Source organism: Candidatus Hydrogenedentota bacterium (assembly GCA_035416745.1).
Taxonomy (GTDB): domain Bacteria; phylum Hydrogenedentota; class Hydrogenedentia; order Hydrogenedentales; family SLHB01; genus UBA2224.
This window is the reverse complement of the sequence record DAOLNV010000006.1, coordinates 54,758-112,428: the sequence shown is the minus strand read 5'-3', so window position 1 is coordinate 112,428 and position 57,671 is coordinate 54,758. Positions and strand designations below refer to the sequence as shown.

Annotated in this window: 44 protein-coding genes and 1 riboswitch (1 of these 45 cut by a window edge); of the genes, 18 read left to right on the top strand and 26 right to left on the bottom strand. The window is 62.6% G+C overall.

Annotated features, from left to right (window positions below; genetic code table 11):
* From PLJ71_04145 to PLJ71_04130, 4 genes are all read left to right on the top strand, one after another.
* A protein-coding gene (locus PLJ71_04145) for a PhoPQ-activated protein PqaA family protein (GenBank protein HQM47852.1) crosses the window boundary here: on the top strand, window positions 1-42 show its 3' portion. Its footprint begins 1,299 nt before the window's first position; 42 of the gene's 1,341 nt are visible here — the last part of the coding sequence; its start codon lies off the left edge, out of view; it ends in the stop codon at window positions 40-42.
* 12 nt (window positions 43-54) lie between these two features.
* Window positions 55-1,392, top strand: coding sequence for a PhoPQ-activated protein PqaA family protein (locus PLJ71_04140; GenBank protein HQM47851.1), 1,338 nt, complete (start codon window positions 55-57; stop codon window positions 1,390-1,392).
* Between the two features lie 361 nt (window positions 1,393-1,753).
* Window positions 1,754-3,052 carry a Gfo/Idh/MocA family oxidoreductase gene (locus tag PLJ71_04135; protein ID HQM47850.1) on the top strand — a complete coding sequence of 433 codons (1,299 nt, stop codon included), beginning with the start codon at window positions 1,754-1,756 and terminating at the stop codon, window positions 3,050-3,052.
* A 36-nt stretch (window positions 3,053-3,088) separates the two neighbouring features.
* The gene (locus tag PLJ71_04130) at window positions 3,089-3,976 is read left to right on the top strand and encodes a TIM barrel protein (protein ID HQM47849.1); all 888 of its coding nucleotides are present in this window, start codon (window positions 3,089-3,091) and stop codon (window positions 3,974-3,976) included.
* Between the two features lie 140 nt (window positions 3,977-4,116).
* Here the strand turns inward: PLJ71_04130 and PLJ71_04125 are convergent, their stop codons facing one another.
* Window positions 4,117-4,956, bottom strand: coding sequence for an HAD-IIA family hydrolase (locus PLJ71_04125; GenBank protein ID HQM47848.1), 840 nt, complete (start codon window positions 4,954-4,956; stop codon window positions 4,117-4,119).
* A 111-nt stretch (window positions 4,957-5,067) separates the two neighbouring features.
* Window positions 5,068-6,963, bottom strand: coding sequence for a transketolase C-terminal domain-containing protein (locus PLJ71_04120; GenBank protein ID HQM47847.1), 1,896 nt, complete (start codon window positions 6,961-6,963; stop codon window positions 5,068-5,070).
* A gap of 367 nt (window positions 6,964-7,330) precedes the next feature.
* On the opposite strand from PLJ71_04120, the gene PLJ71_04115 reads away from it, so the two are divergent.
* Together PLJ71_04115 and PLJ71_04110 are read left to right on the top strand one after the other, a co-directional pair.
* Window positions 7,331-7,468, top strand: coding sequence for a hypothetical protein (locus tag PLJ71_04115; protein ID HQM47846.1), 138 nt, complete (start codon window positions 7,331-7,333; stop codon window positions 7,466-7,468).
* A 54-nt stretch (window positions 7,469-7,522) separates the two neighbouring features.
* A complete protein-coding gene (locus tag PLJ71_04110) occupies window positions 7,523-9,913 on the top strand; it encodes a DNA internalization-related competence protein ComEC/Rec2 (GenBank protein HQM47845.1) in 2,391 nt (796 codons plus the stop codon).
* Between the two features lie 17 nt (window positions 9,914-9,930).
* Here PLJ71_04110 and PLJ71_04105 read toward each other — a convergent pair whose 3' ends face one another.
* On the bottom strand, window positions 9,931-10,554 hold the full coding sequence (locus tag PLJ71_04105; GenBank protein ID HQM47844.1) for a dual specificity protein phosphatase family protein: 624 nt from the start codon (window positions 10,552-10,554) through the stop codon (window positions 9,931-9,933).
* A gap of 189 nt (window positions 10,555-10,743) precedes the next feature.
* Between PLJ71_04105 and PLJ71_04100 the strand changes: the two genes are divergently transcribed.
* Window positions 10,744-13,911 (top strand): DUF6259 domain-containing protein, encoded by a 3,168-nt coding sequence (locus PLJ71_04100; GenBank protein HQM47843.1) that lies wholly within the window; start codon window positions 10,744-10,746, stop codon window positions 13,909-13,911.
* The gene (locus PLJ71_04095; GenBank protein HQM47842.1) at window positions 13,908-14,699 is read left to right on the top strand and encodes a ComF family protein; all 792 of its coding nucleotides are present in this window, start codon (window positions 13,908-13,910) and stop codon (window positions 14,697-14,699) included. Before PLJ71_04100 ends, PLJ71_04095 begins: the two co-directional genes overlap by 4 nt.
* Before the next feature lie 36 nt (window positions 14,700-14,735).
* Here the strand turns inward: PLJ71_04095 and PLJ71_04090 are convergent, their stop codons facing one another.
* A complete protein-coding gene (locus tag PLJ71_04090) occupies window positions 14,736-14,924 on the bottom strand; it encodes a hypothetical protein (protein HQM47841.1) in 189 nt (62 codons plus the stop codon).
* 660 nt (window positions 14,925-15,584) lie between these two features.
* Between PLJ71_04090 and PLJ71_04085 the strand changes: the two genes are divergently transcribed.
* Window positions 15,585-16,919 carry a sulfatase gene (locus PLJ71_04085; GenBank protein HQM47840.1) on the top strand — a complete coding sequence of 445 codons (1,335 nt, stop codon included), beginning with the start codon at window positions 15,585-15,587 and terminating at the stop codon, window positions 16,917-16,919.
* Between the two features lie 149 nt (window positions 16,920-17,068).
* Here the strand turns inward: PLJ71_04085 and PLJ71_04080 are convergent, their stop codons facing one another.
* The 6 genes from PLJ71_04080 to PLJ71_04055 form a co-directional block, all read right to left on the bottom strand.
* Window positions 17,069-18,646 (bottom strand): SPFH domain-containing protein, encoded by a 1,578-nt coding sequence (locus tag PLJ71_04080; GenBank protein HQM47839.1) that lies wholly within the window; start codon window positions 18,644-18,646, stop codon window positions 17,069-17,071.
* Between the two features lies 1 nt (window position 18,647).
* The gene (locus PLJ71_04075) at window positions 18,648-19,343 is read right to left on the bottom strand and encodes a hypothetical protein (protein ID HQM47838.1); all 696 of its coding nucleotides are present in this window, start codon (window positions 19,341-19,343) and stop codon (window positions 18,648-18,650) included.
* Window positions 19,344-19,725: 382 nt separating this feature from the next.
* On the bottom strand, window positions 19,726-20,472 hold the full coding sequence (locus PLJ71_04070; protein ID HQM47837.1) for a hypothetical protein: 747 nt from the start codon (window positions 20,470-20,472) through the stop codon (window positions 19,726-19,728).
* A gap of 53 nt (window positions 20,473-20,525) precedes the next feature.
* Complete coding sequence (locus tag PLJ71_04065) at window positions 20,526-21,086, bottom strand: hypothetical protein (GenBank protein HQM47836.1); 561 nt, start codon at window positions 21,084-21,086, stop codon at window positions 20,526-20,528.
* Window positions 21,083-21,763: a hypothetical protein gene (locus PLJ71_04060; protein HQM47835.1), complete on the bottom strand. Its 681-nt coding sequence runs from the start codon at window positions 21,761-21,763 to the stop codon at window positions 21,083-21,085. The genes PLJ71_04065 and PLJ71_04060 overlap by 4 nt, the downstream gene beginning before the upstream one ends.
* Before the next feature lie 203 nt (window positions 21,764-21,966).
* On the bottom strand, window positions 21,967-22,551 hold the full coding sequence (locus PLJ71_04055; protein ID HQM47834.1) for a hypothetical protein: 585 nt from the start codon (window positions 22,549-22,551) through the stop codon (window positions 21,967-21,969).
* A 325-nt stretch (window positions 22,552-22,876) separates the two neighbouring features.
* Between PLJ71_04055 and PLJ71_04050 the strand changes: the two genes are divergently transcribed.
* A complete protein-coding gene (locus PLJ71_04050) occupies window positions 22,877-25,888 on the top strand; it encodes a discoidin domain-containing protein (GenBank protein HQM47833.1) in 3,012 nt (1,003 codons plus the stop codon).
* Window positions 25,889-25,981: 93 nt separating this feature from the next.
* On the opposite strand, the gene PLJ71_04045 is transcribed toward PLJ71_04050, so the two are convergent.
* The 3 genes from PLJ71_04045 to xseA all read right to left on the bottom strand — a co-directional run bounded on the left by PLJ71_04045 (window position 25,982) and on the right by xseA (window position 28,531).
* Entirely contained in the window at window positions 25,982-26,794 is an 813-nt protein-coding gene (locus tag PLJ71_04045; GenBank protein HQM47832.1) for a polyprenyl synthetase family protein, read from the bottom strand.
* Window positions 26,795-26,880: 86 nt separating this feature from the next.
* A complete protein-coding gene (locus PLJ71_04040) occupies window positions 26,881-27,183 on the bottom strand; it encodes an exodeoxyribonuclease VII small subunit (GenBank protein ID HQM47831.1) in 303 nt (100 codons plus the stop codon).
* Entirely contained in the window at window positions 27,176-28,531 is a 1,356-nt protein-coding gene (gene xseA / locus PLJ71_04035; GenBank protein ID HQM47830.1) for an exodeoxyribonuclease VII large subunit, read from the bottom strand. Before xseA ends, PLJ71_04040 begins: the two co-directional genes overlap by 8 nt.
* Before the next feature lie 171 nt (window positions 28,532-28,702).
* Here xseA and dapA point away from each other — a divergent pair, with 171 nt between their 5' ends.
* Both dapA and dapB read left to right on the top strand, forming a co-directional pair.
* A complete protein-coding gene (dapA, locus tag PLJ71_04030) occupies window positions 28,703-29,575 on the top strand; it encodes a 4-hydroxy-tetrahydrodipicolinate synthase (protein HQM47829.1) in 873 nt (290 codons plus the stop codon).
* A gap of 25 nt (window positions 29,576-29,600) precedes the next feature.
* Window positions 29,601-30,398, top strand: a complete 798-nt coding sequence (dapB, locus tag PLJ71_04025) for a 4-hydroxy-tetrahydrodipicolinate reductase (protein ID HQM47828.1) — start codon at window positions 29,601-29,603, stop codon at window positions 30,396-30,398.
* Window positions 30,399-30,434: 36 nt separating this feature from the next.
* Here dapB and PLJ71_04020 read toward each other — a convergent pair whose 3' ends face one another.
* The 4 genes from PLJ71_04020 to PLJ71_04005 all read right to left on the bottom strand — a co-directional run bounded on the left by PLJ71_04020 (window position 30,435) and on the right by PLJ71_04005 (window position 36,623).
* Window positions 30,435-31,469, bottom strand: coding sequence for a Gfo/Idh/MocA family oxidoreductase (locus tag PLJ71_04020; protein HQM47827.1), 1,035 nt, complete (start codon window positions 31,467-31,469; stop codon window positions 30,435-30,437).
* Window positions 31,470-31,618: 149 nt separating this feature from the next.
* Window positions 31,619-32,944, bottom strand: a complete 1,326-nt coding sequence (locus PLJ71_04015; GenBank protein HQM47826.1) for a DegT/DnrJ/EryC1/StrS family aminotransferase — start codon at window positions 32,942-32,944, stop codon at window positions 31,619-31,621.
* Between the two features lie 87 nt (window positions 32,945-33,031).
* Window positions 33,032-35,230, bottom strand: a complete 2,199-nt coding sequence (locus PLJ71_04010; GenBank protein HQM47825.1) for an alpha/beta fold hydrolase — start codon at window positions 35,228-35,230, stop codon at window positions 33,032-33,034.
* A gap of 73 nt (window positions 35,231-35,303) precedes the next feature.
* On the bottom strand, window positions 35,304-36,623 hold the full coding sequence (locus tag PLJ71_04005) for a glucose-1-phosphate adenylyltransferase (protein ID HQM47824.1): 1,320 nt from the start codon (window positions 36,621-36,623) through the stop codon (window positions 35,304-35,306).
* 299 nt (window positions 36,624-36,922) lie between these two features.
* Here PLJ71_04005 and PLJ71_04000 point away from each other — a divergent pair, with 299 nt between their 5' ends.
* On the top strand, window positions 36,923-37,924 hold the full coding sequence (locus PLJ71_04000) for a rhomboid family intramembrane serine protease (protein HQM47823.1): 1,002 nt from the start codon (window positions 36,923-36,925) through the stop codon (window positions 37,922-37,924).
* Window positions 37,925-37,957: 33 nt separating this feature from the next.
* On the opposite strand, the gene PLJ71_03995 is transcribed toward PLJ71_04000, so the two are convergent.
* From PLJ71_03995 to PLJ71_03985, 3 genes are all read right to left on the bottom strand, one after another.
* On the bottom strand, window positions 37,958-40,243 hold the full coding sequence (locus PLJ71_03995; GenBank protein HQM47822.1) for a GxGYxYP family putative glycoside hydrolase: 2,286 nt from the start codon (window positions 40,241-40,243) through the stop codon (window positions 37,958-37,960).
* Window positions 40,244-40,373: 130 nt separating this feature from the next.
* Window positions 40,374-41,267 carry a 4-(cytidine 5'-diphospho)-2-C-methyl-D-erythritol kinase gene (gene ispE, locus PLJ71_03990; protein ID HQM47821.1) on the bottom strand — a complete coding sequence of 298 codons (894 nt, stop codon included), beginning with the start codon at window positions 41,265-41,267 and terminating at the stop codon, window positions 40,374-40,376.
* A gap of 16 nt (window positions 41,268-41,283) precedes the next feature.
* Window positions 41,284-42,954 (bottom strand): AarF/UbiB family protein, encoded by a 1,671-nt coding sequence (locus tag PLJ71_03985; protein HQM47820.1) that lies wholly within the window; start codon window positions 42,952-42,954, stop codon window positions 41,284-41,286.
* A 295-nt stretch (window positions 42,955-43,249) separates the two neighbouring features.
* Here PLJ71_03985 and PLJ71_03980 point away from each other — a divergent pair, with 295 nt between their 5' ends.
* From PLJ71_03980 to PLJ71_03970, 3 genes are all read left to right on the top strand, one after another.
* Window positions 43,250-44,860 carry a beta-N-acetylhexosaminidase gene (locus PLJ71_03980; GenBank protein HQM47819.1) on the top strand — a complete coding sequence of 537 codons (1,611 nt, stop codon included), beginning with the start codon at window positions 43,250-43,252 and terminating at the stop codon, window positions 44,858-44,860.
* 87 nt (window positions 44,861-44,947) lie between these two features.
* On the top strand, window positions 44,948-48,232 hold the full coding sequence (locus tag PLJ71_03975; protein ID HQM47818.1) for a glycoside hydrolase family 2 TIM barrel-domain containing protein: 3,285 nt from the start codon (window positions 44,948-44,950) through the stop codon (window positions 48,230-48,232).
* Between the two features lie 274 nt (window positions 48,233-48,506).
* Window positions 48,507-48,595, top strand: a riboswitch (ZMP/ZTP riboswitch).
* Window positions 48,596-48,649: 54 nt separating this feature from the next.
* Window positions 48,650-49,768, top strand: coding sequence for an IMP cyclohydrolase (locus PLJ71_03970; protein HQM47817.1), 1,119 nt, complete (start codon window positions 48,650-48,652; stop codon window positions 49,766-49,768).
* Between the two features lie 141 nt (window positions 49,769-49,909).
* On the opposite strand, the gene PLJ71_03965 is transcribed toward PLJ71_03970, so the two are convergent.
* From PLJ71_03965 to PLJ71_03940, 6 genes are all read right to left on the bottom strand, one after another.
* Entirely contained in the window at window positions 49,910-50,335 is a 426-nt protein-coding gene (locus PLJ71_03965) for a nuclear transport factor 2 family protein (protein ID HQM47816.1), read from the bottom strand.
* 174 nt (window positions 50,336-50,509) lie between these two features.
* On the bottom strand, window positions 50,510-52,033 hold the full coding sequence (locus PLJ71_03960) for a long-chain-fatty-acid--CoA ligase (protein ID HQM47815.1): 1,524 nt from the start codon (window positions 52,031-52,033) through the stop codon (window positions 50,510-50,512).
* A 144-nt stretch (window positions 52,034-52,177) separates the two neighbouring features.
* Entirely contained in the window at window positions 52,178-53,452 is a 1,275-nt protein-coding gene (locus PLJ71_03955; GenBank protein HQM47814.1) for a type II secretion system F family protein, read from the bottom strand.
* A 31-nt stretch (window positions 53,453-53,483) separates the two neighbouring features.
* A complete protein-coding gene (locus PLJ71_03950; GenBank protein ID HQM47813.1) occupies window positions 53,484-54,497 on the bottom strand; it encodes a type II secretion system protein GspK in 1,014 nt (337 codons plus the stop codon).
* A gap of 10 nt (window positions 54,498-54,507) precedes the next feature.
* Window positions 54,508-55,131, bottom strand: a complete 624-nt coding sequence (locus tag PLJ71_03945; protein HQM47812.1) for a type II secretion system protein — start codon at window positions 55,129-55,131, stop codon at window positions 54,508-54,510.
* Window positions 55,128-55,655, bottom strand: coding sequence for a prepilin-type N-terminal cleavage/methylation domain-containing protein (locus tag PLJ71_03940; GenBank protein HQM47811.1), 528 nt, complete (start codon window positions 55,653-55,655; stop codon window positions 55,128-55,130). The genes PLJ71_03945 and PLJ71_03940 overlap by 4 nt, the downstream gene beginning before the upstream one ends.
* 379 nt (window positions 55,656-56,034) lie before the next feature.
* On the opposite strand from PLJ71_03940, the gene PLJ71_03935 reads away from it, so the two are divergent.
* Together PLJ71_03935 and PLJ71_03930 are read left to right on the top strand one after the other, a co-directional pair.
* On the top strand, window positions 56,035-57,252 hold the full coding sequence (locus PLJ71_03935; GenBank protein HQM47810.1) for a PmoA family protein: 1,218 nt from the start codon (window positions 56,035-56,037) through the stop codon (window positions 57,250-57,252).
* 133 nt (window positions 57,253-57,385) lie between these two features.
* Window positions 57,386-57,671, top strand: a 286-nt coding sequence (locus PLJ71_03930) for a hypothetical protein (protein HQM47809.1), incomplete at its 3' end; no start/stop codon positions are given.

The following is a 57,671-nucleotide window of genomic DNA, read 5'->3' as shown; positions in this document are numbered from 1 at the left end:
GGCTTCACCACCATCATGAAACTGCTCGAGCCGAAAGACTGAGGAGCCCCAACCGTGAAAGAACTCTACCTGCTCATGTCGATTACCGCCCTGATAGCGTCTACCGCGGCGCCCGCGCTCGCCGGCCCCCTCGAAGACTACGTCAACGCGCCCGACCCCAACTATCAGTACGCGCTGGCGCATACGAACCCGGGACCCGGCTACACCATCTACGACCTTGACATGACCTCGCAATCGTGGAAAGAGGGTCTGGTCACGCCTCATCTGTGGAGGCATTGGCTGGGCATTTGCGTGCCGGCGAATGCCGTGACCGATACCGGCATGCTCGTCGTTTCCGGCGGCAGCAACGAGCACGCCGAGCCGCCCCGCGGCCTGCCTCCCGAGGTGATCACGGTCGCCATGGCGACCAGGTCGGTCATCGCGATGCTGCAAGGCGTGCCCAACGAACCCGTCCAGTTTGCCGGCGAAAACCGCATGCGCTCTGAGGACGAGATCATCGCCTACACCTTCGACCGCTACCTGAAGACCGGCGACCCCACGTGGCCCCTCTTGCTCCCCATGGTGAAGAGCGCCGTGCGCGCCATGGACGCCGTCCAGGACTTCGGACGCAACCACCCCGAGTCCCCTTTCAATATCAACCGGTTTGTGGTCACGGGCGCGTCAAAACGCGGCTGGACCACCTGGCTTACTGGCGCAACCGACGAGCGCGTCGTCGCTATCGCTCCCATGGTCATCGACATGCTCAATCTGCCGGACCAAATGGCGCAGCAGATCGCGTATTACGGTCACTACACCGAATCCACCCAGGACTATACCGATTTCAACCTCCAGGACCGGTTCCAGGAGCCCAACGGGCAAACGCTGCTCGATATCGTGGACCCTTACCAGTACCTGCGCCGTCTGACCATGCCAAAACTGGTGTTGCTGGGCTCGGGCGACCAGTATTGGACCGTGAACGCCTCGTCGCTGTATTACCCCGCCCTCAAAGGACCGAAGAACCTTCATTACGAGCCCAACACGGACCACGGCCTCGAGTCCCGCAAGGGCACGATACAGGCCTTGACCGCCTTCTATGACGCGGTGATCAAAGGGCAGTCTATGCCGCAATTCACGTGGGAGTTCAAGCCGGACGGCGAGTTCAAGGTCATCCCGAACGACGCCCCCGTACGGGCCAATTTGTGGATAGCCAATGCCCCCACCAAGGATTTCCGGTTGATGACCATCGGGCCCGCATGGAACGCCCAGCCCCTGGCTCTGAACGCCGAAGGCGTCTACTCGGGGACCGTCCTCAAGCCCGAGCAAGGTTTCGCCGCATACTATATCGAGATGGTCTACAAATCGCCCCTGGGCTTCGAATACAGCCTCACCACCGAAATGGGTCTGCCCGAATAGCGCAGGCCGCGAAAGGCATTGGCTCCGCGGCGCGCGTGCGTCCGTGCTGCCCGTCTTATGCGCCTCGGTCCCCAATCGCCGGACAACACCACGATTCGGGAAACTCACACAGAGGCACAGAGGATTCGATCTTCGTGTTCCCTGTGTCTCCGTGTGAGTTCGTTCTTGGTCCTTATGGAGACAATACGAACCCTCCAGCAAGCGCTTTCCTATCCGACGATTGAGCCTCTGTTTGCACCTGTATTGTGCCGATTGGTATGCTCGGGGCCTTGGTAACTTTCCCGAGGGTATTGGTCCCCAACCACGATAATGCTTTGAGGGCTGGCACGCCGGCATCGGCTCAGAGCGGAGGATACGACTCATGAAAAAGGATTCAAGAACGGGCATTTCACGCAGGGAGTTTGCGAAGGCCTCAGCCGCGGCCATATCGACGTTCGCCGTGCTGCGCGGCGCATCGGCCCAGGGCTCTTCGGAGGTCTTGAAGGTCGGTCTGTTGGGGTGCGGCGGACGCGGCACCGGCGCGTTGTCGCAGATGCTTCAGGGCAATGATAACGTGAAGGTCATCGCTTTGGCCGACGTGTTCCCCGATAAAATCGAGCGTACCCGCAAACAGATCGAAAGCAACGACGATTTTGCCAAGAAACGCGACATCAAAGACGATCACTGTTTCACGGGGCTCGATGCCTACAAAGGCATTTTGAGCACCGACATCGACATCCTTCTCGAGGGCACGCTTCCCTACAGCCGCCCCAAGCATCTGGAAGCGGCCGTCGAAGCGAAGAAACACATTTTCACCGAAAAACCCGTCGCGGTGGACCCGGTTGGCATTCACCAGGTCATCCGCGCCGCAAAACGCGCCGACGAACTGGGGCTTTCCTTCGTGGCGGGCACCCAGCGCCGGCACCAGAAACCCTATCAGGAAACCATCGCGAAGATTCACGGCGGCGAGATCGGCGACATCGTCTCCATGCGCGCCTACTGGTGCGGCGGCCTGCCCTTTGCTCATGAGCGCAAACCCGAGTGGAAAACCGACCTCGAGTACTGCATCCGCAACTGGTATGCCCACTGTTGGGTCTGCGGCGACAACATCGTCGAGCAGCACGTGCACAACCTCGATGTCTGCAACTGGGTGATGGAAGGGTTCGGCATCGACCATCCCATTTCGGTGTTCGCGTCGGGCGGGCGGCAGTTCAAGCCCGATGAGCCCAAGTTCGGCGATCTGTGGGACCATTTCTCGTGCGACTTCGAGTATCCGAACGACGTGCACATGACCAGTTTCTCCCGGCACTGGGATGGCCTGGACGAGGGCGTATTCGAAGCGGTCTATGGCACGAAAGGCAAGAGCGACTGCCACAGCATGGGCTCCGGCGGCGTCGACCCCTATGTCCAGGAGCACATCGACCTCGTGAAAAGCATCACCGGCCAGGGCCCGCATTACAATGAGGGCGTCCAGGTGGCGTACAGCACCATGATCGCCATTATGGGCCGCATTTCCGCGTACAACGGGCGCCGCGTGACCTGGGAAGACGTGATGGAGGGCAAGCTCAAAGACTACTCCATCGTGCCCGAACTCGATTGGGAGAAGTCTTATCCCAACGAACCGGTTCCGGTGCCCGGCAAGGTCGGCGCGGGCAACCTCCCCGAACTTCAAAAGAAATAGGGCGCAGTAGCGCGAACCGTGAAGGAAACCACTACCATGGACATGAAACGCAGATCGTTTCTTGCGTCGTGCGCGGCGGGCGCCGGCGCCATGGCCGCGCTCAGCAGCACGGCCATTGCCGCAACCAAGGAATCCAAGCCGTTTGCGAGCCTTCCCTTGAAAATCGCCGCCCCGTATAGCTGGTTCGACGGCAGCCCGGCCGACCGCATGGCCCAGTGCGCCGCGTGGGGGTTGCCCGCCCTCGAATGGCTCGGCCCCGACAAAAGCGCCGAGGAGCTCCGCGACGCCGCCCAGAAGACCGGCGTCAAGTGGAGCTGCATCGGCGGCGTCGGCGCGATCGCGCCCGGGCAGATGGTTCAGCCCAAGGAACACGGCCGCCTCGAGGAAAACTTCCGCGAGCGGATCGCGTACGGGAAGACCATCGGGTGCACGACCTTGATCGGTTTGTCCGGCAACACGCGGGACGACGTCTCGTACGACCGCCAGATGATGTACGTGGTCCAGTGCCTGCGCCGGTTGGCGCCCATCGCCGAGGAGAACGGCGTGACCATCGTCATGGAACTGCTGAATACCCTCGTCGACCACCACGGGTATTTCCTGACGCGGACCGATCAGGCGCTGCTGCTCCTCGAGGCCGTGAACAGCCCGAACGTGAAAATGCTGTTTGACATCTACCACCAGCAGATTACGGAAGGCAACGTCATCCGTAATCTCTGTGAGAACATCGATCGCATCGGCCACATCCACGTGGGCGACAATCCCGGCCGCAATCAGCCCGGCACGGGCGAATTGAATTACCCCAACATCTTCAAGGCCATCGCCAGTAAGAATTACCAGGGCTACGTATCCCTGGAATGCGGATACACAACCGCCACGGCCGACGAAGCCCTGGCGCAGGTAGCAGACTGCTTCAACTGGGCCTGAGCCCCTTGACAGAACAGCGCGCGCGGGCGGCACGCCTCACAAGGGCGCTGCCCGCGCGTTTCTCGTTGATGCCGTACGCGGGAAACTCCGTCTGACCCGCGTGTGCTTCGCAAATGCCCCGCTGGGTCCCGGTTTCTTGCTCATCCCGCCTTTTCGCCATCCGCCTCGCGCAATGCCGCGAGAAACGTCTTCACGGACGCGAACACGAAATCGGGCTCTTGCACGGCGCGCGCGAGATCGGGTTCCTTCGTCTCGCCGCTCAGCACGAGAATCGAGGTGATGCCTGAATCGCAGGCCATCTGCATGTCGGTGTAGAGGCGGTCGCCGACCATGGCCGTCTCGCGCGGCGTCCCCCCCAGTTTCTGTAACCCCATCGCAACCATTTCGGGATTGGGCTTGCCAATGTACTTCGGCATGCGCCCGGTGCTCTCGAAAAGCAGCGCGGCCATCGAGCCGCAATCGGGGATATAGCCCGTGGCGGTAGGACAAACCTTGTCGGGGTTGGTCGCGATGTAAGGCGCGCCGTTGCGCAAAAACGTGCAAGCCTTCTCGAGCTTCGCGTAGGTCAGCGTGCGGTCGAAGGCCAAAACCACCACATCCGGTTCATGATCAACCAGTTCGAGTCCTCCGGCTTCGAGTTCGGCCTCAAACGAAGGCGTGCCCAAAACAAACACCCGCCGGTAGGGCGTCTCGGCGGCGAGATACCGCACCGTGGCCTCGCCGGACGTGAGGATGTCGCCGCGCACCGCCGGAATGCCCATCCCTGCAAGCTTCTGTTCATACTGCGCGGCGTCCACGGAGCAGTTGTTGGTAAAGAAAAGGCGTTTGCGGCCGCTTTCCGCCAGGTACTCCAGGAACTCCACCGCGCCGTCGATAGGAGCGTCGCCGAGGTAGATGGTCCCGTCCATATCGAGCAGAAAACAGCGCAACGACGCCAGCCGCCTAGCGGACGCCCCGTCCGTATGCCTGGTTTGTGTCATCCGGATTACCCCTGAAGCTTCTCGAGCCGCTTCTTGCAGGCTTTCATGCCGTCGAACTCGCTCAGGCGGCCGCCCGCGCGCTCGCCCCGAGAGAAATGCCGCAAGGTTGAATCAGCTCGTCATGCTCTTGATCTTCGCGAGGATATCGTCGGGCGCGAGACCCTGGTACGGCACCTGTTCGGCAATGCCGCCGTGTCCCGGCCGCATCGCGCCCATGTGGGCGTACTTGGGCGTCAAACCGCGCTCGAGCAGCCAGGCGCCGTACCGCATCCCGAGACCCGTCTTGCGGTTCTGCCCCTCGACCACAAGCACGAAGGGGGCCTGTCCAGCCAGTCGAAGGGTGGCTTCATCGACCACGTTCAAGGTGCACTTGTTGATTAGCCCCACATCGATGCCAGTCTCGCGCGCGCGGTCCACCGCGTCCAGCGCCCGATACAACAATTCGCCGTAGGCCACGACGTAGCCCGCGCCGCCCCGGCGGATCACGTCATCCTTGCCGCGCTCGAACGTGTATCCATCGCCGAAGAAACGCGACCCGTCTTCCTTGAGGATGTACGGCAGCTTCGACCGGTTCGAGAAGATGAACCGGATGCCCGGGTCGTGGAAGATCGTTTCGAGAACTTTGCGGAACTGGTCGCCATCCCCGGGGAAATACACGCCCGTGGCTTCGTCTTCGGCCAGGGCGTTGTCAGCGAAAAAGTTGTTGATCCCGAAATGACAGGTGTTGTCAGCGATTTCGTCGACGCCCGCGTGCGAGAAATGGCACAGGAGGTTTGCCTTGTTGAGACGGGCCATGGTCACCTCGGAGATCACCATCTCGAGAAACGCCGAGAACGTCGCGAAGATGCCCTGTTTGCCTGCATCAAACCCGAAACCGGCCGCGGCCGACACGTTGCCGCGTTCCATCACGCCGCTCGGAATGAAGACCTCGGGGAATTTCTCATGGATGTGGTTGAGACCGCACGAACCCTCGAGGTCGCTGTCGATCACGACGACTTTCTTTACGCGTTCCTCCGGCGTCATCTTCGCGAGAATGTCACAGACGATCTTGCCGAACTCGCTGCGGTTCGCCGCCCCGTCCGTCGAACTCCCCTTGAAGCTCACCGACACTTTGGGTTTTTCCACGGACTTCAGATAGGCAACCGCCTCGTTGTGGCCCCGCGCTTCGAGATACTGAATGGCGGCGTCGGCCTTGATCACGTCGTGGCCCTTCGTGGAGCCTTCGATGCCCGGCACGCCGGGCGCCATGACACGCCGGTTGACCAGCGCCACCGGCCCTTCGGTGTTCACGGCTTTCCGGAAACGCTTGAAGAGAGCCTCGAGATCCTCGCCATCACCCACGTCAACCGTCAGACCGTGACCCTTGAGCGTCTTGGCAACATCATACCCCGGCAGATAGTTCCGAGGATGGCCCGAAATGGTCACGTTATTGTCGTCGACCAGCACCTTCACGTTGAGGTTGCGCGCCACGGCGAACCGGGCAGCCTCGGCGTCGTTGCCCTCCTGTTGCGAACCGTCGCTGCCATACAGCAGCACGCTCATCTCGGGATTGGCTCTGGCCACGCCGTTGATGAACGGCCACATATGGCCCAGACGGCCCGACGAAAATTTCACGCCCAGTTTCTCGTCGCGCTCGGGATGGCCGTAAAGGCCCTCGCCAAACGCCCGGTACTGCAACAGCTTCTCGAAAGGCATCTCGCCGTTGAAGGCGCTCATGGCGTATTGGACTGCTACCCGGTGCCCGGCTTCATCGAACAGCGCCGGATACACCTTGCCCGAACCCCGCATGAACGCGTCGCCCAGCAGAATCTCCGGCACGATGCTGTAGGCCCCGCCGGTGTGGCCCGCGAAACCCTTGATACCCGCGATGGCGGTGAAGAACACTATCGTGTCGCGCACGAGCCCCACGTTGGTCTTGTACCGGGCCATGACGTTCGCGCCCATCCTGGATTTTGCCGGGTCCAAACTCAACGGCTTGTATTTGCTGACGTCGATAGGAAAACTCATCGTGTGCACTCCCTGTCCCATTGCTTGCTGCATTCGATAGGCATCGCTGTGCCGGATTGCGAGCATGACGCGTATTCGGGTCCGCAATCCCCGGCGGCGCCGCGTGATGCGCCGTTCCCCGCTCCCGGGGCGCGCCGCGGACCAACGTTTCATGCAAGTATAGCATGTACCCGCCGCCGATTTCCCGCCAGACGGGGGGATGGCAATAGGCCTGTAGAGAGCACAAACCCTCGCTTTCCGGGCGGTAGGGGCCTATTGCGGTACGCCCCTCCCCGCGAAGAACCTTGATTCCCGCCGCAATGATGCCTACTCTAAGAGGGTATCGTGAACATTCCGCGCTTTGTGCTGCGCGTGAGGAGATACGGTCATGCTCCTGGACGGTTTGAGTAATCTGTGGGACCTGCTGATGTCGCAGGTGATCGCGCTTGAGCCCACGAATCTGTTGGCACAGCTCTACAACATTCTGTACAACGTGCTGTTGCTGTTCGTGACGTTTTCCTCGTAGCGCCGAGCGGCCACGCAAACGGGGGTGCGCTGTGGTCCAACCGGGTAGGGTATCGTGAACCGGCCGCTGGTGTGGGTGGCCCTGGGGTTCTCGACGGGCGTGTTGCTGGCCGCCCTGGGACACGCCCCCGGCATTCTGATTCCCGTAGGCTTGTGTCTGGCGGGCGCGTTCTGCCTGTATGCCTTCTCCGCGGTGCCAGCGTCGCGTGCCGTAGCCGTTTTCGCGTGTTTTCTCGGGGCCGGAGCGCTGATGCACAACGCGTGCCACACAGGGCCGCCGGGCGATCCCCTCAGCCGTTTCCTCGCGGCGCGCGAACCCGGCCTGTGCCGCATCGAAGGGGTGGTGCGCGACGTGCCCCATGCAACGCCCCCCGACGAATACGCCCGCTTCTTCCTCGACGCCGACACGATTCGCATCGGTGAAATAGAGGCACGTACTGAAGGCGGGGTGCTCGTCAAGTGGTCGGACCCGGGCCCGCCGCCTTTTCCCGGTGAACGGGTGGGCGTAACCGGGCGCTGGGACCTCGCCCTCTCCCGCGTCAATCCAGGTATCGAAAGCTGGGAAGACGCGCTCCGGCGCGACGGCATACACTCGCTGATTGCGGCCCGCGGCCCGGACGGCGTTGTCGCGATCAGAGCCGCTCCCTGGCACTCTTTCAGGCATTGGCCGGCGCGTTTTCGCCGCGTTCAGGCCGAGCGTCTCAAAGATGCCATGCCCGCGGACGCCCTCGCCTTCGCGTTGATGGTCTGGCTGGGCGATCGCAGCGGGCTCACAACTGACGATTACGCGCGCTACGTGGATACCGGCACCTCGCACATCCTCGCGATCTCGGGCATTCATATCTCGATTGTGTTCGTGACCGCGACCGCGTTCTTCGAGACGCTGACATCGACGCGGCGGAGGGCATCGATCCTGGCCCTCGCGTTGATCTGGCTGTTCGCGCTCATGTCCGGCGGGCGGGCCCCCGCCCTGCGCGCCTCGATCATGTTCACCGTGTATCTGCTGGCCGATTTTGCCGGGCGCGAGCGCGACGCTCCGACCGCGCTCAGCGTCGCGGCGCTGCTGTTCCTGGCATGGCGCCCAAACATCCTGTTCGACGCAGGATTCCAGCTGTCGTTTCTCAGTGTGGCTTCGATCCTGCTGTTTCTGCCCCATTGTACCGAGGGCCTGAAACGGTTGCCGTATTACTTGCGCCAGCCCCTCGCCATGCCCGTTGCCGTATTGATTCTTCCATTGCCGATGGCGGCCTACCACTACCACAGCATCTCGGTTGCGGCGCCCCTGGCGAACCTGTTTGTCGTGCCCCTGTTGGCGGTGGGATTGTGGCTCTGTTTTCTCACGAGCCTCCTGTCCTTCGTCTGGATGGGACTGGCAACGGTCTTCGGTCACGCGCTGTTGCCCGTGACGTTTCTTATCGGATGGATCATAGACACCGTCCGCCGGCTGCCGGGAAGCCACGTCGCCGTGTCGTGTCCGTCGAGCATGGCGCTTCTCTGCTACTGGGCAGCTTTCGGGATACTGGTTGTGGCCCTCGAAAATCCACGGTTGCGGCGCAAAGCGGCAACGGCGGCCGCCCTGATGCTCCTGACCGCCGTCCTATTGTGGAGGCCGGCGCCAAAGCCCGAAGCCGTGGTGCTGGATGTAGGCCACGCCGACGCGATTTACGTTCATACGCCCGGGGGTGAATCGGTCCTGGTCGACGGAGGCGACCTCTCCCAATACGTGGACACGGGCGAGCGCATACTCGTTCCGTTTCTGCGCGCGCGGGGGGTCGCCAAGCTCGACAGGGTCATCTTGACGCATCCGCACCGCGACCACATCGGCGGACTGCTGACGGTGTTCGAGAAAATGCGGGTCGGCGAGTTGATGCTCGGCTCGGAACTGCGCGCGCACGAGCCGGAATCGGAGGAAGCTCGGATGGCGGCACTGTGCGCCAGACACGGGATTCCGGTGCGGAAGGTGCAGGCCGGCGACACGGTCGCGCTTGCCGGCGCGTCGCTCGAAATCCTGCATCCCGATGCGGCGCGAGCCGATGCGCCAAACCCCAACAACCGCTCGGTCGTGTGCCGTCTTCGCTGGACCGGGGGCAGCCTGCTGCTCACGGGCGACATCGAACAACCCGCCGAAGAAGCGTTGTGCGGCGCCGACTGCCGCAGCGACGTGCTGAAGGTGCCCCATCACGGCTCGGACACCTCGAGCACCGGCCCCTTTCTCGATGCCGTTGCTCCGCGATACGCCATCGTGTCGACCGGCGCGTGGCGCGGGGGTGACAGGGTTCCTCACGCGGTACTCGAGCGCTACCGCCAACGCGGCATCGAGGTTCTTCGTACGGATCGTTTGGGCGGCATCCAGGTCCGGCTTCTCGAGCACTCGTTCACGATCAGCGCCGCGCGTCTGCAGCGGAAGTATCCCGTCATCCAAGGCGCAGGGGCGCAGAACCCCTGACCCCTGAGCGGAGCGGTTTACGGCGTTTCGGCCGTCTCGGCGGAGATGCCCGCACGGCGCTTCATCTCGTCGATATCAAGACCATTAAACCACTCGAGGAGGTTTTCAAATATGCCGTGAAAGCCGAATCCGCCTTCCCTGAGTTCTTTAAGGGCTTCGTCTTTGGTCCACCCCTGGATGGCGACACGATAGATGGCGCTCATGACGCCCGTGCGGTCCGCCCCGTGCATGCAATGGACTAGCACCGGCGTCCGGTCCGGACTGGTCACGAGTTGCAGGAACCGCACGACCTCTTTCTCTTCAGGATGCCACGCTTTCATGTAGATGTGCTCGTAACCCAGGCCGGTCTCGCCGATTTCGTCCCGGTCGGAATGGAACGAGCGGAGGTTGATGATGGTTTTGATTCCATGGTCTTTGAGATTCTGCATGCCCTCGGCCGTAGGCTGCGCGCTGCGGTAAAGCGTATCGGATACCTTGTGGAGGTTCGGCACGCCGTCCATCTCGACAGGTTGCGCCCACGCCGGCGGACGCGCCCCCGCCGGCGGCCCGTTCGAAGCGGCCCCCTCAACGGGCTGTTCGGACGAAAGTGCCGCTGAACATACCGCCAGAAACAGCATCCCCAGCACAACGTGTCCGCGCATTTTCACCATTGCCTTCGAGCCTTTCTCGTCATAGGGTAATCCGTCTGGCCATTTCGCGGCCCCCCACTGAATCAATGTACCCCCCCGAGTATAGCAAGACGCCGGGGAAGAGAAACACGGCGCACTCGGGCGGCTCGCTGCTCCGGCCAAAGCGTGCATTTGGGGTTCGCGGCGCGCAATAATGCCCATATGCACGAGAGAAGAACTCTTACCCATGCCGCGGGGGCGTTGTGTTTCATTGGCGGACTGGTCTGCGCCGGTTTCGCCGCGGAAACAGGGCGCGAAGTCCTTGCCTCTTCCCGCCTGAAGGCGGAGTTTGAGAATGGGGCAGTGGTTGTGCTCTCTGACGCCGAAGGACGTGTCTTTGCGGCCTGTGAGAACGGCGTCGAGACGCTCCCCTGTCTGCATCGCATTGACGAGACCGTTCCCGGAGAACAGGCCCGGTCATGTGAGCCCGAAGAGAGCGCGGGAACAAAGACGTGGACGCTCTCCGGCTTCGGGAAGCTGCCGGGGACGCGCGTGCGGACGACTGTATCCGCCGACGCGGACGAGCTCGTCATACAACAGCAAGCGGAGTGTCCTCAAAAAGGACTGTGGGGCGTCGAGTGGAGCGTTCCGGGGATTCCGTTGGACCAGAATATCATCGTGCCCGGACACTCGGGCGTTCGCCTGACCGCCGCCACACCGGGCTCGTGGTTCACTTTTGACTACCCGATGTCGTGGGAAGCGCAATTGGTGATTGTCGAGGGCGAGGGCGCCGGCTTTTACGTCTGGGCACGCGACCCGGACGCACGATTCAAACGCCTGGCAGTCGAGCGCAGCCGCACGGGATGGCGCCTGCGGTTCGTGTCCATGGCCTATGCGCCGTTTGAAGAGACCGCCGGGCTCACATCCCCCGAGTGGCGCATCGGCGCCTATACCGGCGACTGGCGGGTCCCGGCGCGCCGGTACCGCGACTGGATGGTGCGCGAGTTCGCGCCCACCCGGCTCGAAGAACAGCAACCGGCGTGGCTCAAGGACATCCGCTGCTTCGTCATCACGGGGCTCGACCTCGAGGGCCTCGAGAACCTCGGGAAAAACCTCGACCCCGCGCAGACCATCGTGTATGTGCCGGGGTGGCGGTCACAGGGGTACGACCGCGACTATCCCGACTACGACGAGGTCATCGACGGCGTGAGGCCATTCATCGAACACGCCCACGCGCTCGGGTTCAGGGTCATGCTGCACGTGAATTACTTCGGCGTTGACCCCCTGAACGCGCTCTACCCCCAATTCGAGCCGTATCACGTGCGAAGCCCCTGGGGAAAACATGAAAAGGAATGGTGGCTGTGGACACGCGCCAAGCCCGAGATCAAGTTCGCCTACATCAATCCCGCATGTAAGGCATGGCGCGACCTGTTCGTCGAGCGGATGTCGCGATTGTGCGCGGAATACGCGGTCGACGCGCTTCATCTCGACCAGACCCTGTGCATTTACAACGATCAAAACGGCCGCATCGACGGCATGACCATGGCCGAGGGCAACATCGCCCTGCACCAACAGCTCCGGCAAGCCCTGCCCGGGGTGGCCTTGAGCGGCGAAGGCCTGAATGAGATCACGTATCGCCACGAGGCGTTCGCCCAACGCCATGCCTGGGGGGTCCACCATTCCGAGGGCACTTGGGACCGGGCCCTTCTGGCTGCGGCGCATCCCGTCGCTTCATACCTGTTCCGCCCCTACACGATCATCAACGGCTACCTCGGCTGCGCTCCTCCCGCCTCAGGCCAGCTGTATGCGGCATGGAACGAGGCCTACGAGCACTGGGGCGTGATCCCGACCTTCAAACCCTCCCCTGGCAGCTTCGAGCGGCCCGCCGGGTTCGAGCGGCAGTTCCGCGATGAGACAGCCTTCTGGTTCGAGGCCCGCCCCGAAATCGCCCTCGAGGACCCTTGGCCCGAAACCACGGCGTTCCCTTACCGGACCAAAGCCGGAGACCCCATCGTCCGGACAACGGATCACCGCCTTGTGGCGGGCGGCCGGGTCGTCTCGCAAACCATATCCGAAGCGGAAGAGGTCGCGCTTCCCGGCACGATCCCCGGCTGGCGGGCGTACGACGACACGCGCCTGTTCGGCCTGGACCCCGAGGCGTGGTATCCCTATTTTGGCAACCCGCGCGACCTGGCGGCGCCCCATCTGGCGGCGTTGCCCGAAGCGTTTCGCCCCACGAGCATCATTCTGGACGGCGGGACCGGCATTGTGCGGACGGAGCAGCGGGGAGGGGTCGTGGCCGATATTGCGGCGCTGCTGGGTGAAGCAGACCGCGGCGCGCGGCTCCTCGACGGCTCGCAACACGCGCTCGAGGGTGACGGGACCTCTCCGGACGGGGCCTTTTTCGAACCGCACGGAAACGTGCTCCACGCCCACCCGCCATGGAAACAAGGCACGGGCGAAACGTACGCCCGGCTCGAAATCGCCTTGCCCAAGACCGGCAAACTTCTATTCGAGTCCACCGTAGGCATGGACAAAGGAGCCGTGGGACAAACGGACGGCGTCACCTTTTCCGTCCGCGCCGAATCGAACGGGGAGACGTTTGACGCGTCGGTACACACGGACGCGGCGGAACCGGTCCCGCTGGCGCTCGATTTGACGCCGTGTGCGGGCCGCACCATCGCCCTCGAACTCAGCGTGAACCCCGGCCCCGCGAACAGCCCCAGTTTCGATTGGGCCCGCTGGTACGACGCCCGAGTGAGCCAGCGGCTGTGTGCAACGGGCACTCTCGTGCTGGCTGGAACCCTTTCGTACACACACGCCGCAGCCGGAGGAGAGCTGGTTCCCATACAGGGGACCGGAACCGGTCTGGCCGTGGACGTGCCATTACCGGGCGCCGCGTACTTCATCAGCGGAAACCCGATACCAGTCACGCTGCCCGGCGAACTCGCCAGTCGCCAATTCGAAACCGTTTTTGCGGGCTCCCTGGGCCAACGCCTGGAAGCCCCTCCGCATGCAACAGCCAGGCCCGCGAACGGCCAGGTCAACGGAGCCCCCGTGACCGGCTTGTTCGTGCATCCGCCCAACGAAGGCGTGACGGTGGTCGTGTTTTTCCTGGTACTCCCGTCAGCGCCGTCGCTGTTCGAGGCGTTCGTGGGGCTCCGCGACGGCGCAGAAGAATCCAACGGCGTCGAATGCGCGGTCGAGGTAAATGGCCTGGAGATGGTCCGTTCGCGCGCCCGTCCCGGAGACGGCCTTGTCCCGATGCGGGCCGGCCTCGAACGGTGGGCCGCCAAACCCGTGGTGTTGACGTTGACCACCGATTCGGCGGGCCCGTACAACTGCGACTGGGTCATGTGGGCAACTCCGCGCATTTGCGAGGCGCCATGAGCCTGGCACGGGGCGAACTCTGGCACGAGTGGAAGCTCGCCGCGAAGAACTTGGTCTTCCCCATCTTCTGCCAGGAGTGCCGCCGCCGGTTATTGACCGACGAGAACGGCTACTTCTGCGCCACGTGCTGGGAACTGATGCCGCGTATCGAGCGGCCGTTCTGCACCGTATGCGGACGGCCTCATCGCGCCGCCGTGGGACTCGGAACGCGCTCGAACTTCCCCTGCGGGAGGTGTCTCGCGGGGGGGCCGGACCGTCCCGTGCGCCGAACATACGGTGTGGCGCGGTACGAAGGCGTGATGGAAGCCGCCGTCAAACTCCTCAAATTCCACGGGAAACAGCGGCTTGCAAGGCCCCTTGGGGAACTCATGGTTGCCTTTGCCGGGGAAGAGTTGGAGTGCGACCGGTACGATATGCTGGTACCGGTGCCCCTGCATGCCGTGCGCGAACGCGAGCGCGGCTTTAACCAGTCCCGGCTGCTGGCCAGCGAGGTCGCCCCGGCCTTCCCACGGGCCGAGGTCGCTCACGCGCTGCGCAGAATCCGGCCCACTCGAGTTCAAAGCACCCTTCACGACCCGAGGGAACGCCACAAGAACATCGCGGGAGCGTTTGCGCTTAATGAGAAGGCCCCTCCCCCCAGAGGCCACGTGCTTCTGATAGACGATGTCGTGACAACGGGATTCACCGTAGCGGAAAATGCCACAATCCTGCTGAAAGGAGGCGCGGACAGCGTTGATGTGTTTGCGCCAGCCCTCGCGGTGCTCCGCGCTGGACCGGCCGAACGCTAGCCCCCCGCACGAGAACAGCCCAGGCCCCTGCGCTTCCTAACGGATGTCCGCGGTAAGCGACTTAAGCAGGCCCGAAATGCCGCTGATACGCTTGAGGCGGACATCCGTGAGATCCAGACGCTCCAGCTTTTCGCGCGCTTGCTGTTCGTTGCTAGCGACAATTGTGCCTGATTCCGACATCTCCTCGCGATTCTTGACGACCGCTGAATACTTGAATACGGCCACGATCATCCTCCTGGCTATCGCACCGACGGATTCGCATTCCAATACATCCCACGCACCAGATGAAACAGTGAATGACGCCCCAATGCCAGGAATCAATATAACATCATAACTGCGTACATAACGCGCTAAGAATATGTCTAATAACGGAAAAAATACTATCAAATCGGCCCTGCATTGTCAAGCCCGATTGTCGTTTTGCCTACATGTCTTGTCAGGTCAAACCCTTATACACCCTGTAAGGGATTTGCCTACATGCTGAGCGGACCGGGAGCGAGGAGTTTCAGCCGCGAAAATCACGCATGCCGGCGCGCGTCCGCTCGAAAAAGGCCATCCAGCCGGTCGGCGGCCCCAAGTGCGCCATCTCTCAACTCGGTGACCCGGGTCGCGGAGCCTTGCCTGGCTGCCGGAACGGGCTGAACACTCGCGCCACAACGAGGCCCGGCCCTTTCAGTGCGCATAGGCTATGACCGATTTGGCGCCGTTCACCCCAGGGATTCCTGAGAGCGGGATTGCCCGTCGAGGACCCGCCCGCAGGCGAAATCACTTGCACCAGCCCTTCCTGTCGTGCTACACGATCGGGCTGCATGCCGCCCGCCGAGCTGGTTCGAGCGCATTACCGCCGGGGGGACACTGGCGGGGCAAGCCGAAATGGAACAACGTATGAGAGCATCTTTGAACGTCGTTTTAGTTGTCGTGGACACGCTGCGGGCGGACCACCTTGGCTGTTACGGGTACCACCGGAACACGTCGCCCAACCTCGATGCGCTCGCCCGCGAATCCGTGGTCTGCGAGCAGCACATCGCGTCCGCCATCCCCACGCATCCGGCCTTTGCCACGCTGGGCAGCGGACAGTATTCGGTCACGCACGGCATCGTGGCGCATGGCGGCAGGGTGCCCTTGCGCAATACGGTCCCCTGGCTGCCCGCCCTGCTTCAAAAGGCCGGTTATACAACGTGCGCCATCGACAACCTGGCCCCATGGCACCAGGGATTCGGCCGCGGCTATGAGTACTACATCGACCCCGCTTCGCGCCGCCCCCTGAGCATCAATTGCGACAACCGCGACATCAACAACCGCGCCCTCCCCTGGCTCGAGCAGAACGCCGAGGAACCCTTCTTTCTGTTCATCCACTACTGGGACCCGCATACGCCCTACATGCCGCCCCGGGCGTACCGGCGGCTGTTCTACGACCGGGGGAAAGACCCCTGCGACCCCGCCAACACCTCGCTCGAGAAGCTTGCCAGGCATCCCCTGGGAAAAGTCTGGAGCGAGACCTGGCTCAACAAACTCGTGCGCGGCAAGACCGTGACCGACGCCGAGTACGTCGAAGCCTTGTACGACTCCGAGATCCGTTATTGCGACGAGGGCATTGCCCGGGTCATCGAAACTCTCGACCGGCTGGGTCTGTTGGAGCGCACGCTGCTTGCCGTCACCAGCGACCACGGGGAAATGATGTTCCGCCACGGCATCTTCTTTGACCACCACGGACTCTACGAGGGAACCGTGCACGTGCCGCTGATCATCCATCATCCGGATCTCAGGCCCGGCCGCGTGGCGCAGTTGACCGCCCACGTCGATCTCGCTCCGACCATCGTGGCCCTTTGCGGGCTCGAGGCGCCCAAGGAGATGGAGGGACTCTCGCTCGTATCGCTCCTGGAAGGAACGCGCGACAAGCCTGTGCGCGAGTTCGTGGTCTGCCAGGAATGCACCTGGCAGATGAAATGGGGCCTGCGCACGCTCGACTACAAATTCATCGTGGCCCGGCAACCGGATTTCTACGGCACGCCGGCGCGCGAGTTGTACGACCTTCGCGAAGACCCCCGCGAGTTCCGCAACGTGGCGGAGGAACGGCCGGACGTTGCCCGGAGGTGCGAAACAACCATCGAGAACTGGGTAGCGGAAAAGATGCGCGCTAAAGGGCTCACCCGCGATCCCCTTCTCGCGCACGGCCTGACCCTCGGCAGACAGTGGCAACGCCGCCGCGCAAGAAGTTAACCCCTGACACGGCTCTCGCGGCGGGCCTTCCCTGTATTCGGTTTGTCCCGCCGCGAGCTTTTCCAAGACGTTTCCATTTGCTCTGTGGAAGCAAGGCCGCGCGACCCCGGGGGGAGACGCGCGGCCCGGATATTCAGTTGACGCGCTGTTTACGCTTCGGGCGCTCCGCTTTTGGCTTCTCTGCCGGCCGGTTCCTTGGCGGCCGGGGCCTCGTTCGCGCTGTCAGGCGTCAGCTTCGCCAGGTATTCGGGGACCTCGATGCCGCCGATCTCTTTCATGACCTGCAACATCGGCGGCAGGGTATGTGACAGGTTTCGAAGGAAGTTGGAGGTATTGCTTCCCTGGCCGTCGCCGCCGTTTTCCCAGACGACGACCTTGTCGAACTTGATGTTCGAGATGGCCTGGGCCGAGGTCTGGGCCAGCGTATCGAGGTGTTCGAGCATGAGCAGCTGGAAGGCCTCGTGGGCGCCGCCGCACGCTTCGATGATGCGCCGCAGACCGTCGCCTTTCCTGGCCAGCATTTCGAATTGCCCCTTGGCCTCCGCTTCAAGTTTGGCGAAGATGGCCGCGGCCTGGCCTTCGGCTTCGATGCGGCGTTTCTCGGCTTCGGCCTCGGCCTCGACGATGGTCTTGGCCTTCTGGGCCTTGGCCGGAGCCTCCAGTTCGGCGCGGCGCGTGGCTTCCACGCGTTCGGCGTCGGCGATGGCGGCTTTGGCCTGAGCACGGTATTGAGCCTCGAGCACGGCTGCCTCAGCCTCGCGCTTGCGGGTCTCGCCGAGCTGGTATGCCTCAGCTTCTTTGACCTGCAGACCCGCGTTGGAACCGGCCACGGTGGCTTTCGCTTCGTTTTCGCCCGCGATGGCCGCCGCATTGGCCCCCGCAACGCGCACGCGCATCTCGCGCTCGGCGTCTTTCACGGCTGCGTCGCGCTGGAAAGCGGCCTGTTGTTCGCCGACAGTCTGTTCCTTGGCCAGTTCGGCGATGCGCACCGCCTGGTCGCGCGAGGCGGCACGCGTGCCGATCTCGCGTTCTTTGCTGGCTTCGGCGACACTGACCACCTTGTCGCGTTCGGCTTCCGCGACGCGGATTTCACCGAGCTTCACCTCCTCGGCCACATCGCCGCGGGCCTGCTGGATCGCCTGTGAAGCGGCCTTCTGCCCGATGGCCTCGATGTAGCCCGACTCGTCGGTGATGTCGGTGATGTTCACATTGATCAACACCATGCCGATCTTGCGGAGTTCAGGTTCGAGAGAAGACTGGATGTTGTGCAGGAACTTGTCGCGATCGCGGTTGATGTCCTCGATGCTCATCGAGGCGATCACCTGGCGCAACTGTCCAAAGATGATGTCTTCCGCCTGATGCTTTATCTCCTGCGCGTCCAGACCGAGCAGGCGGATGGCCGCGTTCTGCATGATCTCGGGCTGGGTGCCAATGGCTACCGTGAACACGCTGGGAACACTGACGCGGATGTTCTCGATAGACAGCGCGTCCTTGAGCGGAATCGCTATCTGGAACGGTTCCAGGCTGAGATACGCAAAGTCCTGAAACAGCGGCATCACGAATTTCGCCCCGCCGTGAATGCACCGGGCCGGGGTGTTGCCGGTTCCCTTACCGTAGATTACGAGCACGCGGTTACTCGGGCACCGCTTGTACCGGCTGGTAAGCAACAGCAGAATGCTGAGGAAAAATACAATTACCAGCCCAATCATCAGGACGACGTACGGCATGTCAGTGTTTCTCCTTCCCCTCGGGGACCGAAGCGACCTCCAAGGTGTCCGGCCCAATAATGCCAACCACCATGACGGGCGCCCCGGTCGGCAGCGCGCCGCCGTCCGTCATGGCAAGATACTCCATGGTGCGGTTCTGTACTTTCACGGTCACCTTGCCGGCGCCGGAGCGCTTGCCCGGTATGCGCAAGTAGACGGAGGCCGGCAGCCCGACAGCGCTTTCGATGTGCACGTTGCCTTCGGAATCGATGCTGTAGAGCAGGCGCATGAGCCATGCGACGATGACCATGGCCACCGCTCCGGCTCCGCACGCCACTACGAACGCTATGTAAGGCGGCGCGCCGCCCGCATCCATGGCCAGGCCCGCCAGCCCGAAGAACGCCAGCGCGGCAACGACCGACCGCACCGACAACACGCTGAAAAACCACGACGAGCCGTGATCGTGAACGTCATGGCCGTGGGCGGCATCCAGGTGGCCGTCCGCGCCCATATCGTGGTCGCCTATGGCGCCGCCATCATGGTCGCCTCCAAATTCGAAGTGCTGGTCGCCAAACGAAACGTCATGCTCGCCGCTGAAGTCCACGGAATGACCGTCGCCAATGTCGTGGCCGAAACCCACCCCGAAGAGAAGCAAGATGAACTGAACGACCAGAACGGTGCTCCCGAGTGTGGCGCAGATGATGAAGACCGTAATCATGTCTGGCCCTCCTTATGTCGTGCCTCTGACGCGCATCGCGCAATCGCACGCTCCCGCGGCGCAACAACCCCTTGCGCAAGTCTAGCGCGTCCATACAGGGAAAAGTCAATGGCATTCAGCCACATGGTATTGCTCCGCGCACGAGACCTCGCGCGCCCGTGGTTCAATCTCCACCGCCTGTAATTACACCGGGCAAGGCGGATTATTCGCCGGATGAGGAAGTCGCCTCGCGGCAGGTCCCGCCAGACCTGGCGGGCAGACAGATATCTGCTTCGGGCGATTCTGCTTACATACTTCATCTCGCGAGATTAAGGGGCATGCCAAGTGCACGAATTCTGGTCAGAATTGCTGATAGGTTTTGCCGTGGCGTCCCGTGCCAGGGTCAGGGCTCTCTGTTCCCCGCGGTTTCCCCCTCCTCGATAACCTTCCTGAGGTTTTGGACGAACTGCTCAAAAACCTCCTGCGTGCAGTTCTTAGGCAACTCTCGCGTCTGCTCGATAAGGGCCTGGAGTTTTCGCGCTTTGTCCATTTCGCCGGCGTACCCATACGCAACGGCGAGGTTGTACGTGACCAGGAAATCGCGCTTACGGGGCGGTCGCGCCTCGCCAATGCGGATCGCGCCAGCGAAATCACCGGACTCGATTTTGCTCGCCATACGGTTGCCCGCGCCGTACTTTATCGTGAAATACACGTACCCAGCCACAAGAATGCCCACGAGCACGAGGAACGACAAAACAGACACGGAGAGCCACCCCACGGTCTTGTCAAATTTCCGCGCCAGAACATCAGGCGGCAGACCCGTGGTGCGGGAAACGACTATCGAGACCAGGACATCCGCCGCCATGATGCCAGCCATGAGCATCGCCACAAAGCGAAAGGCGCGGACATCGAACCGCTCCCGATTCCTTCGATAGAAATAGACGTGCAGGGCCACCGCTATCAGAAGGCTGATTGCGGCAAAGGTAAGCGTGAAGTACAAGGTGTCCCCGTGCCGTTCCCAATTGCCCCCGAAGATGGCCTGCGCCTCAGGAGGCAAGAACTCGATACACAGCATCATGGCCGCCATCAAGTAGAAAACAAGACAAAAGATGAAGGTCGGCACGGGATTCTTGCTGCTCTGCTCGCTCACGTCATCAGTCCTCTGCTCCGCATAAACCTTCGGCCAATCCTCTCGAGAACCGCCTACGCGCTCGACCATGGCGCATACCAGAGAACCTCTCCATCGCGAACCACTGCGAACCCGCAGTGCGCGGCATGTTCGTAGTACCACACTTCACTCGGCTCCCATTGCTGCAAATAGTCGTACTTGATGTCGAACTTGGCGATGTACGGGGTTTCATCCAAGCCGAGCGCACAGCAGCACCGGGCAATCATCGCGTGCGCTTCTTCCCGAGTCACCGGCACGACAAGCGCCCCCTGCACCTCCGCCAACTCCCGCCGATGCTCTTCACGGCGGACTGCGTCCCGGTGTCTTTCTATCCATGAGCACACTGCCAAGAACGGGAGGAACACCGCTCCTGCCCCGCAGGCCCACATAGGGGGAATGCCCCAAAGTCCCTCTTCCGGCGGGGAGAGTACATCGAAAATAGCAAGAAAGAAGACGGTTATGTACAACACGGACGCGCACGTGAAAAACCAATGGGGCCGACACAAAAACCGCGCGATAGGACGGAACGGCGCCAACACCGTGTCCATGACCCTCGAAACAGAACCCCACACCGCACCGCACACGGCCCGTATCATTGTCCGTGCTTCTTTTCCGCCGTCGGCATCCAGCGCAGGACGAGGTAATCGCGTTCGTCAAAGGCGGCTTTCAACGCCGCGGCGAAGGCCGGGCTCAACTCGGTGTCCGGGATATGCCAATGGCCGATAAACACGTCATTGGACCCATTGTCTCCTTCGAACTGATCCGCAATCTGCCGCATATCGGATTTCGGGAAACGGCCGAGGTACGTGCAGGCCCCGGCGTCGTAGATGTCCACCGTGTCGCCGTCGGCCGCGTCAAGGTCCTGGGGCGGCGGAGTGTCGAATACGCCCGGGTGGTTGAGAGCATTTCGTATGCGCAGTTCCTCTTCATCGGCTGCATGGCGGCGTTTCCTGCGCTCCTGAAAGACATACCCGATGGCCCACGCCGCCAGGGCCGGGATAGCCCACACGGCGGACCGGGTCATGAACAGGACAGCCAAACACGCGAGAAACACACAGATCACCGCAGTGTCCACGATGGAAGACCTGCTGGACCCGGACCCTCGTCCTCTCGGGCTTCTTCGAAATATCCCCCGGCCCGTCAGGCCGGCCAGGATCACAATCGCGACGGCGGCTATCAGCAGGGTGCCGATTGGGTCTTTCAACACGGTTGCGCCGGGCTCCTCCGCCCCGCCAAGGGCAAATCGCGCAATGATCGGAATCGTGTCTCGCATTGTCTGAACCTCACATCAGCGACCCCTCGGGTCGCGAAGACCCGCCCGGCTCCGCCATGTCACAGCGGCTCGGGACAGACCACGCGGTCTTGCTTCGCAAAACCTTGGGTCAGTCCCTCGCCCACAATTTTGTTGCCCGCATCAGGTTTTGTTTTTTTCTCCCGTGTGCCGATGTATTGATCGCGAAGTTCCTCAAGCCCCTCCTATCCCTCTTGCGACGGATTCTCCGGGTCCAGATATTCACCAAGAGAGCAGTCAAACAAGGTCCATTTGTTGGGATTGGCGACCCGCATCAACGCCTTGATGGCCTCGCCTCCCCCGCGTACGTGGACCAGGAATACCCCATCTTCCTCCTGGCCGCCCAGTTTGAATCTGAACGAGAAACCGTCGCCCTCGTATACGCCCAATTTCGGGTCGGACCAGTCGACCCCCGGCAAGTGCGCGTCGATCCTGGCTCGAACATCCTCGTCGGCGCCCATTGGCTTGGGTTCCTTCTCCCCTTCCGCTTCATCCTGCGGCGGAGGGTCGCCCCCAAAATTCATCACCAACACATCCCAGCTCGTGTCCTTTACTGCCTTCTGCACCCAGCGCGCATTCGGAAACAGGACAAAACACAACCCCGTCATCACAGAGAGCGCAGCCAGCCACCATCCCTTAAAGGACGTTCCGGGGAATACATCGTCCCCTAAGATGAGATACGCGAGAATGCCAACGGCAATCATGCCCCCGCCCGCAAACCGGGCCAGGTGTGCGCGGCGCTTCTGACTGGCTTGCTCATCGTTCTGCACGGACGCAGCGCAGCCCCCTCTCGAGACGAACTTGCCCGCAATCGGCCCACCGCGGCCCTGGCCGCTTTGGCCTTATCGTCCCCTATCCATACTGTCTGCCCACAAACACTATAACAGGGAAGTTTAGCCGCAACCAGAGGCCAGGACAAGCTTGAAGGGGATAGCGCGGCGCCCGCGCCGGATGCGGACAATCCTCCGCAAGAGGCGAATGACCAGCAGGTGGGACAAGAAAATCGCCGAATTCGACTCCGGCCACTTCACGCGGTATATTTCCCTCCAAAGCGAATTTGGACCAGAACACGTCCATGACGCAAGGGTAGACCATATGACAACACAATGGCGCTGTCGTTCCTGGCTCGTTCATTGGGTTGAACAGGCGCTTTGTGCCGCCCTGCCGGTGTCCGCTGCGTTCACGCTCGTGTTCCTGGCCGGAGCCGCACAGGCCCAGGCCCTGCAGGACCTCGTCGAGGCGGATTGGGCCGCGCAGGACGAACAGTTTGCCCTGAAGGCCCTCGAAGAGCCCCATGCGAACGAGGAAACCCTTCCCACCAACGAGAAGGGCGTCACGAGCGTACAGGACGCCGCGGGCGGCTGCGACGGGGTCAAGAACGGCAAGCTTGGGTTCCACACGGCGAGCAAGGAGACAGAGCCCTGGTGGCAGGTCGATCTGGGCAAGCTCGTCGAGTTGGACCGCGTGGTGGTGTTCAACCGCACCGACGGCAACAACGCACCCCGCACCAGCAATATCCGCGTGCTCGTTGCGACCGGGACGGGTGGCGACGAGTCTCTCCGCCCCAGCGACCGGTGGACCTTCACCGAAATCTACGCGCATGACGGGCAACCCTTCTTCGGGGTGAATGAGAACGCCCCGCTCGTCGTGGACCTGCGCGGCAAGAACATCACGGCCCGCGTGGTCCGCCTGCAGGTGCCCGGCCAATGTTCGTTCGCGCTCGACGAGGTCGAGGTATATGGCAAAGACGCTCCGGATACCAATATCGCCCTGCACCGCCCCGCTGACCAGAAGAGTGTCAGCCCCTATTCGGTCGCGGAAATAGAAGCCGCGCCGCAAGAACAAATGCCCTCCGAAATCGCCGGCGCGGACCGCTTCTCGCTGGACCACAGCGCCAAGGTTCTTGAACGTACCGGCCAGCTTGCCGCGCGGCTCCTCACAAAGGCCGGCGAATGCGGCGATACCGATGCCGCCGCCGCCCTCGAAGCCTTGCTGGCCAGTAAGGACAGGCTTGCCGCGGAATTGAAGCAGTTAGAGGCCGCCGGGGATGCAACTCTCGATGCCCGGAAAGAATTCTATTTCGAATGCCGCCGCCTGTTGCGTGCCGTCGCCTTCGAGAACCCGTTGCTCGGCATCGACAGGCTTTTGTTCATCAAGCGGCACGATCCCGGCGGGTTGTTTCACATGTGCCACCAATACTACGGGTTCACGGCGAAAGCCGGCGGCGGACTGTTCGTGCTCGAGGACCCCTTTGGTCCGAATCCCCGGGCGCGCGGCCTGCTCGAGAACGCCGTGGTCGAGAACGGCCGTCTGGCGGGCCAGCCCCTGACGCCCGGCTCGTTCCTGTCGCCCGAGGTTTCGTTTGACGGCAACACGATTCTCTTCGCATACACGCAAGCCCAGGGCGAGTATCCCGAGTGGTCGCCGCGAAGCAGTTACCATATCTTCAAGGCCAACAGCGACGGCACGGGCTTGACTCAGCTTACCGACGGCGATACAAACGATTTCGACCCGTGTTTCCTGCCGAACGGCCGGCTCGTGTTTGTGTCGGAACGGCGCGGAGGCTACCTGCGCTGCGGCGGGTCGGCGCCCCCGCTGAGTTCGCCGACCTATACGCTGCACTCGATGGCCCGAGACGGGTCGGATATCATCTGCCTGAGTTTCCACGAGACACACGAGTGGCACCCCAGCGTCACCAACGACGGGATGCTCGTTTACACCCGGTGGGACTATGTCGACCGCGACACCAACGTTGCCCACCACATCTGGACCTGTTACCCCGACGGCCGCGACCCGCGCGCGTTTCACGGCAACTACCCCCTCGAGCGCGAGAGCCGGCCCTGGATGGAGATGAGCATCCGCGCCATTCCGGGTTCGAACCGGTTCGTGGCCACGGCGGCCGCACACCACGGCCACGCGTTCGGGTCCCTCGTGCTCATCGACCCGCGTATCGAAGACGACCGCGCCATGGCGCAACTCACGCGTCTGACGCCCGAGGTGCCGTTGCCCGAAGCCGAAACACCGGTCAAAGCCATCCGGGAATTCATGGTCTACGGCACCGCGTGGCCGTTGAGCGAGGATGATTATCTCTGCGTGTATGACGCGGCGTGCGCGAACCGCGGCATCTATTGGCTCGACCGTTTCGGAAACCGCGAACTGATCTACCGCGACCCCGAGATCTCGTGTCTGAGCCCGATTCCGTTGCAGCCGCGGCCCGTGCCCCCCGTGATCCCCGACGGGACAACGCAGGCCGCTGGTAACGAACCGCGCCCCGCGACGGTCGCCGTGATGAACGTCTACAACAGCGATTTTCCATGGCCCGAGGGCGTGAGGATTCGCGCGCTGCGCATTGTCCACGTGCTGCCAAAAACCACGCCGCCGAGCAACAAACCTCGCATCGGCGTAGCTAGCCAGTCCAACGCGCGCGCGGCGCTCGGCACCGTTCCCGTCGAAGCCGACGGCTCGGCCTTTTTCGAGACGCCCGTGGGCAAGCTCATCTACTTCCAAGCCCTCGACGATACCGGCATGGCGGTGCAGTCCATGCGTTCCGGCACGTACGTGCATCCCGGCGAGCAACTCTCCTGCCAGGGGTGCCACGAGTCCAAGCACCGGGCCTCCACGCCGCCCATGGAGGCGGCGCGCGCCCCCCAGGCACTGCGCAGAGCGCCTTCGCCCATCCAGCCCGAACCGGAAGGCTCGAACCCCTTCAGTTATGTGCGTCTCGTTCAGCCCGTGCTTGACCGGCACTGCGTCGAGTGCCACCAGCGCGAAAATGCCCTGGACCTGCGCGGCGTCATCGAAGGAGAGCACGGATGGACCCGCTCATACGCCAATCTTGCCAAAGACTACGGTTTCTATTTCGACTCGGGGAGGGGCTCCATCCGCTCGAAAGAACACGGGGGCAGCCGTACCGTGGCTGGACGGTTCGGCGCCCGCGCCGCGGCTTTGCTGCCCTACCTCACCAAGGAGCATTACGACACCAAGCTGTCCGCCGAGGAGTTCCACCGGCTCGCCCTGTGGCTCGACTGCAATTCCGAATTCTACGGCGCCTACGAAAACACCGAGGCCCAAGCCCGCGGGGAAATCGTCCAACCCTCGCTGGATTGAGGCCAGAATCCGCTCCGATGCGGACACGGGCGCGCGCGCCGCGGCGCAGAGGATAGGCGCGTTTGTGGTGCCATGCCGCGAGCGGGGCCCGTGCTATTTGTCGCGTTCGATGATAAACCGCGCCAGCGCGCGGAAGTCATCGGCTTCGGGCCCGAATCCGGCAAGCGAGGCGAGGGCTTCCTCGACCGCCTCGCCCGCGAGGGCGCGCGCACGGTCCAGTCCCACCAGCTGTGGATAAGTCGACTTGTGTTTGCTGGCATCGCTGCCAACGCGTTTGCCGATGGTGGCTTCGACCCCAACCACGTCGAGGATATCGTCGGCGATCTGAAACGCGAGCCCGATGGCTTCGCCGAATCGCGTCAGTGCGGCAAGTGTTTCGGCGTTTGCGCCGCCCAGCATGGCCCCTGCCCGAACGGAGGCGCGGATCAGCGCGCCCGTCTTGTATGCGTGCACATGGCGAAGCTGTTCGAGGGTGAGCCGCTTGTTTTCGCTCTCGAGGTCGATCACCTGCCCTCCAACCATGCCCGCCACACCCGCGGCTTGAGCGATCTCGCGAACCACCGCCGCGCTGCCGGACTGTGCGGCGGCGTCAAAGGCCATGGTGAGCAGGGCGTCGCCGGCAAGGATCGCGTTCGCCTCGCCAAACACTTTGTGCGCCGTGGGTTTGCCCCTTCGCAGGTCGTCGTCATCCATGCAGGGCAGGTCGTCGTGCATGAGCGAGTACGTGTGGATCATTTCGAGGGCGCACGCGGCGGGCATGGCGGCCGCGTCGTCGCCCGAGACGATCTCGGCCGCGCCGAGAACCAGGGCGGGCCGCAACCGTTTTCCCCCCGCGAACAGGCTGTATTCTGCAACCTTGCGGAGGGTTTCCGGGGCATCGGTCCAGCTGTCGCAGAGCGCATGCAGAGCCCGCTCCACTTTGGCGGATTTCTCCCCCAAAAACGCTGCCGCAACGGCCTTGGCGGCCTCCGGATTCTCGCTGTCAAAGGGACTCAAAACAGCATTTCTCCCTCTTCGCCAGGCTTGTCGGGCTCGCCGGACTCCTCAGACTCGCCGGACTGGTCAGATTCGTCTTCCTCGCCGAACGGCTGGGCCTCGAGTTCGCCGTCGGCGTTCTTCATGAGGATCTCGATCTTCTTTTCGGCGGCACTGAGGGCCTTCTCGCAGCGGCGGCCCAGCTTGATGCCTTCCTCGAATTTCTTGAGCGATTCATCAAGGGAGAGTTCGCCCTCTTCCAGCGCCTCGACGATCTGTTCAAGTTTTTCGAGGTCTTTTTCGAATTTTGGTTCAGCCATTTTCGGTTTCCTCGACCTGTTTCACGCTGGCGGTTGCCGCGCCTTGTGCAAACCGTAACGACAACTCATCTCCGGGCGCAAGGATCCCGGCATCCCGTACGACGGCGCGTTCGGGCAACTTGTATGCCAAGGCGTAACCCCGGCCCAGCACGGCAAGAGGGCTGAGCGCGTCAAGCTGCGCCAAAAGAGGCCGGAGACGGCCCCGGCCGCGTTCAACCGTGGCGGCGCCCGACTGCCACAACCGCTGCCGGAGAACCACTAACCGCTCCAAGGCGCGGCGCAACCGCTGTCTCGGCGACAACAGGCCCAGCGAGCGGACCAGCCCCGTCAGCCGGTGCCGCTCGTCCTGCACGCGGCCGCGTAACAGGCGGTCGAGGGTCATGCGCATTTCGTCCAGCCGTTGGCGGCGCTGCCGGACCAGTTCCTCGGGGCGGCGGAACACGAAAGACGCCCGCACCACATCCATCCGGTTGCGGAAGGCGCGAACCATCTGCGCCGTCGCCGCGGCCATTCGCTGCCGCAGCATCTGGAGCGTCTCGATGAACTCGCGCTGTTCGCGAACGACCAGCTCGGCCGCCGACGACGGCGTCGGCGCGCGCAGGTCGGCCGCAAAATCGGTCAGCGTGAAATCGATCTCGTGGCCCACCGCCGAGATGATCGGGGTCTGGGCCTGGTATACCGCCCGAACCACGATCTCCTCGTTGAAAGGCCACAAATCCTCAAGCGACCCGCCGCCGCGGCCCACGATCATCACGTCCACGCCCATGGCGTCGAGCACGCGAATCCCCTCCACGATGTCCTCCGCCGCTTCGTCGCCTTGAACGCGCGCGGGATACAGGAGCACATGCACGTTGGCGAACCGCCGGTGGAGCACGTTGAGGATGTCGCGAATCGCGGCCCCCGTGGGCGAGGTGACGATACCGATGCGCCGGGGAAGCAGCGGCAGCGGCTTCTTGTGTTCCTCGTCAAACAGCCCCTCCGCCTGCAGCTTCTTCTTGAGCTTCTCGAAGGCGAGCTGGAGAGCGCCCACACCTTTCGGATGCATCTCGTCGCAGACTATCTGGTAGTTTCCGCGCCGCTCATATACCGTAACCTGCCCGAAAACAATGACTTCCAGCCCGCTGTCGGGGGTGAATTGCAGCTTCATCATGCGGCCCTTGAACATGACCGCGTCGATCTGGCTGAACTTGTCTTTAAGCGTGAAGTAGGCGTGCCCTGCGGGCGACACGCGGAAATTCGAGATCTCACCGGAAAGCCACACGTAACTGATCTCGCGTTCAAGGAGTTCCTTCACGCGCCGGGTCAGTTGGCTCACGCTCCAGATTTCGGGTGTCTCGATGTCGGGCATGGCCACGATTGTACCCGATCCCGCCCCGCCCGAGAAAAAAACCCCCGCGCATAGGTGTAGCGTGGACCGCGCGGAATGTTTTACAATGGCGCCCAAGCTGGACGTTCCTCAATCACGGGACGCGGGCGGTCCAGACGCGGCAGGGGTGACAATTCACGAAGGAGATTCTACATGTTCCGTGGTTCAATTGTAGCGCTTGTGACGCCGTTCAAAGAAGATTTCGACATTGATTTCGAGGCGTACGGCCGCCTGATAGACTGGCAGCTGGAAAGCGGAACCGACGGCGTCGTGCCGTGCGGATGCACCGGCGAGGCCGCGACCCTGTCCCACGATGAACAGCTCCAGTGCATCCGATTCACCATCGAGCGGGTGGCCGGGAGAGTGCCCGTCATCGCAGGCACGGGCTCGAACAGCACGCGCGAAGCGCTCTCGTTGACGCGCAAGGCGAAAGAATCCGGCGCGGACGCCGCCCTCCTCATCACGCCTTACTACAACAAGCCCACGCCCGCGGGCCAGATGGCCCACTACACCACGATCGCGAAACAGGTCGACATCCCCATCGTGTTGTACAACGTCCCGGGACGTACCGCCACCAAGATGCTCCCTGCAACGATCGCCGACATGCACAGGGCGCAGAAAAACATCGTGGCGGTCAAGGAAGCATGCGGGAGCGTCGATCAGGTGTCCGAAATACGCAGTCTGTGCGAGATAACCGTGTTGTCGGGCGACGACAGCCTGACGCTGCCGATGATGAGCGTGGGCGCCACGGGCGTCATTTCCGTCGCGGCGAACGTGATGCCCGCGAAGGTCGCGGCCATGTGCGCGGCGTTTGATAAGGGCGATCTGGCGGAAGCGCAGAGGCTCCACTACGACCTGCTGCCGCTGTTCAAGGGATTGTTTCTCGAGACGAATCCCATGCCCGTGAAAGCGGCCCTGCACCGCATGGGCAGGATCAACAACGTGCTGCGTCTGCCCCTGGTGCCCATGCAGCCGGTGCTGTTCGAAAAGCTCGAGAGAATCTTGGAGCAGGTGGGCGCGATCTAGCACACCGCGGCGCGAAAGGGAAACGATGAAAATCTGCATGGCGGGCGCGTGCGGCCGAATGGGCCGGCGCATTCTCGAACTGGCCGCGGCAGCCAGCGACATCGAAATCGGCGGCGCCTTTGACGTCCCGGCATTCGCGGGAACCGAACTCGTTGTCGGCGCTGAATCGGGACATCCCCAGAAAGTACTGGTGTCAGCGGACCCCGCCGCGGAACTGGGCAAGTCGGATTGTCTCATCGACTTCACGGCGGCGGACGCGTGCGTTGAAAACGTCCGCGCGGCCACCGAAGCAGGGAAGCCCTCCGTGGTCGGCGCCACGGGGCTGACCGAAGCGCAACTGGCGGCGCTCAAGGAATGCGCGGTCCGCATGCCGCTCGTGTATGCGCCCAACATGAGCGTAGGCGTCAATCTCTTGTTCAAACTGACCAGCGAGGTGGCTTCGATCCTCGGCCTCGACTACAACATCGAGATCTGCGAGACCCACCACAACCAGAAGAAAGATAGTCCAAGCGGCACCGCGGTGCGGTTGGCGGAACGAGCGGCCCTGGCGCTGGGACTCGACTGCGCCAGCGACGTAACTCACGGCCGCCAAGGCATCGTCGGCGCGCGCCCGCGTAATCAGATCGGTATGCATGCCATTCGCGGCGGCGACGTAGTGGGCGAGCACACGGTGAGTTTTATCGGGCAGGGCGAACGCATCGAACTCACCCACAAAGCGCACAACCGCGACAATTTCGCGCGCGGCGCCATCGTAGCGGCGCGCTTCGTCATGAACCGCCGCCCCGGCCTATACGACATGCAGGACGTGCTGGGCCTGAAATAGCCGCGCCTCCGGCAGAAGCGCCGCCGCGGAGCTTTCTTACAGCGATACGGCGCAGCCAGTCTTGGCGGCTTCGTAACACGCGGCCAGCACACGCTGGCTCCAGAGTCCGTCGTCAGCGGAAACCGGGGGCTCCCGGTCAGAGACCACAGCCCGGGCAAAGGCTTCAACTTCCGCCCGGTACATATTCAACGGGTCGGGGGTGATCGCAATGCCGCTTCCGCCGGTCCGCGCCTGCTTGGCCTCGTATCCGGTGTCGCCGGATTCGAGATAGGCGGTCATTTCGCCGATCTCGCCCTGGCCTATGGTGCCTTCAGCGAGAATGCTGCCCCTCGAACCGTAGAGTTCGAGCCGGTTCTTCGAACTGCTGTCCGGCACATTGAACAAGTTGTCGACCATGCCTTTGGCGCCGTTCTCGAATTCGAGAATCACCACCGCCGTATCTTCGCTCGGGTAATCGTGCACAAGGTTGCCGATGAGGCATTGGACCCTCTGGGCGCGGCCATAGAACATCTCGAGCAGGTCAATACAGTGGCCGCCCATGTCCATCAGACTGCCGCCGCCGCTCTGCTCGGGATACTGGCGCCACGCGCCGGGGATCGGCGGGTACCAGCACGACAGTTGCGCCCGGGCCAGCACCGGCGTGCCGATCATGCCCTCGCGCACGAGCTTGAGCGCCTCCTGGTGCTGGGCATGGAACCGCATCATGAAAGCCGTGCCCAGTTTCACGCCGTTGTCCTCGCATGCCGCGATCATGCGTTCGGCCTCCTCGACGTCCATGCCCAGGGGCTTCTCGCAGAGAACGTGCTTGCCAGCCTGCGCCGCCCGTATCACCTGGCCGCAGTGCGTATTGGCCGGCGTGGCCACGTAGATGATTTCGCAATCGGACTCCAGGAGTGCATCTTCAGTGTCACAGGCCACCACATCGAACTCTTCGGCTACCTGATTGTTCACTTCGGCGTTCACGTCATAGACGGCCGTCAATTCCGCGTTACCCGCCGCCACGATCCCCTCCGGGATGGTACGACGCCGCGCAATGCCTCCGGAACCCCAGACTCCCCACTTCGTTTTCATGATTCGGTCTCCTGCGTGCTTCCCGATAGTGTGTTTTCACGTATCCTCTGAGCATAAACAACGCGTCCTCCATCCTCAAAGGGACGAGACACCCGCCCTTCCAGGCAGACATGGACGACTGCGCCACAAACACCGGCGGCGAGGCCTGCTTAGATGCCGCGCTTCATCTCGCCGACGGACTCGATCACCGCGCCGGCAAGGTAAGCCAATTGTTCGCTGCTGAAATCGTAAAGCGGGAGATGAGTGAACCGGTGCTGGAACGCTTCCTCCGCAACGGGGCACGTCTTCTCGATGGCGTCGGTGTCGTATCCCATCTGTTTCATCACGCTGAACTTGTACAGCGGGGCGAAATGGGGAATCTGCACGATGCCCCGGGCGTCGAGCTTCTTCTTGAGAGTCTTGATATCGCCGCCGACTTTGTCGGGGTCGATCTGCAGCAGGTACAGATGGTACGTGCTCTTGACCTTTGCGTCGTCGCCGGGCGGAGTAAGAATGCCCTCGACCTTGCTGAATCGCCTGTCAAGATACTGCGCCGCCTTCTTGCGTTTCGCGATGATCCGGGACAACCGTTTCATCTGCGACAGCAACCCGAGCGCCTGGATCTCGGTGGTCGAGTAGTTGCCCGTGAAGAAATAGCCCTCTTTCCCCTCAAACGCCGGCACATCGTACAGCCAGTTCGGGATCCGGCGCGTGAGGTCAAGTCCCAGAAACCGCGCGCGGCGAAGTTCCTTGCCGAAGGCAATATTCGACGCCAGGATGCCCCCTTCCCCAAGCGACGTGATGTTTTTGACCTCATGAAAACTGAACGACCCGAAATGCCCGATGGTGCCGAGCATCTTGCCGCGGTAGGACCCTCCGAACGCGTGGGCCGCGTCTTCAATAACCGTCACATTGTGTTTGCGCGCCAGTTTCATGAGCGGCCCCATGTCGACAGGGTATCCGCCGAGGTGGACCGGAATGATCGCCTTGGTGTTCGGCGTGATCTTGCGTTCCACGTCTTTGGGATCCATGTTGAGACTGCGCGGCTCAACGTCAGACAATACGACCTTGGCCCCAATCGAGAGCGGGTACGCGATCGTCGCGATAAACGTGATTGCGGGCGCGATAACCTCGTCGCCGGGCTTGAGCCCCGCATACTTGAACCCGATCTCGAACCCCGCCGTCGCGTTGGTGAGAAACACGGTGTGTTTCGCGCCAAGGAATTTCGCGATTTCCTCCTCGAGCGCCTGGACATTCCCCGCCAGGCTGAGTTTGCCGGCCGGCGTCGCAACCTTCCCCAGTTTCCGGAGCCGCGTCTCGAGCTTCTTCAACCGTGCGTCGTATTTTTCCTGTTTGTCCTCGGCCGGACGCAGCAGAAAGCGGACCAATGCCAGGATATCCTCCTCGCGCACATGTTCTCCCACCGCGGCCCACGGCACCCGGGCCGCGCCTGTGTCGTACCTGAAATCCGAGACCTTTTCCTTCTTGTCCGGCATGATGGCGTTCCTCCTTCGCGGTTTACGGGGCACCGCCGCCATTATAGCACCCGAGACCGGCAAATCGACGGGATTCGCCGCGCAGGCCTACACGGCTTGACGGGATTGAGCTTCGAGGCGCTTGTCTTCGAGGGCCCGTACGAATCTGCCGACGTGTTCGAAGACTTCGGCGCTGCCGGGACCGTTGACGATCCCGTGCCGCGCCCGTTCGAGCATGATCACCTCTTTTGCCTCGCTTCCCAGGAGTTCGAAGATGCGCCCTGCGCTGTTTGGGTGCACGGTGGGGTCGCCGTCTCCCTGGATGATCAACGCTGGCGCGGCAACATCGGGCAGCGCGCGTTCCATGGCCTTCATGACTTTGCCCAATTCGCTTACGCCCGCGATGGGGTTCCGGACATAGTTGATGTGCGGGTTCTCCGGTACGTTCTCGACGAACCAGGGAGCGTCGCGGCCGCTGAAAAGGTTCAGGAGCGTGTTCATGGTGACGATCGACGACGCCATGCGTGCGGCGTAGCTGCGCAACTCAAGCGGCGCCGAGATCGCGAAGACGCCGAGCGTGTCGGCCCGCATTTCCGCCGCCGCCAACAAGGCCAGCACGCCGCCCATCGAGAATCCCCCGAAGATCACGCTGTCGGTATACGACCGCACGATGGCGAACGCGCGGTCCACGGAGTCGCGCCACGCGTCCCACTTGGTCTGCGCGAGATCTTCGGGGGCGGTACCATGTCCTTTGAGCCGGGCGCCGTATACCAGGAACCCCTGTTCGAGAAGGTAGGCGCCCAACGCGCGAACCTCCAGAGGAGCGGCCATATAACCGTGAATCAGCACGACGCCTCCCCGGATGACCCGAGGAACAAGCAGAAACGGCGCTCCGACCTCTCTGGGTTTGCTCTCGCCCTCGAGCGCGTACCGGGCGTAGTCCTCCTCGAACATCGCGCGGTCCCCGTCGAGGAAATGCCGGCGCATTCGCAAGCGTACGATCTCTTCGGGAACCGCCGCCGCATGTTTCACGACGGCCGCCGCCTGATCCGCCGGTTCGAGTTCGTTGGCGAGCACGTACAGGATATCCTGGGTCCTGACGCTATGAAATCCGGCCGCGGAGGCTCGCAGATGACGCGTGCGAACGTACCGGCCCCCGCACTCGCGCAGTATCCCCTCCCGCACGGATAAGTCGAGAAAATCGCGCAGCTCGGGACATGCCCGCCCCGACGCCAGGCACGGGTATTGGGCCTCCAAACGCGGGTGCAGACGGTATTGCCCGCTCTCCTTGAGACGCCGGACGGCCAGAAACGCCCTGCTTCGCAGTTCGTATTCGGTGAAGGTGCGCGCGCCCTGGTGACGCAGCAGGCCGCCGAAAATGTGGTCATGGTTGAGAGTGGCCAGTCCGTAGATTGCTTCCATGTAGCGCAGCATCAGGCGGTGGGCGGCCTCCTCGAACATCGCTCTCGGCTCCGCGGCCAGGAGCTCAAGGTCTGAATCGCCGCAGGCCATCAGTCCGGCGTACTCGGGAGCTTCCAGAAACGTGCCTGCGTCGATCGGCGTGCCGAGCGTAATGTCGATGTCCGTATCGCGTGCAAGCACGGTGCCCTCGACGGACAGTTCTTCGATGGCGCGCGGGCTCAGATCCCGTATTGCGCGTTTGGCGAGGTTGAGAAACAGGTTGGCTTGCGGACGGAGCGGGAAATAGGTGATGTTGACCGGTACGATGACCGTGCGCTTGCGCAAGGGCTCGGCGGCGGACGCCAGGCCAAACCGGTCGAGGGTCTCGGCCAAGCCGGGTTGGCCGGGCCGTTTGGCCAGGCACGCGATCTTCCGGCGGTAGAACTCCGCCCGCAGGGCGAGAACGGCGGCCCCCCGGTGCGGCGGCCGAGGCTCTTCGCCCGAGAACACGGCGAACATGCCCCGTTCGTCCAGCACGCGCTTATCTTTGATCATGCGGCCTTCCGGAAAGATGATCCACGGGTGGTCGCCCACGAGAAGGCTGTGCAGGATGGTCTTGTCGCGATCCGGATCGCTCGTCGAGATGGCGCCCACCGAATGGAGGTAGCCGGCGATCCGGCCCTGAAAAAGTTCGGCGGCCGCCAGAGACCAGAGCTCCTGCCCCGCGTGCTTCTGGAACACATACGGCAGAAGAACGGTTTCGAGGCGCGTGAAATGGTTCGCTACGAGAATGACGGCCATGTCTTCGTCGAGGCAGGAGATGTTGTGCACGCGCACGGTCGCCTTGAGCAGCCGCGTGGCGGCATCGAGCATCCATTTCGTCGTAGTCAAGGCAAGCGATGGCATGGGTTGACGCCCGTCCTCACAAGGCTGTGTATCTCACCCCGCGCGGTCCGGCCCGTTCGCCCATGGCCGCGCTTCAGGCTTTTCCAATGACCGTTCCGTCGGGGATCGTGGCATCCTTCAGCACTACGACAATCCCGTCGCGAATCGCCCAGCCGTCGCCCGCCTGGTCGGGCAGGTTGTCGGCGGCATAGATGCGCACATTCTTGCCGATGCGGGCATTCTTGTCGATGATGGCCCCCTCGATGCGCGAGCCCTCGCCGATCCCGATAGGAATCTGGCCCGGCGCGGGAGCAACCTCGAAATAGTCGTCCCCCATGACGATGCTGCGATTGATGGTCACGCCGCGGCCGACCACGGTGCGAATGCCAATGATCGAATCAACAATGGTTGCGTCCTCGACACGGCATCCCTCGCAAATCATCGCGTTCCGTACGGTGGCATTTGTTACGCGCGCACCGGGCAAATAGCGGGCGCGGCTGTACACCACATGGCCGGGACGGTGAAACTCGAACGGCGGGTCGGGCTGCACCATGCGAATGCTGACCTCGTAGTACGACCGGACTGTCCCGATGTCTTCCCAGAACCCCGAGAAGAGGTGTGCGAAAATGGTCCGCTCGTGCAGCGACCTGGGCAGGACATGGTGGCCGAAATCGTTCCAATCGTGGTGTTCGAGCAGCAGGTCTCGCAGGAGACCCGCGTTGAACACGTAGATGCCCATCGACCCGAGGTAATCGCGCCCTTCCGATTCGAGGCCGAAGTCGTCGAACACGGCTTTGGGGGTGACGAGCTTCTCGAATTGACCGTCGTCGGACGGTTTCTCGACGAAATTAACGATTCGACCGCCCTGGTCCACCTGCAGCACGCCGAAAGCCCGGGCGGCGTCTTTGGCAACGGGCAGGGCCGCGATGGTGATGTCGGCGCCCTTGTCGATGTGGGTCTTCAGGATGTCCCCGTAATTCATACTGTAAAGCTGGTCGCCCGACAGGATGAGGAAATACTTGGCGTCGAGGATGCGGAAATGCCGCAGTTGTTTGCGGACCGCGTCAGCCGTGCCCTGGTACCAGTCGCCGCTCTGATAGGTCTGCTCGGCAGCAAGGATCTCGACAAACCCGTCCGAAAACGCGTCAAATTTGTATGTGTTGCTGACGTGGCGGTGAAGCGATGCGCTGTTGAATTGCGTGAGCAGGAAAACCCGGTTGATCCTCGAGTGAAGGCAGTTGCTGATCGGAATGTCCACCAGCCGGTACCGCCCGCATAAGGGCACGGCGGGTTTCGCGCGCTCGGAGGTCAGCGGCCGAAGACGGCTGCCTCGCCCGCCGCCGAGAACCAGGGCAACCACATCGCGGGTCATGTCAAAGGCTCTGGTAGAGTGGCCGCTGACGGAATCAGGCATTTCAAGACCTCATACGCTGCACGTGCCGGCGCCTGCGGCAGTCGCGGTAGAAACTCCAGGAAGCGCCCCTCTCGATGTGGTACGACTCACATCCCCAGACCGGGCCCGGCGGACTTCCCTTACTGGCTCTATCATGAACCAACCGGCCGTACGGGTACAAGCATGGCGCGACTCCGGAGGCATCATCCGCGCCAGTCCATCTGCAATCCCGGAGCCCGGCATGACAATACGGATATTGCCTGCCGCGGGAGACGCAGGGTACACTGCCCCCTGACAACATGGGGAGGAACCGGTCCATCATGTTCGATTTTCTGGGCAAAGTGCTGGACAAATTGGAGTCGCTCGGCATCCGTACGCAAAAGCTCCGCTGGAAATTATATCAGTGGGAAAAGAAGCGCGAAGCCGCCACCGAACGAGGCACCGTCCTGCCGAATCGTATGCAGTGGCTTAAGTACCCCCACAAATTCTGTCTGAAATGCGGGGCGCTGAACGACCGCGAGATGCGGCGCTGCCTCAAATGCGGGGCGCGGCTCCCGTCGGCCCTCGGATACAAGCTCTTCCGCCTTTTCGGCATTGTCACGCCTCAGGGCGGGGCGCCTGCCGTGGGCATTTTCATGGCGGTCATGATCGGCCTGTTTGGCTTGAGCGTCCTTTTCCAGGGCCTGTCGGCCATTCTGGGACCGGACCTGGAGACGCTGTTCCGGTTCGGCGGCTGGATGCCCCTTATGATGGTAGACCCGATGCAATACTGGCGCATCCTGGCCTTCGGACTGTTTCACGCCGGCATCATCCACATCGGATTCAACCTTCTTGCCCTCAGCCAAATCGGGCCAATCATGGAGAACCAGGTTGGCCGCTCCCGCATGCTCGTGTTGATCACGGTCTGCCAACTCACTTCCGCGGCGGGCTCGTATTTCTGGTATGTCCGCGTGCAAGGCACCCCACAGGTGCCCACGCTTGGCGCATCGGGATGGATCTTCGGGCTGATCGGTTTCGGGATCGCCTATTTCCACACCGGCGGGCCGGCCATGCGCGTCTACCGCGACGCGCTCGTTCACTGGGTCGTCTACATGCTTGTCTTCGGATTCGTCGTGCCCCGGGTCAACAATGCCGCGCATATCGGGGGGCTGGCGGGCGGACTGCTGCTGGGCATTCTTCCCGAGGTGCATCCCCTGCGCAGCGCGGCGCTCCGGTATTTCTGGGCCGTTGCCTTCTGGGTCTGCCTCGCCCTGTGGCTTGTCACCGCGGTGTTTCTGGCACACTCGATCGCATTCAACCCCCTGGCGATCGGAACAGACTAATAACCCGCACAGAGCAGAGGCATCTCAGAAAAGTCAGCGCCGGCCCGCGTCCTGCGGCGCGGTTCTCACCTGCACGCGGCGGATGACGAGCTCGTTGCGGAAATTGACCAGGCGGAAATCGGCGCCGCCGTTCTGGCCATGAGCGAACGCGGCGTCGGGAAGCTCGAAGGATACTTCGCGCCACTCGCCCGAGCCCGCGAGCGCATGGCGCGGACCCTCGCGGTACGCGCTGCCCGCGTGCGAGTCGTAGTGAATGCCGAGCTCGCCCGGCGCGGTATCGAGCAGAGTCACGGTGACGACCGCAGCCTGCCCCGGAGCCGATTGGAACGGCGCCGAGAAGGATTCGGCAATCTCGAAGTACACATACTCGATGCCGTCCGGTTTCGCTTGGCGCAGCGCTGCCGCTTCCCCCTCGCCGGAGATTGCGAAAGGTCCATCACCCACACGGACCGGTGCGAGACCGTTTGAGACCGTCCCCGCGGCGAATGCCACTTCGGAAACAGCGGAGCGTTCGGCGGCGGCTGCGTCCTTCGTTCGCTCGAACGCCTTCACCAGTAGAAAAAAGGTGTAGGGGTCGACGAAAGCTACGTTAGGATTTTCGGCCGTTGCGGCGTTCATGGTGTCGCGATGCCACGAGGGCGATTTGAGGATCGTGCGAATAAACAGGAATTTGGGCATGTTGACGCCCGCGAGGCTCGCTATCGTAGACCCGGCGTCCCGCGGAGCGCCGTCCAAGTCGAGCTTCATGCGGACATAGGGCAGGATGCCGCGAAACACGCCTTGAGGCGGGATCTTCTGGCCGGCCATCCCGTCCGCCGAGAATTTGAGGTATGCGGCCATGCCCTCGTCGCCCATGCCGGGCGAATGACCGTCGATGACAAAACCGGTGATGGACAGGCCGTACCGCTTCGCGTAAGACAGATTGTGGGCGACCCACGCATCGAGTCCCGAAGGCAACCCCGAAACCGCGCGCCGGGGTTCCTCGAGCAGCATGCCCGGGTTGAGGTAGCCCGCGCCCGAATCGCCGAACATGAACCAGTCGTTGGGCGACTGGTGCGTGCGGACGTAGTGCATAGCCTGCGGCGCACGGCGGTCGAGGTTCGGGTTGAAGGCCCACGTGCACAAGGTTTCGCCATGAGCGGGGTCCTGCCACCACTCGGGCGCCCGATGGTTGAACCACGCGGCGGAGTCGTAATCGCCCATATAGAAGCACACGTAGGCCTTCGGAGCGGGCGCCCCCGATTCGAGCAGGAGACCCCGCTCGCGCACAGACGCCTCCGTGGGTTTCGGGTTCTGGGGGTAGCGGCCTTCGAGCGGAAAATGCTGGTAAAACGACGCATTTGCCATGCCCGACAGGCCGAGCGCGTCGGCGTCCATGATGCCCGTATACGCCGAGATGAGCTGGGCGTACTTCCACTCGGTATCGACGGGGCCGTGGGCGCTTCCCGCGTTGCCGTGGTTTGTGTATTTCCAGGCCCACGGCGTAAACCCACCGATATGGATGACGCGCCCCCCCGCGTGGCGGTACATCGATTGCAGGAGCTGATGCAGCGTCGCGACATCGGTGCCGGGTTTCTGGCCGGGGTCGTCCACGGGCGATTCCTCTTCCCACACGTGCAAATCGAAAAAGAGCGCCTTGTTGGCGATGAAGAAGTCGTGGTTGGTGAGCGTGGCGTTGGTCAATCCGCCGCTCGCAGGTTGTTTGAGCCAATACGCGTCGATGTAATAGGCCATGAACTCGCGGCTGCATTTCCCGGTGTCGAGGTAGTGATGCTTGGCCCACAGGTGGGCGTCGCACTTGGCGCTGCCGGTCGAGGGGATATCCGTGCCGGGGATGACGCCTTCCCCCGTGAACATGGGCGAACCGTCATCATTCATCAATCGCGTGATGTTGCGCGCGAACGGCAGGTCCATCGCGATGACGGCGGCATAAATCGAGCCCGGGTTCGGGTCATAACGCAAGCACAGGCGGTTTTCGATGCCCGCGATGGTGCTGGCCAGGTTCGAGGTAGCCGCCACGCGCTCGTCATAGACCACCACGCCTTCGAAATCCCCCGCGAAGCGGCGCAGCAGCGCATCGAGCGAGAGAACGGTCTCGACGGGCCGGTCCGCCAGCCACCCCGATTCACCCCGGCAATAATCAAACCAGAAATCGTCGGGGTGTTCCATGAACCGCACAAATAGCCTCGGCCCTTCGCGGTTCACGATTCCCTGGATCGACGCCACGAGGTGCGCGGTATCCCACGCGGCACGCGCCTGAGCCGGGTCGCCCAGCTCGGCCTTGTTCAAGGCGGTCATATCGTAATACGCGATGGGCATCGGAGCATCCTCCCCCGCCGCCGCCGTGAAAGCTGCCAGGCATACGGCGCTGCATCTCAAAGCAAAACATGTCAAGATTACGCGAAGCTCCTCTATGGTTTCGTAACGATGCCTTCCGTATGTCCAGCGACTAACATTGCACCGTCTCGACAGGGCTCAGACCTGTCTCAACCGTCTTCACAACCGTCACCGCATACGGTTTTAGCGATTGCGCGGTTCTTTCGGCAGCTTCACGCGACTCGCATACCCCGAACACGGTTGGCCCGCTCCCGCTCATGGCTGCCGCGGCGCACCCGGCATTGAGAAGGCGGCGTTTCACGGTTTCGAGGCCGGGGTGCTGCTCGAACACGGGCGCTTCCATGCGGTTGAAGACGGCCTGTTCCCAATCCCCCGCCCGCAACGCCCGCAACGCCCGCCGAAACATGCGTGTCCGTCCCGCAAAGGGGTGTTCGGCGTTGCGGAGAAGCCGAGGGCTGTTGTACACGGCTGCGGTGCTCACCTGTACCGGTGGATGCACCAGCACGCACCACGTCTCGGGCAGCGGAGGAAGGGCAAAGAGATGTTCGCCGCGTCCCGTCGCGCCCTGCGCGCCGCCAACGAGGCAGTACGGGACGTCCGAGCCGAGTTCAAGACCAAAGGCGCGTAACTGCCCCCTCGAAAGGCCCAAATCCCAAAGCAGATTCAGCGCTTCGAGGGTTGCGGCGGCGTTGCCGGAGCCGCCAGCCAGCCCCGCCGCGAGCGGGATGTTCTTTTCGAGCCGGATGACGGCGCCCCGTGCGCTCCCCGTCTTCGATTGGAGGAGCGCCGCCGCACGGCATACCAGATTGTGCGGGCCCGTGCTGAGATCGGGCCGCGAGCAGCACAGCTCGATGCCGCAGGACGCCTCAGTAAAGGTCAGTTCATCCGCCAGCGAAACCGTTTGAAAGATGGTCTCGATGTTATGGAACCCGTCCCGGCGGCGGTTAAGCACGTCGAGATAGAGGTTGACCTTCGCATAGGACCGGATTCTCAGCGTGTTGGGCATGTCAAGACGTTTCCTGTCAAATATCCCGCGACCGCAAGATCGAGATGACCAGCGTAAGGCCCAGCAACCCGGCGAAGATGAATCCGGTGAGACCAAGGGTACGCGCCCCGATGTTGGCGGCGAGCAGGAGGCTCGAACCGACGATGATCGACCCTGTGATCAGCCCCACGGTCACCCGGTTGCTGGCGCGATCCATGGCCGCCGCAAGATAGTTGATCCCTTCGTGATTCAGTTGGATCTTCAATTTCCCCCGGCGCAACATCTGCATCAGGTTCGCGGCGTCCGACGGCATCTGGCGGCCCAGACGCATCAGCAACACCATATTCTGACGGGCTTCCCGGGCAAGCTGGGCCGGCGAAAACCGCTGTTTCACAATACGCTCGACATGAGGCTGGATGATCGGCACCATATCGATTTTGGGGTCCAGGGCGCGGCCTGTCGATTCCACCGTCGCAAGCGCTTTCAACAGCAGCGACACGCGCGGGGCAAGCTGAAGCTTGTACTTCCGCATGATCGCCGTGAGCCGGTCGATGGCCTTGCCCACCTCGCCCCTCGCGATGATCGCTTCCGCGTCAAACGCGATATAGTCCGCCACCTCGTGAACCAGCACCCCGTAGTCATCGGTTTCGCCGGAGGTGGTGAACTGCAGCATGCCTTCAACCGCCGACGCCGCATCCTGCCGGAAGATGGCGCGCAACACGTCGGCGATGGCCACCGTATCGCTCTCCTCGAGACTGCCCACCATTCCGTAATCCAGAAACGCAATGCGGTTCTCCCCCACCAGCATGATATTCCCAGGATGAGGATCGGCGTGAAAGTACCGGTGTTCGAAGACCTGCTTGCACAACGTGTCCGCGCCCGTCACCGCAACGGTATGTGGATTCGACCGAAACCGCCCATACTGCGGAATGTCGTCGACCCGAATCCCTTCCACCCAGTCCATCGTCAGCACGCGCTCGGACGACAGTTCCGTATACACGCACGGCACAAAGACGTGAGGGTCGCCCTCGTAGTTCTTACGAAACCGCTCGATGATGCGGGCCTCAATACCAAAATCAAGTTCGCGCCTGACCGACCGGGCGAACTCGTCTACCATGCCCGCGGGATTCATCCACGCCACGTCGCTCACGCGCTCGCTGACCCATTCGGCTATGCTCTGCATGAGGACGAGGTCCGCTTCGATGATGCGGCGCACGCCCGGACGCTGCACCTTGACCGCGACCTGTTTGCCGGTGCGGGTCACGGCGCGATAAACCTGGCTCAACGAAGCCGATGCGACGGCTTCTTCCTCAAATTCAACAAAGAGGTCCGATACCGGCCCGCCCAGTTCTTGCTCGATCACGGGTTTGATCTTATCGAAACCAAGCGCGCGAACACGGTCCTGCAGAAGGCCCAGATCGTTTGCCATGTCCGGGCCGATCAGTTCGGGGCGGGTGCTCAGGATTTGCCCGAACTTGACCGCGGTCGGGCCGAGCTCGGTCAGGGCGGCCCGAAGACGGCGGCCCTGAGTCTCCAGCTCGGCGGACGGCGCCTCGATGAGACGCAGGCCCCGCAGCACCTTCGCAGGCAGCCCCTCATGCAAACCCAGACGGTGCACCACGTCGGAAAAACCGTAGCGCACCAGCACCTGCACCACTTCGGCCAGGCGAACCGCGTTTCCAACACGTTTGGCAAAAGGTTTGTACACGCTGGGTTCCTCGCCCCTCCGGATTTTGCACCGTATGGCCCACATCGCCCCGTGCAATGCAACAAAAAGCATAGCCAAGCGCCGGGATAAAAGCCAAGTGCACGCACGCCATGCGCCGCCCAGAACATCTGGAGCCGATTCCCGTGTTGCCCCGGAAAACGGCCGGATATGCGCGCCGGGCGCTTGATTTCCGTCCCTGGCTCCCCTACAGTGCCGCAGGGGCCGTAGGATACAGCCGTCAGAGGAAATCGATGTCCGCCCAAGACGCGGCCCGGACAAAAATCCAGGAGGAATCATGAAATCAGCGTTTGCTCTGTTCCTTGCGGCATGGTCCGTTTGTAGCGCTGCTCAGGACAATCCCCTGCCTATCATCCCTCGGCCGGCGATCGTCGAGCGCGCGGAAGGGCAGTTCCAGCTCACCAACGAAACCGTCCTTGTTGCCGGCGAGACTTCCCAGCAAGAAGCCGCCCATCTGAGAGCGCTGCTGGGTCCGGCGACCGGATTCCCTCTCCCACCGGGCGATGACGCCGGGAACGCAATCATCCTGAGGCTGGACCCCTCGTTGGAGCGTCTCAGCGAGGAAGGCTACCGCATGGAGGTGTCGCCCGAGCGCGTCGCGATTGTTGCGCCAGCGCGGACGGGCCTGTTCTACGGATGCCAGACCTTGCGCCAACTCCTTCCCCCGCAGATCGAATCCAGAGAGGCCGTGACCGGCGTGCCGTGGACCGTCCCCTGCGTGCGGCTCGAGGATTCTCCCCGCTTCGGGTGGCGGGGCTGCATGCTCGACAGCGCACGGCATTTTCAGGACAAGGCGTTCGTCAAACGGTTCATCGATCTGCTCGCGTATTACAAGCTGAACCGGCTGCATTGGCATCTCGCGGACGACCAGGGCTGGCGCGTCGAGATCAAATCGCGGCCGCGGCTCACCGAGGTCGGCGCATGGCGGCCCAACGCCAACGCCCGCACAAATTATCTTCCCAAAGAGCCAAGCGACCGCTACGGCGGCTACCATACCCAGGAGGACCTGCGCGAGATCGCCGCGTATGCCGCCGCGCGCGGCGTGACCATCGTGCCCGAGATTGAAATGCCGGGACATTGCCTCGCCGCCCTCATGTCGTACCCGGGACTCTCGTGTACGGGGCAGCCGGCCGTCTTGGGAGACCAATGGATTTACCCCGACGTGTTCTGCCCGGGCAACGACGAGACCTTTGCGTTTATCGAAGCCGTCATGGCCGAAGTCGTCGAGATCTTCCCGTCGCCATGGATTCATATCGGGGGAGACGAGTGCCCGAAAACCCGGTGGGAGGCCTGCCCAAAGTGCCAGGCGCGCATGAGGGCCGAAGGACTCAACAGCGAAGAGGAACTACAAAACTATTTCGTGCGCCGCGCCGAAGCAATCCTCGAGAAGCACGGCCGCCGCCTCATCGGCTGGGACGAGATTCTCGAGGGAGGGTTGGCGCCGCGCGCCACCGTCCAGTCGTGGCGCAGCATGGAGGGCGGCATTGCAGCCGCCAGCCAGGGGCACGACGTGGTCATGTCGCCGACAAGCCATTGCTATCTCGATTACACTCACGAGAAGACGCCGGTGCGGCAAACCTATTCGTTCGAGCCTATCCCGGCCGGGCTGGACCCCGCCGACGCCGGCCATATTCTCGGAGCCGAGTGCTGCATGTGGCTCGGCAACGTGTCGAGGCGGCACCTCGAGCAAACGGGCGAAATCCTCGCGGCACCGGGCATCTTCTACCAGGTTTTCCCCCGATTGATTGCCCTTTCCGAGGCGGTGTGGTCGCCCAAAGCAGTACGGGAATGGCCGGACTTCGTCGCCCGCCTCCGCGAGCACGGCGAACGCCTCTCGGCCATGAACGTCAATTTCTACCGCGATCCCGCCGTGTGGCCGAATCCGTAACGCCGTTTGGACAAGTCAGGGTCTATAATGGCCCACATTGAGGATTGGGGTGCGGAATCCGAGATGCAATCAAGGAAAGGGGACATCATGGAAACAAGTTGTTTTTCGCGTGTGTGCCTGGTCCTTTTCGTGGCACTGGCGGCGGCATCCGGAGCCCATGCCGCGGACGGCCGTGAGGCGTTTGCGCTCGACGGCGAATGGGAGTTCCAGCTCGACCCCGAGAATAACGGCGAAGAAAGCGGATGGGGCGCGGGCGAGCAGGCCTTCAGCGGGCACGTCGGCGTACCCGGGTCATGGGACGCCCAGGGTTTCGGGGAGGAAACCGAAAAGCTCCGCCACCAGTTCATTGGCACGGGCTGGTACCGGCGGGTGGTGGATATTCCCCGGGAATGGCAAGGACGGCGCCTGTTCCTCTGTGTCGGCAACGTGCACCGGTACTCGAAAACGTGGGTCAACGGCGTATACCTGGGCGAGCACATCGGGTACCTGTCCCCCTTCGAATACGAGATTACGGAGCACGTCACGCCCGGCGAACCGGTGCGCATCGTGCTCGCCGTCGATTCGAAACAGCGCTGGGACGCCGATTGCCTCTCCGGCTGCATCGATTTCATGGATGAGATGGACACGCCCTGGGGCGGGATTTGGGGGCATGTTGCGCTCGAAGCGCGCTCGAGAACATGGCTCGAAGACGTGTTCGCGCCCGCGGACGCCGCCGGAAACGTGCGCGTTACGGCCAGGATTGCTGGTGAATCGCAGCCAGGAGACGCCGCGCGCGTGATTATCCGCGACGCAACGGGCGCGCAGGCCGCCGAAATCGCGCCTGACCAGATTCGTATCGAGACGGGAGTCTTGGAAAGCAGCACGGCGGTCGCGGACCCCAAACCCTGGTCGACCGGCCACCCCCACCTCTACACGGCGGAGATTACCCTGACGGACCAAGCGGGAGTGCTGGACCGCAGCTCGGTCCGTTTCGGGATGCGGACGCTCGAGACGCGGGGCTCGCAGTTCTACCTCAACGGCTCGCCGTTCTTCCTGCGGGGTTACGGCGACGATGCGATCTATCCGGCGACCATGACGCCGCCCGCGAACAAAGAGTTCTATCTCGAGCGGTTGAACGTGATCAAATCATACGGTTTCAACGGGGTGCGGCATCACAGCCATTTCCTGCCGCCCGAATACTACGACGCGTGCGATGAAATGGGCATTCTGGTGCAGCCCGAACTGCCCATCGTGTACCGGCCGTTCTACGAGCGCGCGCAGGGCCCAGCCCTCGAACTCTACAAGACCGAATGGGCGGCGGTCATCACGCGCCTGCGCAACCACCCCTCGGTTTTCGGGTGGTGCATGGGCAACGAGCTCTACGACGGCATCCCCATCGCCGGGGAGTTGTACCGTATAGCCAAGGACCTCGACCCGGCGCGGATGGTCATCGACAGCGATGGCCTCACGGCGAAGAACTGGCTCAACGGAGAGCGCAATCGAGCCACCCTCGACTATTTCGCGTTCCAGTTCGACGTGTTCAATCTCCCGCAGGACCGCCCCGGGCTCTATGAGTTTCCCGGCGTGCCTCCCAAACCCGTGATCTCGCACGAGACCGGCAATTTCGGCACGTTCCCCATGCTCGACCAGGTCGAGATGTTCGAGCACAACATCAAGCCCTTCTGGCTGGTAGCCGCCCGGGAAAAGGTGGCCGCCAAGGGCCTCCTCGGCGAGGTTGACACCTGGGTGCGAAACTCGCAGCGGCTCTATTACCTCTGCCATAAGCTCAATATCGAGGAAATCCGGAAGAATCCCTATATCTCGGGGCATCACTGGTGGCTGTTTCAGGATTACTGGACAGGCTCGAACGGGCTGGTCGAGGCGTATTTCCGTCCCAAGCAGTACATCGAACCCTCGAAGGTGCGACGGTTCGTGAACGACGTGGTGCTGCTCGAAGACGGCCTCGAATGGACCTATTGCGCCGGCGACGCCGTAAACATCTCGTTCCTCGTGTCGAATTTCGCCGAGGCGCCGCTCGCCGAGGCAAAGCTGTCATGGAAGATGGAGTGCGACGGACAAGTCATCGCGGAGAATTCGCAATCCGTCGCGTCTCCGCCGCAAGGCGCCGTGACTCCGTTGCAGTCGTGCCGGTTCACGTGTCCCGAGGCGCCGGGTCCGCGTCTGTTGTCGGTCGCGCTGGAACTCTCGACGCCGTCGCGCTCGGTCGAGAATGCGTGGACCACGTGGGTCTATCCGCGCGAGGCCGGGGCGGCCCTCGAACGGCCCGTATACGCTACCGGCGAGTGCCTGGACGGTCTGACCGAGTTCGGCGCGAAACCGGTTCCCGCTGAAGCGCCGTTGCCCACCTCGGCCGCGTACGTGACCACCACCCTCTCCCGGAAGTTGCTCGACGCTGTCAAAGGAGGCGCCTGTATGCTTCTCCTGAACCCCGACGGGGTGCTCCCCTCCGTGAACAGCCGTTTCAAGACCACGTGGTGGCTCGGCTCCGCCCGCGACAGCAACGTGGGAACGGTCGTCGCCGATAATCCGGTTACGGAAGGCATGGCGCCCGAGGGCTGGTGCGACAACGGATGGTACCGTCTGCTCGAAAGCGGTCGGGCATTCCTGCTCGATGACTGTCCCGCGCGGCCGGATATCCTGGTGCGAGCCGTCGACGTTCACAATCTTTGCCGCGAGAAGGCCCTGCTCTTCGAGATGCGGGTGGGCGAGGGCTCGATCATCATCAGCGGACTGAACCTCGAGCGTACCAGTGAAAACGCACCCGAGAGGGCTTGGCTCAAAGCGCGGCTGCTCGAACATGCGGCCTCGCTGCCGCGTCCCAAGGCCGAGTGGCCTGCGGCCTATTTCGAAGAGCGCGCCGTCGAAGCCCCGCCAATGACCGGGCCGTTTGTGGCCGGGTTCGCCGCGTCAAACGCTGAAAAGGGCCAGCCGTGGCCCAGCTATCGCGAAGATGAGGCCCCGTATTTCATTGTGCGCCAATCCGCGGATACCAACCGGCTCGAATGGACCTCCGCCCCCGTGCCCCAGACCCTCGAAAGCGAGCACGTCACCTTCGTGTTTGCAGGCGGGCTCGGGTGGCGCTCCGAACCCGAAACCCCCGGGTTCGCGTTCTGCGTCAACGGGAAACGCGTGACCGATTTCGACGTCACGGACGCCTCCCGCCAGTGGAAGGACGACGCGTCGGGCATTTCGCTGGTCTTCTTGCCGAAACGCCAGCTCGACCAGGATACCGCGGGCGTATTCTTCGTCATCGTCCCTTCGACGCTCCTCGAGCCAGGCAAACCCTGCACCTTCGCCGTCGAGTCGAAAGGCAGCGGCAGCAAACGGTGGTTCGGACTCAACCCGTATACCGACGTCCCTCCGGCGAAGTGAGAGGCAATGGCGTCGGCGGAATGGTCCCGGTATCAATACAGACGGGCCAAAGACACGGATTGACGGACGGCCTTGCGGCGCGGAACCGGGGGCGTTCCGAAAGCCCTCGACGTGATATCCGAAGCGGGAGATGGCTGAACGAACCGGAACCATGGCCCCGCAAGGTTCTTGGAGGCCTCAAATTGACTTCCCGGTCGCGGCTGTGGCACATTGGCGGCGCTGGTCCTGGCGCAGGACCGGCGCGCCCGGAGCGCGAAGCGCCCGGGTACGAGAGTGGCGCGGCCGTTACTGGCGACTTGGCGTGGAAACAACCACGGGGAAGCGGCCCGTACAGAAAACTTGCCGTTCGCCTGGGCACTGAAACCAGTGGCTCAGGCGTTGCTGTTTTCAGGGGCTCCGCAAGCAGGAGGAAGACTCATGGCGGAAAAAGATCTCAAGCAGATGTACCGCACGCGAACCGAGGGCAATTTCCCAGACACCATAGAGCTGCTGGGGCGCGCATACACCAAGGTCGAGGACCTGCGGTACGGCACAAACCCCCACCAGCCCGCGGCGTTCTACCGGCCCACCGCTGGCAAGAACCTGGTCCTGGGCGCCTACGAGCTCCTCAAGACCGGCAAGAGCGGCCTGTCGCAAACCAACATCGAGGACATGCACCACGCGGTCGGCATCCTCAAGTATCTGCGCCGCCCGGCGTGCGCGGTCATGAAACACTGCAACCCCTCGGGGGCCGCGATCCAGGTCCAGGAGATGCCGCTCGTCGAGGTGTACCAGCGCGCCCGCGATGCCGACGCCCAGGCGGCCTTCGGCAGCGTCGTGGCCTTCAACACAGCGGTCGATGCCGATACCGCCGCCGAGATCATGCAGACCGTCGTCGAAGGCGTGGCCGCGCCCGCGTTTACGCCCGAAGCGCTCGAGACCTTTCAGGACTTCGACCGGTTCAAGCGCAATAAGGAAATTCGCATCGTCAAACTGCCCGATTTTTCAGGACTGCCCAAGTTTATCGAAGACGGCACTGAGGTGTTCGAAATGAAGGTGTTCGACGACGGAAGCGTGGTGCTGGCAACCCCCTACCTTTCCCGCGTCAAGGGTCCGCAAGATCTCGTGCCCGCCTATTGTGACCATGCCAAGAAGGGCCGCATCGAAATCGCCCGAAAACCCACAACGCGCGAGCTCGACGACCTGCTCTTCGCCTGGTACGTCAACATCCACGTGCGGTCCAACGGCTGCGTCATCGCCAGGAACGGCCAGACCCTCGCCGTCGGCACCGGCGAACAGGACCGCGTGGGAGCGGTCGAGCAGGCCGTCATCAAAGCCGCCAACAAATACACTGGCGCCGAAACCATGGACGGCGCCGTGATGTCATCCGACGGGTTCTTCCCGTTCCGCGACGCCGTCGACGCCGCCACCAAAAAAGGCGTTTCGGCCATCGTACAGCCAGGAGGCAGCGTCAACGACTACGATGCTATCCTCGCGTGCAACGAAGCCAACGCAGCCATGGTCTTCTCCATGGAACGCTGCTTCTCGCACCACTGAACAGTTTCCGCGGACACAATACTCATCAGACGAATGGGACCTGTGCGGCTTATGGGGCGCATAGGTCCCGTGAGTTTCATAAGTGCCGGGGCGCCATCCTCGCCATAAGCCAGTGCGCTCCGATGCACGTCTCCACAATCCTCAGTACGCCTGAATGCCGACGATGCGCCACACTCCGTCGGCCTCTTTCTTGAGATCCATATCTAGAACGACGCTGCCGCGGTCGCCGTGGAGACCGGCGTTCTCCACCGTGGCCATGTCGCCTTCGACGGTGACTGTGGGACGTTCGATGTCCAGCTGTGCGCCGGAGAACGTGCCATCATCGATGAGCCCCGCGACATATTCGCGAAAATCGGCTTTGCTGCCGCCCTCATCGCTGACGAATTCCTCCGAGATCACGGCCATCATCTCATCGACATTGTGGCTCTCGATACCCGATTTCCATCTGATGAGGGTCTGCTGGATGAGTTCCTGGTCCGAGGGGCCTTTCTGCATGCCGGCGCATCCGCAAACGCCGAATACAACCGCCAGCGTAACGACACCATACAAGAACTGTTTGCGCACCATGGTCACGTCCTCTCTATCGGTTTGGTATTCCTTCGGTTGGCGCTCCGTACAACGAACTCGGCCTTCCACCCTTGCACACGGGACTGCCTCTGCTCGCCAGAGCAGTGTTCCCATGCGCATGGCGCTCCCCACGCATCCTGCCAGTGGTCCCGGCCTCCCGGGACAGCGCTGAAACTACACGCTTTTCGCAATATCCGCGAAACTGGCGGCCACTTCCATCTTCTTGATCTTGCCCGTCGGCGTCTTGGGCAATTCGTCTACGAACCGCACAAACGCCGGACACTTATATCTGGCGAGGTATTGGCGGCAGTGTTTGATCACATCGCTCTCGGCGAGGTTGATGTTCTCGGTACGCTTGACGACCGCGAGCACTTCCTGGCCCCAGCGGGCCTCCTCGACCCCAACCACGCAGCACTCTTCAACCCCCGGCAGCCGCGAGATGACATCCTCGACTTGTTGCGGATAGATGTTCTGGCCCCCGCGGATAATCATGTCTTTCACACGGCCCACGATGTAGAGGTAACCGTCTTCGTCGAAACGGCCGAGGTCCCCCGTATGAAGCCAGCCGTCGCGCAGCACTTCCGCGGTGGCTTCGGGGTCCTTATAATACCCCTTCATGACCGTCGGGCCCGCTATGAGGATTTCGCCAATCTCGCCATAGGGCACGTCGGCGCCGTTCTCGTCAATCACGCGCATGAGGGTGAACGGCAGAGGGCTTCCCACCGAATTCCACCGGATGGGGTCCCGGGCGTCGGCCACAGCGCTGGCGCAGGTGGCCTCGGTCAGGCCGTACCCCGCAACTATCGGCCGTTTCAGCGTGCGCGCAGCTTCGCGAAATGTTTCCTCGGGCATCGGCGCGGCGCCCGTAGCAAACGAACGGATCGATGAAAGGTCAAACTCCTGCGCCTTCGCCATCCGGGACATCACATTGTAGATCGTGGGGACCGCACTCATGATGGTCGGGCGGTACTTCTGGATCATGGGCAGTATGGCGAAAGGATTGAATTTCTTCATCAGCACGACCGACGCGCCCGCCATCAGCGGCGTCAGGATGGTCACGACCTGGGCATTGACGTGAAACAGCGGCAAAACGCAGAAGAACCGGTCGTCCTCGGTCACGGTCTGCGCACGCACCAGCATATGGGCATTGGCGAGATAGTTGCCGTGCGTCAGGATTACGCCCTTGGGCATGCCCGTCGTGCCCGACGTGTAAATGAGCGCGGCCGCATCGTCCCGCTCGGCCACGATAGGCGGCACCTCAGTAACGGGTCTCATCAGCTCCGAGAACGACTCCGCGCACTCCGTAGCGCCGCCCACCACGAAGAAGCGTTTCACCCCGGGAATGAATCCGCGGAGCACCGGGAGCGCGGACGCCAGCTCGGGAATGGTGATGAGCGTCTCGGCCTCGGAGTTGTTGGTTATATGGGAGATCTCGTCCGGCTTGAGCGTGGGATTCACGGGTACGATCACCGCCCCGATTCGCCCCGCGCCCAGGAACACGTACAGAAACTCGAGCGAGTTGCCCATGAGCAAGACGACCTTGTCGCCCCGTCCCACACCGTGCGCGGCAAGATTTACCGCAACTCGGGCGCTGTTCTCGCAAATTGTCTCGAACGAGTAGTTCGTATCTTCACAAATGAGGAAGGTCCGCTGCCCGTACTGCCGCGCACGTTCCTCAAGCAGTTCCGTAACATTCACTACCGGCACCTCTTCCGTCGCCCCGGGGCCCAAACGCTCAAGGGCGCCATGCCCATCATAGTCCAATCGGCTGCCACCAGCATAACGCAGAGGCGGGGCCGTGACAAGTCCGGCCCCGCCTCAAGTCGTTGAGATGATAACTCTTTAGGCGGCTGAGGTCAACTGATCGATACTCGAAATCAGCGGCAGGAAGAAGCCCAGAACGAGCATCATAACCGCGGCACCGAGGACTATTACGAGGAAGACCGGCAGAAGGTCGGTCAGTGTGTTGATGTCAAGCTGGACCTCTTCTTCGTATGTTTGGGCGATATGCTCCGCCACTTGGTCCAGTTGACCGGCTTCTTCGCCCGTGACCAGCATGTCCGTCACCACCGGCGGGATCACCTTAGGCTCGGCGCGCAAGGGATCTTCGATCCCGCTGCCTTGCTCCACCGAACTCCGGACCCGTTGAAGCACTTGCGCAACCGCCTGGTTGTGGATGGCGTTCCGCGTCAGGTCCAGGGTGACCATCATCGACAACCCGCTGCGCAGCAACATGGACAGGGAACTTGCCATTTGAGCGACGGCATACTTCTGGCTGATCCTGCCCACGAGCGGCAGGCGAAGCTTGATCCGGTCAGCCAACAACCGGTTGACCGGGCTTCGCTGCCACAGCAAGTAAAGAATGAACAGCCCGATAATCACCCCAATCACGATCAGCATCGGCCATGACGTCAGGAATTCGAGCACCGAAATGAGCCCCTGCGTGAATGCCGGCAAGGTAACCTCAAGACCGCCCTCCGAGAAAATCTCCTTGAATGCCGGCACCACGAATTTCGCCATGATGAACAGGACGGTTATGCACAAGGCCACCAGAACCACCGGGTACACCAGGGCGCTAATGACGCGCCGGCGCAACATCTCGCGGCGTTCGTAGTACTCGGCCTGACGGCGGAGCGTGCTCACCAGGGTACCGCTGGCCTCACTCGCTTTGACCAAGGCCACGAACACGGTGTCGAAGTATTCGTGAGGATGCCGCTCGAAGGCCTGCCACAACGGGTTCCCGTTTTCCACCTGCTCGGCGATATCCTGGACCATGTTGCGGATGCCCCGGCTCTCGAGACGGCGCGACAGCGTCTTGAGTGACTTCAGCAGAGGCGTGCCTGCCTCCAGCAACATAACCAGCTGGCGCAGGAACACCGTGATGTCTTTGCGCCGCACTGACGAGCCCAGCAGGCTTCTGCCCCGCGGCCCGGAAGTGTCGCGCACAGCCGTGACCCTATGGGCCGCCGCTCGCTTCTTCGGCGCGCTCTCTTCGGCGCCGGTCATTTCTTCCACGAGCTCAGCCGAGGTGCTTTCCGCGGCTGTGGTTGCCGTGCGCCTCCGCACCCGTTTTGCTTTCGGGCCCGATTCTCTCGCATTGTCGGCTTTGGATGGCATAGTAATGGTTCCTCCATTCCATCGCGTGCGCTTACGATTCCGCCACAGGATGTTGTGTATTCAAACCCGACGCCGCCGTCTCGCGTTCTTCGACCACGGCTGGCATTTCCTTCCAATATGTGATTTCCGCGACTCCCGTGTCCGATAACACGACGACCGCTTCCACGCGGCACGCCGCTTGAACTTCCCCTGCTTTTCGTGCTTCTGCCGTGCAGACTATCCGAAAACTGCGCGATTGGAACGCGATCTCGGTAGGCGCGGCGCCGTCCGCCGGGACCTCAAGGTTGAACGTCGCCGGGTCCGCTTGGGTGGCCTCGAGCAGCCCCGCGAAGTCCATCAGCGGCTGCTGGGCGCGAGCGGTCACGATGCGCTCGGCCGTCTCAGGGTTAAACAAAGCCGCCAGCACCTCTTTGGGGGCGGCATTGACGTTGATATATGCCCGGGGGTTCAGATTGTCCGCTACAGAATGGGCCGTTAACAAGGCGCCCGGCCGCGGTTCGACCTGATTCAAGGCATCGCGCGTCAGGAATCCGCGTGCAACCAATCCGTCCACGCTCGAGAACCATTGCTGGTCCTTCGAGGGCGCCTCGCCGGGGCGAGGCACCCGGCTCCGAATGGTGCGGGCCAGCTGCCCGTCAATAGCCAACATTGCCTGGAGAACGCGGGGCGAGGCATGGTTGATATTGAGTTTGGCCGACTCGTCTTCCACGGAGACCAGCACGCGGCCGTCGCGGCGCTCCCAGGCCACAGGAGTGCTCTTCGCCAACACCTTCTGGTACACGGGAACCAGTTCTTCTTCCCGCGGACCCATCGCAGGGGTTTCGCCGCCGGCCAGCGCCGCTTGAATCTCGCCAACACTGGCCCAGATGGCGCTGTCAGCCATTTGCCGGGCCCGCACTTTCGCGACGTAATCATTCGAACGCCGCTGTTCGAGGGTCATGTACGCCACATAAGTGGTGCCAAGGGCCGCAAATATCGCAAGCAGGCCCACGGCAAGGACCAATGCGGCGCCGCGCCGGTTGTTATTCTGTCTGGCCATGTTCATACAAGACACCTCAGTTCACGTGCACGGCAAAGATGGCCTCGCGGGCCACTTGCCGTTCCGGACGCCCGGGTTCTGCCACTACCAGCGATACACGCACGGCCGAAGGAGGCTGCGCCCCGTCCCAGGCATCCTGCCACTGTCCCTCCGGTCCTGCATATTGCACATTGAACTGCGCCACGCCCTCTGTAACCTCCGTGGACTTCGCCTCACCCGCTTCGCCATAAAGCCCCATGGGAGCGCGCGTCAAGATCCGGGTGCCGCTTTCGGCCACCACGGCATATTTCACCGCCGCCAGCACCTCGCCGCCCGCGGGCGTCGTGCCCCGTATCGGAATAAGCAGGCTGTCCGACGCCAGCTTCACCCCCGGAAATGCCGGATCAGACGCCACGCTGTCCACACCTTGCAGAGGGGCCCCCGTGAGCGCGGGCGATACAAACGCCGCTATATCCTGGCGAACCTGTTCAAGGGCATATTCGGCCCGCGCATCCAGTTCGGTCTTGTTCCGCGTTTGGGTCCACAGGTTGTTGATGCGCCCGAACATCACCACGCCTATCGTACTCAAGACGCCCAGAATCGCGATGACAAGAATCAACTCGACCAGGGTAAACCCCCGATTGCGCCGCGCATCCATCATGAGGCCTCCTTTGCCATCGCTGTAGGAATGCTGCCGGTCAATATGAGCTGCTGCGAGCGGTTGGCCTCCTGCCAGCCCACAACCACAAGGATGTCGTAGTATCCGCGCCCCGCCGGCGGTCGTGTCACATACGCTTCCCACGTAAAGTTGTCGTAGAAGTTCTTCTCGCTATTGGCGGCAATCGGATTGGAAGGCAAAACCGCGGGCATCGCGAAAAAACTCGCCTCCTGCTCCGACTTCAACGTGAGGGGAGCGCCTTGCTCCGCCGTGACTGCCTCAGCCGCGGGCCACACATAGGCTTCCGGCCGCGCCGTGATGTCCGCCAGGCGGGCACGGGCCAGGTCCGCCGCGACGCGCATCGAACGCGCGTTCTTCTCCAGCTTAACGCTGCTTGTGAAGAGGGAGATGATGATCCACGTTGCGGCGCTCATGACCGCAAGGGCGACGAGGACTTCTACCAGCGTAAAGCCTCCCCGCTGCCCGCGACGCCGCCCTCCCGAGTGGTCGCGTTGTGTAGGTAACACGGATTGGTCCCCTTTCGCTTTATATGGCCTCACTGCCGCCCGGAACTTGCCCGAGCTGCTCCCCTGGCAGGTTCAAACGGAGGCGGCGCCACGCCCTCCCCGCGTGTTGTGCTCTACTTTACTTCAGAACCCCGGCCAAAGTCAACCATCCCTCCTAATAGTGAGAATATGGTAAGGACAGCCAAAAAGGGAACTTATTTCCTGCATGGCCGCGTCTAGCCCAACAGGCGTTGCCGAAGACGGCTGGGAAAGCCGCACGTGCCGCTTTGCGGCGGGGACCGTCGTTTGCTAAAGTAAAGGGGTTCTGTCCCGCTGCGGACAAGCGTCCTGTTTTCCAAAACCGGCGGAACAAGAGTAACCAACTGAAAGGGAACGTCCCATGCGAATCTTCCTGTGTCTTACCTTAACGCTGACGTTGCTGGGCTGCGTGGCCGGCGCCCAGGGTTTGGATGGCCGTCAGATTCACCTGAGGGCGGGCGAACACCCCAGCCAATGGGCGCCCGTGGCGCTGCCGTACGACGGCCCCCAACCGGCCGACAACCAGCGCGTCATCGTAGTGGAATCGAAGACGGGCAAAGAGTTTCCGGCCACCGTTCGTGAGGGCGAGTTCGTGTTCGTTCCCGAGGGCGCGACCCCCAACCAGGAACTCGACTACGTCGTACAGCTGAAGGAAGACGCCGTTCCCCCCGCGGTCCAGGTAGTCAAGAAGGAAAACGCCGACGCACTGGACATCATCGTCGGCGGCAAACCTTTCACCACCTACACATACAGCAACGATAACCGCAAGCCATTCCTGTGGCCCGTGCTGTCCGAGGGCGGCGTGGGCGTCACTCGCGACTGGCCAATGGGCGAAAAGGTCGTAACCGAAGACCACGTGCACCAGAAATCGTTCTGGACCGCCTACGGCGACATCAACGGCGTGGATTGCTGGGCCGAGACGGGAGAGAAGTCGGGCTATCAGCATTCGGATTCCGTAGCCAGCGGTTCGGGCGGCGCATACGGATGGATCGTGGCCAAGAACACCTGGCAGGACAAGGACCATAATCCAGTCATCGCGGAAAACCGCGAATACCGTTTTTACAATACGCCTGAGAGCATGAAGATGGTCGACGTCAAAGTGCAGTTCACCGCGGCGTACGGCGACGCAAAATTCGGCGACACCAAGGAAGGCGGCATTGTATCGCTGCGAATGCGCGACGCGATGATCGAGAAGAACGGCACCGGCGTCATCACCAACGCCGAGGGTCTCAAAGGCATGGAGGCGTGCTGGGGCAAGCCCTCCGCGTGGTGCGATTACTCGGGCACGCTCGAGGGCGCCGGCCTGCGCGGCATCGCCGTGTTTGACAACCCCGCCAACCTGCGGTATCCATCCCGCTGGCACGTTCGAGACTACGGACTGATGGGCGCGAACTGTTTCGGGCTGAATCATTTCACCAAAGGAGAAGAAAACGGGGATTACCTGTTGAAAAACGGCGAAGCACTTGTGTTCGCCTACCGCGTATACATCCATTCGGGTGATGCCGCGCAAGCCAAAGTCGGAGACCGCTATGCGGACTATGTCACCCCCCCGAAAGCCGAGTGGGCAGGCGCAAAGTAGTTCCGCGAGTAAACGGTAAGAGGGCCTCGTCTCCAATGAGGCCCTTTCTCTATCGGAATGAAAGCCCACGCGCCAGCGTTTACTTACGCACAACAGAAAAATGGCAAAATGATCGAACAGGAGAGTCCGGTTTATGCGAAAATTGAAACCATTTGTGTTCGTATTTGTCATTGGCATCGCTGCCGTAGCCTTCGGGCTTGCCGGGCAACAAGCTCTGAGCGAGGGCGCCGACAACACAGGCGCGGGCGCGTGTCCTGTGTCGGCAGGTTCAAGCTGCGGCATGGCCAAAGCGGCCGCAATTGCCACCGCGTCGAACGAAACCCAAGGCAGTTGTTGTAGCCGGGCCAAAGCCGACGAGACGGCCGACCTGAGCACCCGGGAGGGCCGCCGCCAAGCGGTCATGGCCGAGTACGCCGCCG

Coding starts and splice junctions, on each gene's coding strand:
- PLJ71_04135 (HQM47850.1), top strand. CDS start 1,754: ATGAAAAAGGATTCAAGAACGGGCATTTCACGCAGGGAGTTTGCGAAG.
- PLJ71_04130 (HQM47849.1), top strand. CDS start 3,089: ATGGACATGAAACGCAGATCGTTTCTTGCGTCGTGCGCGGCGGGCGCC.
- PLJ71_04125 (HQM47848.1), bottom strand. CDS start 4,956: ATGACACAAACCAGGCATACGGACGGGGCGTCCGCTAGGCGGCTGGCG.
- PLJ71_04120 (HQM47847.1), bottom strand. CDS start 6,963: ATGAGTTTTCCTATCGACGTCAGCAAATACAAGCCGTTGAGTTTGGAC.
- PLJ71_04115 (HQM47846.1), top strand. CDS start 7,331: ATGCTCCTGGACGGTTTGAGTAATCTGTGGGACCTGCTGATGTCGCAG.
- PLJ71_04105 (HQM47844.1), bottom strand. CDS start 10,554: ATGCGCGGACACGTTGTGCTGGGGATGCTGTTTCTGGCGGTATGTTCA.
- PLJ71_04100 (HQM47843.1), top strand. CDS start 10,744: ATGCACGAGAGAAGAACTCTTACCCATGCCGCGGGGGCGTTGTGTTTC.
- PLJ71_04095 (HQM47842.1), top strand. CDS start 13,908: ATGAGCCTGGCACGGGGCGAACTCTGGCACGAGTGGAAGCTCGCCGCG.
- PLJ71_04085 (HQM47840.1), top strand. CDS start 15,585: ATGAGAGCATCTTTGAACGTCGTTTTAGTTGTCGTGGACACGCTGCGG.
- PLJ71_04080 (HQM47839.1), bottom strand. CDS start 18,646: ATGCCGTACGTCGTCCTGATGATTGGGCTGGTAATTGTATTTTTCCTC.
- PLJ71_04075 (HQM47838.1), bottom strand. CDS start 19,343: ATGATTACGGTCTTCATCATCTGCGCCACACTCGGGAGCACCGTTCTG.
- PLJ71_04065 (HQM47836.1), bottom strand. CDS start 21,086: ATGATACGGGCCGTGTGCGGTGCGGTGTGGGGTTCTGTTTCGAGGGTC.
- PLJ71_04060 (HQM47835.1), bottom strand. CDS start 21,763: ATGCGAGACACGATTCCGATCATTGCGCGATTTGCCCTTGGCGGGGCG.
- PLJ71_04050 (HQM47833.1), top strand. CDS start 22,877: ATGACAACACAATGGCGCTGTCGTTCCTGGCTCGTTCATTGGGTTGAA.
- PLJ71_04040 (HQM47831.1), bottom strand. CDS start 27,183: ATGGCTGAACCAAAATTCGAAAAAGACCTCGAAAAACTTGAACAGATC.
- xseA (HQM47830.1), bottom strand. CDS start 28,531: ATGCCCGACATCGAGACACCCGAAATCTGGAGCGTGAGCCAACTGACC.
- dapA (HQM47829.1), top strand. CDS start 28,703: ATGTTCCGTGGTTCAATTGTAGCGCTTGTGACGCCGTTCAAAGAAGAT.
- dapB (HQM47828.1), top strand. CDS start 29,601: ATGAAAATCTGCATGGCGGGCGCGTGCGGCCGAATGGGCCGGCGCATT.
- PLJ71_04020 (HQM47827.1), bottom strand. CDS start 31,469: ATGAAAACGAAGTGGGGAGTCTGGGGTTCCGGAGGCATTGCGCGGCGT.
- PLJ71_04015 (HQM47826.1), bottom strand. CDS start 32,944: ATGCCGGACAAGAAGGAAAAGGTCTCGGATTTCAGGTACGACACAGGC.
- PLJ71_04010 (HQM47825.1), bottom strand. CDS start 35,230: ATGCCATCGCTTGCCTTGACTACGACGAAATGGATGCTCGATGCCGCC.
- PLJ71_04005 (HQM47824.1), bottom strand. CDS start 36,623: ATGCCTGATTCCGTCAGCGGCCACTCTACCAGAGCCTTTGACATGACC.
- PLJ71_04000 (HQM47823.1), top strand. CDS start 36,923: ATGTTCGATTTTCTGGGCAAAGTGCTGGACAAATTGGAGTCGCTCGGC.
- PLJ71_03995 (HQM47822.1), bottom strand. CDS start 40,243: ATGCCCATCGCGTATTACGATATGACCGCCTTGAACAAGGCCGAGCTG.
- ispE (HQM47821.1), bottom strand. CDS start 41,267: ATGCCCAACACGCTGAGAATCCGGTCCTATGCGAAGGTCAACCTCTAT.
- PLJ71_03980 (HQM47819.1), top strand. CDS start 43,250: ATGAAATCAGCGTTTGCTCTGTTCCTTGCGGCATGGTCCGTTTGTAGC.
- PLJ71_03975 (HQM47818.1), top strand. CDS start 44,948: ATGGAAACAAGTTGTTTTTCGCGTGTGTGCCTGGTCCTTTTCGTGGCA.
- PLJ71_03970 (HQM47817.1), top strand. CDS start 48,650: ATGGCGGAAAAAGATCTCAAGCAGATGTACCGCACGCGAACCGAGGGC.
- PLJ71_03965 (HQM47816.1), bottom strand. CDS start 50,335: ATGGTGCGCAAACAGTTCTTGTATGGTGTCGTTACGCTGGCGGTTGTA.
- PLJ71_03955 (HQM47814.1), bottom strand. CDS start 53,452: ATGCCATCCAAAGCCGACAATGCGAGAGAATCGGGCCCGAAAGCAAAA.
- PLJ71_03950 (HQM47813.1), bottom strand. CDS start 54,497: ATGAACATGGCCAGACAGAATAACAACCGGCGCGGCGCCGCATTGGTC.
- PLJ71_03945 (HQM47812.1), bottom strand. CDS start 55,131: ATGATGGATGCGCGGCGCAATCGGGGGTTTACCCTGGTCGAGTTGATT.
- PLJ71_03935 (HQM47810.1), top strand. CDS start 56,035: ATGCGAATCTTCCTGTGTCTTACCTTAACGCTGACGTTGCTGGGCTGC.